The sequence below is a fragment of the Faecalibacterium sp. 9 genome, from assembly GCF_048320955.1.
In the GTDB taxonomy this organism is placed as follows: domain Bacteria; phylum Bacillota; class Clostridia; order Oscillospirales; family Ruminococcaceae; genus Faecalibacterium; species Faecalibacterium wellingii.
In genome coordinates this window covers 1303539-1360084 of record NZ_JBLWGB010000001.1, presented here as the reverse complement: position 1 = coordinate 1360084, position 56546 = coordinate 1303539, and the positions used below count along the sequence as shown (strand labels likewise).

The window sequence follows — 56546 nt, the reverse complement described above, 5'->3', positions numbered from 1 at the left end:
AAATAGGGAGGTGTGTGCCATGCGCCACGCCGGAACGCAGGAGCTTGAGACTGACCGGCTTTTTCTGCGCCGCCTGCTGCCGGAGGATGCCGGCATGATGTACGCAAACTGGGCGTCCGACCCGCAGGTGACCCGTTTTCTGCGGTGGGAGCCCCACAAAAACGCTCTGGAAACGCTGGGCCTGCTGGCGGCATGGGCCACGCTCTACCCGAACCCGGACTACTACCAGTGGGCCATTGTGGAAAAGGCCTCCGGACAGGTGTTCGGCAGCATCGGCATCTTCAACGCCGCGTTGGGAGATGCCGGTCAAAAAGCATTCTGGCCGGAGCTGGACCTCTCGGGCGGCATCTGGGAAGCAGGCTACTGCATCGGACGGAGCTGGTGGAACAGAGGTTTTGCCACCGAAGCGCTGAAGGCTGTGACCGCGTACTGGTTCAGCCATACTGACGGGGACTGGCTGACCTGCTGCCATGCCAAGGCAAACCCCGCCAGCGGCCGGGTGATGGAAAAAGCCGGTTTTGTGTACCACCACGACGCCGTTGACCACAAGTTTGACGGCACACCGGTGGAATGCAAAAGCTATTTATTGACGCGGGAGCGTTACGAACATAGAAAGGACTTACCGTGAGCGAACTTTACGATATCTTAGTGGAAACACCCCCGACGAAGGTCATTCTGCTGGCGCTGGATCAGGGCCTGTGGGACTGCGAGCGCAGTCTGGCAGAGCTTTCTGCCCTGTGTGAGGCTAACCACATGGAAGCCGTGGCGCAGGTGACCCAGAAGCGCCAGACCCCGGAGACCGGCATCGTGCTGGGCAGCGGCAAACTGGAGGAAGCCAGCCTTGCCGCCGAAAGTCTGGGCGCGGAATGCGCCGTATTTGACGGCGAACTGACCGGCAGCCAGATCCGCAACATCTCCAATGCGCTGGGCGGGCTGGAAGTGATCGACCGCACCATGCTCATTCTGGAAATTTTCCGCAGCCGCGCCGTCACCAACGAAGGCAAGCTGCAGACCGAGCTGGCCCTTCTGCGCTACCGTCTGCCCCGTCTGCAGGGCATGGGCGAGGCACTGAGCCGTCAGGGCGGCGGCGGTGGCGGTGGCGGCGGTGCCCGCCGTGGTGCCGGTGAGACCAAGCTGGAACTGGACCGCCGCCATGTGCACGCCCGCATTGATGCACTGGCTGAAAAGCTGGCCGAAATGGAAAAGCGCCGGAGCGAGAGCCGCAAGGCCCGTGCCAAGACCGGTATGCCGGTGGTCAGCCTTGTAGGCTATACCAACGTGGGCAAATCCAGCCTGATGAACGCTCTGTGCGGCCCCAGCGTAGCCGAAGCGGACATGCTGTTCGCCACACTGGACCCCACCAGCCGCAAGCTGGTGCTGCCCAGCGGCATGGCCGTGCTGCTGGTGGATACGGTGGGCTTTGTGTCCCGCCTGCCCCACAATCTGGTGGAGGCCTTCAAATCCACGCTGGAAGAAGCTGCATGGTCGGACGTCATCATCCGGGTGGCAGACGCAGGCGATGAGCAGTGGGAAGAGCAGCTGGCCGTCACCGACGAGGTTCTGGACGGGCTGGACTGCGCGGACATCCCCCGCCTGACCGTCTACAACAAATGCGACAAGCCGGGTGCCATGAGCTTTGACCCGGACATCCTGCTCACCAGCGCCAAAACCGGCTATGGTCTGGACACCCTGCTGGCAAAGCTGGACGAGGTGCTCAGCGACCGGGTGCACACCCTGCGGGTGCTGCTGCCCTACGATAAGCTGGGCCTTGCCGCCCCCATGCGGGAGCGGGGCAGCGTGCAGGTGGAAGAATACCGGGAGGACGGGCTGTATCTGGAGGGCATCGTCAAGACCGAGGACCTGCACTGCTTTGAAGGGTATCTGGTCTGATAGGCGTACACGATTTAAATCGCCTCCGCTGTGCTCCGGCTATCATCAGCGAAATCATATTTTGAGATAGAACAAGCCCGGAAAGTCTGCAGACTTTCCGGGCTTGCATTTTTCACGGATGAGGTCGCAGCCGAAAGCAGCTGCTCTATGGGTCGAGTACATTGTCTGCCACTGCTTTTTTCAAAAAGGAAAAATTCCCAACAAACACAAAAACCCGCCTGGCAGCGGGTTTTTGTGTATAGAGGGGTGGGAAAGTATATAAAGTAGTGAATCTCAAATTCAATCGGCAGGCACATTGTGCATCGCGCTGCCTTGCATGATGTATTATACCCCTTTTCGTTTTCTTGTCAAACAGATTTTTCCGGTTTTGCTTTAAATTAAGTCTTTACTTTTCCATCAAAACTTTATATAATTAACACAAACCCAAGCAAAAGCAAACCTTTTCAGCATTTGTATGTTTGCACCAACAATAAAACTTTACTTTCAAAAAATTTTATACAATCCAACATATTTTCAAAAAGGAGTATTCCCATGGACGATCTGGATCGCAAGATTCTCTCCCTGCTTGCCAAGAATGCCCGTATGCCGGTCAAGGAGATCGCCGAGCAGATATCGCTGACCAGCCCTGCGGTGTCCAGCCGCATCCACAAGCTGGAGACGGACGGCATCATTAGCGGCTACACCGTCACCCTGAACCGCCCCGCCGACCGCGTGTACGTGGACGCCCTCATCAGCCTTTCGGTGGCACCGTCCAAGCAGGACGCCTTTCTGGAGCTGCTGCAGAACAGCAAGGAGGTACTGCAGTGCTACCACGTCACCGGTGCCTACACCTTCCTTGTCAAGGTGAGCTGCGGAAGCATGCCCCAGCTGGAGCATCTGATCCTGCAGTTCCAGAAGCTGGGCACCACCAGCACCCAGATCATTCTCTCCACGCCCGTGAACCATGGCGAGCTGGACGCCCTGATGCTGTGAGCCGTTCATAAAAAGGTTACGTTTGCAGTGCAATCCTGCCGGGATGTGGTTCGTATTACGGATAGCAGGCGCAAAACGGTACACACTAATGCCAAGCCGCCGCACCTGTTTTCAGAAGCTGTTTTTACACAGGAAAGGAATGCATTTATGAAACGTATCATCGCCGCACTGCTTGCCGGTCTGTGCCTGTTTGTCCTTGTGGGCTGCTCTGCCGGCAGCAAGGCCGACTCTGCCGCCCCCAAAGACTACTCCCAGATCATCCACGACGCCCGCACCGACGAGGACAACGAGTACGATATGATCTTTACCAAGGGGGAAGACGGCAAATTCACCGCCATCGACGGCTACAGCGCCGAGTACGAGGCCGACCAGCTGAACGACGAGCTGAAAGATATCGTGTTCCCCCTGCTGGGCCTTGAGGACGGCAGCTACGAGAGCTTTGCCGCCTCGGTTTCCTCCATGATGGTGCGCAGCTACGCCATAGCCATCGTGAAGCCCGCCGAGGGCAAGACCGACGCCGTGAAGGCCGCACTGGAAGCCTATGTTCAGAGCGAACAGCAGTCCATGGAGCACTACCTTGAGGACCAGTATCAGGTCGCCAAGGCGGCCACCGTCACCGTAGCCCCCACCGGCGAGGTGATCCTGGTGTGTGCCGAGGATCACGACACAATTCTTTCCAACATCGAAAAAGCCCTTGCCGCATAATTTCTGCCCTGCAAACGCCGCATCCTACTGGGATGCGGTTTCTTTTTGCGCCGGGATATGCTATACTGGCATTGTAATTGTGCACAGACTTAGGAGTGTCTTTATGTATAAAGCGACCATCGTGATCCCGAACATCAACGGCAAGGGCTGGCTCAAGGATTCCATCGAGTCGGTCTACGCCCAGACTGAGCAGAGCTTCCGGCTCATCGTGGTGGACAACGGCTCTACCGACGAAAGTCTGGAGCAGGCCCGCAGCTATTGCAGCCGCGAAAATTTCACCCTCATTGAAAACGGCACCAACACCGGCTTTTCCCACGCGGTGAATCAGGGCATTGCTCTGGCCGACAGCGAGTACGTGGTGCTGTTCAACAACGACGCCTTTGCCGAGCCCCAGTGGCTGGCCGAGCTCATCCGCACCGCCGAGACCGACCCGAAAATTTTTGCAGTGCAGAGCCTGATGATCCGTCACTTTGACCGGGAGCTGGCCGACGACGCGGGCGATTATGTCACGTGGATGGGCTTTGCCTGCAAGACCGGTGATGGCCGCCGCGCCAGCCGCTACACAAAGTGCCGGCGCATCTTCTCAGCCTGCGGCGGTGCGGCGCTCTACCGCAAGAGCATTCTGGACGAGATCGGCAATTTTGACGAGAACTTCTTTGCCTACTTTGAGGATGTGGATCTGAGCTGGCGTGCCAACAATGCAGGCTATAAAAATCTGCTCTGCCCCACTGCCAGATGCTACCACATCTGTGGTGCCAGCACCGGCGCGGTGCGGTACAACGCTTTCAAAAGCCAGCAGAGCGGCCGCAACAGCATCCTTCTGCCCCTCAAGAATGAGCCGCTGCTGATGCTGGTGCTCAACTTTATCCCTCTGGCTGCAGGCTACCTGCTCAAGTGCTACAAGTTCCACAAGCAGGGCTTTGGGGAAAGCTGGGACAAGGGGATGCACGAGGCCTTTGCCCTGCTGAAAGCCGGCAAGCTGGGCAAGCGGCCCTTCCGCCTGAAAGATCTGCCCAACTACATCCTGATGGAGCTGTGGATGATCTGGAACATGGTGCCGTATCTGTGGTACCGGCTGGTGGTGGTCAGGCTCGATCTGAAATAACACACAGGCAGAAATCCGTTTTCCGCTGCGCCCTGCCGGGAAAATCCGCAGATTTTCCCGGGGGAGCAAATATAAATCCTATTTCCGCTGAATATGGTCAAAACGCAAAAGGGACCGCTGCACTAAAACTGTGCAGCGGTCCCTTTTGTATTTGTGTTTTTACCCTGCGGTGCTGGCGGCATCGTCCGCAGCAGGGGCTTCGGCCACGGCGCTGTCTGCGCCGTTTTCTGCCTGCGTCTCCGGCTCAACGGCAGAAGCCGCCGAATCTGCTGCATCCGAACCGGCTGTGGCAAGGATGGCATCCTGCACATCGCTTTCTGCCATGGGTTCCGGCAGGCTTGCGGCAGATGTGCTTTCGGCGCTCTCGGCCTTGGTCTCGCTCTCGGTCAGGCCGGTGAGATACCAGCTGCCGCTCTGACGCTCGAACAGATAGTCCATGTACTTGGTGGGCGTATCCGAGGACACATTGATGATGCTGTCGTCATTGCTTGCCGTGGGGATGTAGCCCACGGTAACGTGCAGCTTGCCGCTGCGCTTGAACAGCTTGGTCACCACTGCACGGTAATAGCCCACGGTGCCGGTGACGGGGATCTTGTAGCACTGGGTGGCATCGTCGAATTCGATGGTCATATCCTCCATCTCAAAGCTGCGGTGGGTCAGCTTGAAGCCCGGGCCCAGCAGCTTTGCAAGGTAAGCGTCCACATCCAGCGAGGGCAGCAGCAGCTGTTCGGTGTCGGGGTCGGTATTGTAGTTGTCAAAACCGCCCTGCGTTTCCTGGATGCTGTAGATGCAGCCCCACACCGCTGCCTCGCGCAGGGTCAGGTCGTCGATGTTCTCAATGCCGTCAAAGGGCATGGGGTCAAACAGCACCAGCCCTTCCAGCTTATCCTCATATTCCTGCTTCTGTGCCGTATCATCGAACAGGTTGGCCACAGCGCCCACACCGGCCCGCAGCACGGTAACAAAGCCCACGACCACCAGAATGGCGACCAGAAGGCCCAGTGCCTGACGCCCGCGGCGGCGCTGCACGCGTGCATGTTCTTCAGGGGTAATAGAATGTTTCATGTTTGTTGTATCTCCCAGGATTGTCAAATGGTACAGTATTCAGTATACCACATACCGGCCCATTGTGCAAAACCATGCCCGTGGTTTTTTTGTGAAAGTACGCGGAGTGCGCCGAATGGACGCGGCTTGCATCATTCCCAGCTTTTCCAGACATCGGGCTGATAGCCCACGGTCGCCTGACGCCCATTGCGCACAATGGGCGTTAAAAACAGCTGCTGGTTTTCAAACAGCTTGTCCTCTTTCTGCCAGTCCACCAGTGCGTCCAGAAGCGCAAGGGTCTGCTTATCCTTGGCCTTGGGGTTCACCAGTTTTTCCCAGCCGCCCAGCGCCCGAGCCACGTTGTCGAACTCGCCGCGGCTCATTTCTTTTTCCTTCAGGTCGATCATCTGGAATTTGACCCCCCGCTCCTTGAAATAGCGCTGGGCCTTTTTGGTATCAAAGCACTTACTGGTGCCGAAGATCTGAATGTTCATGGTACTTCCCTCCTGAAAGTCTATTTTACCACAGCTGCGGGCCGTTGCATAGGCATAATTCGCAGCCAGCCGGGCCATACTGCCTGCAAGGCAAGATCACAAGGAGGTTTTTTCTATGAACGCATACGTTGATCCCGACCTTTGCATCGGCTGCACCCAGTGTGCCGGGCTGTGCCCCGCCGTGTTCCACATGGAGGGCGTTCTGGCAGTGGCCGAGCCCGGGCCGATCCCGCCGGAGGAAGTGCCGCAGGCCGTGGATGCCGCCAATGCCTGCCCGGTGAGCGCTATCCGCATCGAGGAGTAAACGCTCGACGATCCGGCAATACGTTTTTACGCTCTCCCGACGCTTGCCGGAGGGAAGCATGACCACCTGCACTTGCAGACAGCACCTCAACTGCCGCCTTCCCGGGCGGCAGTTTTCGTTTGACATTCTTTTTGCAAATTACAGGCAAAAACGCCCGTGCTCCTGTTGCAGTTTTTTACGCAAAAGTCCCCCGCTGGGTGCGGTTTTGTGCTATACTATAAGATGAGTAATAATGCAACGGAGGAACACGACTATGCGTTTACTGGTCATTGACGGCAACAGCATTGCCAACCGCGCCTTTTTCGGCATCAAGCTGCTGACCACCAAGGACGGACGATACACCAACGCCATCTATGGCTTTCTGAATATCCTGCTCTCCCTGCTCAAGGAGTGTGAACCCGACGAGGTGGCCGTGGCCTTTGACCTGAAGGCCCCCACCTTCCGCCACAAAATGTATGATGGCTACAAAGCCACCCGTCACGGCATGCCTGAAGAGCTGGCCCAGCAGATGCCGGTGCTCAAGGAGCTGCTGGCAGACCTTGGCTACCGCACCGTCACTGCCGAGGGCTGGGAAGCGGACGACATCCTTGGCACGCTGGCCGCTGCCTGTGCCGCCCGGAAGGACGACTGCTTCCTTGCCACAGGAGACCGGGACAGCCTGCAGCTGGTCAGTGACACCACCACCGTGCTGCTTGCCGCCACTGTCATGGGACGCAGCAAAACGGTGACGATGGATGTGGACGCCATTCAGGAAAAATACGGCATCCAGCCCAGACAGCTCATTGAGGTGAAGAGCCTGATGGGCGATGCCTCCGATAATATCCCGGGCGTGCGGGGCATCGGTGAAAAGACCGCTCTGTCTCTGGTGCAGAACTTCGGTTCGCTGGAGGGTGTGTACGAGCACATCGACGACAAGCGCATCAAGCCCAAACAGCGGGAGCACCTTCTCGAATGCCGCGAAATGGCCGAGCTGAGCCACACGCTGGGCACCATCCGCACCGATGCGCCCATTGACACCGCCGAGGGTTCTTACAAGGTGGGCGAAGGCCGCAAGGCTGAGGCTGTGCGCCTTTTGCAGGAGCTGGAGATCCACTCCCTCATTCCCCGCTTTGGGCTGGCCGGCGTTGTCCCTGCCGCACCGGAGGGCGAGGACGGCATCGAGCTTGCACAGGCAGAGCTGGAAGCCCTGCCGCTGGCTCCTTCCGGCACCTATCTGGTTGCCTCCCGCCCCGCCGTCATGGGCAAGCAGGGCACCCGCAACGTGGTGCTGCAGCCGGAAAGCTGGTACGCCGTGCAGGACTGCACCGTTTACCCGCTGGAGGACGCCGACCTTGTGCGCCTGCTGGACAACGCAGACGTAACCCTGGAGGTGTTCAACTCCGCGCCGCTGTACGCCAAAGCCATGGCCGCAGGCGGCTGGGGCAGCAGCATCGTGTGGGACGGCAAGCTTGCCGCCTACCTGCTGGACGCTTCTGCCTCCAAATATCAGATCGGTGAACTGGTATCCAGCTACCGCGCCTCGGCCGCCTTTACCTGCACCGATTACCCGGACGCAGGCCGCCTTGCCGATCTGTTCAGCAAGATGAAGGCCGAGATCACCGCCTGCGGAGAGGACGCCCTTTACAACGAGATCGAGTTCCCGTTGGCACAGGTGCTGGCCGATATGACCCGCACCGGCGTGCTGGTGGACAAAGACGGCATCGAGCAGTTCGGCGTAAAGCTGCGCACTGAGCTGGAGCAGGTGCTCACCCGCATCCACATGGAGACCGGCAGCGCCAGCTTCAACCCCAACAGCCCGAAGCAATTGGGCGAGATGCTGTTTGATACCATGGGCCTGCCCCACGGCAAAAAGACTCAGCGCGGCTGGTCCACCGATGCCGAAACGCTGGAAAGCCTGCGGGATTACCCGCTGGTGGAGGACATTCTGCAGTACCGCGCCTACCAGAAGCTGAACTCCACCTACGTGGAGGGCCTGCTCAAGGTGATCGGCGAGGACGGCCGCATCCACTCCACCTTCAACCAGACCGAGGCCCGCACCGGACGGCTCTCCTCCGACAATCCCAACCTGCAGAACATCCCCATCCGCACCGAGCTGGGCAGCCAGCTGCGCGCCTACTTTGTGGCAAAGCCGGGCTGTGTGCTGGTGGATGCCGACTACAGCCAGATCGAGCTGCGCATTCTGGCCCACATTACCGGTGATGAGCACATGCAGCAGGCATTTTTGAACGGTGAGGACATCCACCGCAGCACCGCCGCAAAAATTTACGGCATCCCGCAGGAAGAGGTCACCTCCCGTCTGCGCTCTTCTGCCAAGGCCATCAACTTTGGCATCATGTACGGCAAGGGTGCCTACAGTCTGGCCAAGGACATCGGCGTGACCGTGAAGGAAGCAGACGCCTTCCTCAAGAACTATCTGGCCGCCTTTCCCAAGGTGAGCGGCTACATGGACAAGACCATCGCGGACGCCAAGGCCGTGGGCTATGTATCCACCCTGTTTGGCCGCCGCCGCGCCTTGCCGGAGCTTTCCAGCTCCAACTTCAATGTCCGCTCCAGCGGCGAGCGGATGGCCCGCAACACCCCCATTCAGGGCACTGCGGCAGACGTCATCAAGCTGGCCATGGTGCGGGTATGGAAGCGGCTGCGGGACGAAAAGATGGAAAGCCGCCTGATCCTGACCGTCCACGATGAACTGATCGTAGAGGCCCCGCAGGCCGAAGCCGAAAAGGCTGCGCAGATCCTGCGGGAGGAAATGGAAGGCTGCGTGCAGTACGCCGTGCCCCTGAGCACCGATGTGCACGCAGGCAAAAACTGGCTGGAGGCCCACTGAAAAATGATCATCTTAGGAATTGAATCCACCTGCGACGAGACCGCCGCAGCGCTTGTGGAGGACGGGCGGCATCTGCTGAGCAACGTCATCTCCACCAGCGTCAAAGAACAGGCTCTGTACGGCGGCGTTGTGCCGGAGATCGCCAGCCGCCGCCACTGCGAATTTATCAGCGCCACGGTCAAAAAAGCCCTGCTGGACGCAGGCAGGACCATCGACGATGTGGATGCCGTAGCCGTCACCTTTGCGCCGGGGCTCATCGGCGCGGTGCTGGTGGGTGTGAACTTTGCCAAGGGTCTGGCCTACTCAGCGGGCAAGCCGCTGGTGCCGGTGCACCATCTGCGGGGACACATCGCCGCACTCTACCTGACCCACCCGGAGCTGAAGCCGCCCTTCCTCTGTCTGGTGGCCTCCGGCGGGCACAGCCACATCGTGGAGGTGCAGGACTACACCCACTACCACATCCTCGGCCACACGGTGGACGACGCCGCCGGTGAAGCCTTTGACAAGGTGGCCCGCACGCTGGGTCTGCCCTATCCCGGCGGCCCCAGCGTGGCCAACGCCGCCAAGACCGGTGACCCCAAGGCTTACCGCCTGCCGGTGCCCCATGTGGAGGGCAAATATAACGTGAGCTTTTCCGGCCTGAAAACCGCCGTGCTGAACGAGGTGAACAAGGCTCAGATGAAGGGCGAAGAAGTGAATGTACCCGACCTTGCTGCCAGCTTTCAGGAGCGCATTGCGGGCATTCTGGCCGAAAAGCTGCTGCTGGCTGCTGCAGATACCGGTGCAAAGCAGGTGTGTCTGGCGGGCGGCGTTGCCGCCAACGGACGGCTGCGCCAGCTGGTGAACGATGGTGCCCAGAAGCTGGGCGCCAAGGTCTACCTGCCGGAGCTGAAATTCTGCGGTGACAACGGCGCTATGATCGCGGCACAGGGGTATTACCAGTACATTGCCGGGCACACTGCCGGGCTGGAGCTGAACGGCCTGCCCACTTTGCCCATCGACTACGAATAAGCAACAAAAAAGACCTGCCTTTCCGGGATCTCCGGAAGGACAGGTCTTTTTCTTATGCAAAATATTCCTGTGCACGCTTTGCAGCGTTGTTGATGCAGGCCCGCAGCTCGTCCAGCGTATCAAACTTTTTGCTGGGGCTGAGGTAGGCGTGGAACTCCACCACCGGGTCGGTGCCGTAGAGGTCGCCGGAAAAACCCGGGATAAAGGTCTCGCAGGTCACCTTGGTGGCATCGTCGTTGACGGTGGGGCGGCTGCCAAGGCCGGTGGCCGAAGGATACCATTTGCCGCCGATGAGGGTACGGGTGATATAGATGCCGCTGCGGGGCAGCTGAAAGCCCTCGGGGTACAGCTGGTTGATGGTGGGCACCCCCAGCGTATGGCCCAGACCTGCACCGTGCTGCACCTCGAACCGGATGGCGTAGGGCATCCCCAGCATGGCGTTTGCTGCCGGGATGTCGCCGCCTTCCAGCGCGGTGCGGATGCGGGTGGAGGACACCGGCTTTTCCTCAAACTGCGCCATGGGCACCACGATCACCTTTACGCCCAGCGGCTCGCACAGGGTGCGCAGCAGCTCCGGGTTTCCGGCAGCTTTGGCCCCAAAGGTGAAGTTTTCGCCGCAGACCAGTGCCCGGGCGCGGCAGTCCCGCACGATGCCCAGCACGAACTGCTCCGGCGTCAGGCCCTTGATCTCCTCAAAGTCCGGCGTGAGGTAATACTCCACGCCAAGGCTTGCCACCAGTGCATGTTTATCTGCTGTGGACAGCAGCCGTTTGCCCTTCATCTTGTTCACCACCGGCAGCCTGAAGGTGAACAGTGCCGGCGCTGCATCGTTGGCTCCGGCCCACTGCACTGCCTCGTTGATCACTGCCCGGTGGCCGATGTGGATACCGTCAAAAAAGCCCATTGCCACTGCGGTGCCTTTTTCCGACTGCGCCAGCGGCAGCGGCGCAAACTGTGAAATGATCTGCATGGGTCTTGTTTCCTTTTCTTTCGGGATACGCCCTCACCCGCCCTTGCGAAGCTGACCGGTGAGGGTGTCAATTTCGTTCTACGAACAGCTTTTCTACCCGGAGCACGCCCTGCACGATGTTGGCAAGGCCCAAAAACTGTCCTGCCGCATTGCGCACCCGGTAACGGCCATCTGCCGCCGGGTAGCGGCTGGTGGGACAGCCGTTGTACAAATGCTGCTCCACCCATGGCTCCACCACCAGCAGCGGCAGGCTCTCGAACACGCTCTCCACCGGCAGCATCAGTGCTTCCAGTGCGGGCAGCCCCTGCTCTTTGGCGGCAAGGATCTCTTCCAGCGTGTGGGCGTCGGCTTCGGTATACACCCCGGCCGAGGTGCGGCGCAGCGCGCTCATGGTGCCCTTCTGGCCCATGGCGGCGGCAATGTCTTCCAGCAATGTGCGGATATAGGTGCCCTTGGAGCACTGCACATCCAGCACATATTCATTCTCTGCCGGGCTGCCGCCGTAGGTGATGCGGTAGATCTCAATAGGCCGAGCCTTGCGTTCCACGGTCACGCCCTCACGGGCCAGCTTATACAGCGGCTGGCCGTTCAGCTTGATGGCCGAATACATGGGCGGCACCTGCATCTGCGGGCCGATGAACTGCGGCAGCACCGCCAGCAGTTCCTGCTCCCCGGCGGTAACCGGTGCGGTCTCCAGCACGGTGCCGGTCACATCACCGGTATCCGTGCGTGCGCCCAGCCGGAGCACCGCGCGGTAGCTCTTATCGTGGTTCAGCTGCAGATCCACCGCCTTGCTGGCCCCGCCGCAGAACACCGGCAGAACACCGGTGGCCATGGGGTCCAGCGTGCCGCTGTGGCCCAGCTTGCGGGTGCCCAGCACGCCGCGCAGCTTTGCCACTACATCGAAGCTGGTCCAGTCCATGGGCTTGTCAACGATCAGGATGCCCTGCATTTATGTTTCCTCCTGCGGTGCGTCCAGCTCGGCTTCCACCTCTGCCAGAATTGCATTTTTTGCGTTTTCCAGATTGCCCAGCAGCTCACAGCCTGCAGCGCGGCTGTGACCGCCGCCGCCCAGACGCCGGGCGATGGCGCAGGCATCCACACCCTTTGCGGTGCGCACGCTGATACGGTAGCTGCCGCCGGGCTGCTGCCGCAGAGTCAGGCCTACCTTGACCCCTTCGATGCTCACGGGCAGGCTGGTCAATTCTTCCAGATCGGCCGGGTCCACCCCGCTCTGCTCGATCTCGTCCCGGGTGAGGTAAATGAGCGCGCACCGGCCGTCCAGATAGTATTCCAGATGGTTGCGTGCGATGCGCTCCGCTTCCATGCGCTCACGGGGCTTGGTATCGAACAGCAGGGTGTTCAGCTCCTCCACATGGCAGCCCGCCTCAATGAGCTTTGCCGCCACAAGGTGGGTGTTGGCCGTGGTGGAGGAAAAGCGGAAGCATCCCGTGTCGGTGGCAAGGCCGGTGTACAGGCAGTCCGCGATGTGTGGGGTGATTGCCACGCCCATGGCGCAGATGACCTCGTACAGCAGCTCTGCCGCCGCTGCGGCGCTGCCATCCAGCAAGGTGAAGTCGGCATAGCCGCTGTTGCCCGAATGATGATCGATACACAGGTCTACATGACGTGAATACTGCGGCACGCCGTTGTTTTCACCAAACAGCTGTACGCTGGCAACATCCACAGCCACCACCGTTTTGGGCTCAAACTCTCCTTTGAACATGTGCGCATTGGTGAACGCATACCGGGTGGGAATGACATCGGAGCAAAGCACCGCTGCCTCCTTATCCAGCATTTTCAGGGCACAGTACAGGGCACTGCCGCAGCCAATGGTATCGCCGTCCGGGTTTTTGTGACACAGAATCAAAATGTTGTCCGCAGTCATCAGGCGCTGGGCCATCTGCTGCACATTCAACTGCTCTGTCATTCCATGATCCATCCTTTCCGCACCGACTGAATTATTCCTTGGTCTCCTCCGGTGCATCGGCTTCCGTATCAGCGTCGCCGTTCACGTTCAGCGTGCGGAGCAGCTCATTGATGTGGGCTGCGTAGGCTGCGCCATCATCCTCTACAAAGATAAAGCGGGGAGCCTTGCGGATGTGCATTTTTTTGCTCACCTCGGTGCGCACATGACCGGCTGCGCGGTTCAGTGCCTCGATGGCGGGCTTAGGGCCGTCCTCGCGGCCCATGACGCTCACGTATACCTTGGCCACATCCAGGTCGGGGGTCACATCCAGACGGGTGACAGTCAAAAGACCGCCCTCCAGCCGGGGATCCTTCAGTCGGCCGATGATGGCAATGACCTCGCGCTTCATATCCTGCGCAAGGCGGCCCATATTTTTCTGAGACATAGTATTCTCCTTACAAAAGAAAACCCTCTCAGCCTCGCTTCGCTCGGCAGCTCTCCCGAGGGGCGAGCTTTTTGCGTGGATACGGCAAACGTTCCGTTTCTCAGCAAACCTCCCACCTCGGGGGAGGTGGCATTGCGCCAGCAATGACGGAGAGGGTTATTTCAGATCTTAGTCGCGGTACTCTTCCATCTTGAAGGCTTCGTACACGTCGCCTTCCTTGACGTCGGCAAACTTTGCCAGAGTAACGCCGCATTCGTAGCCCTCGGCCACTTCCTTGACGTCGTCCTTGAAGCGCTTCAGGGATGCGATCTCGTCCTCGGTGACCACGATGCCGTCACGCACCACGCGCACCTTGCTGTCGCGGGTGATCTTGCCGCTGGTCACACGGCAGCCTGCAACGGTGCCCACGTTGGAGATCTTGTACACCTGACGTACCTGCAGCTCGCCCAGAGACACCTCACGGAACTTGGGAGCCAGCATGCCCTTCATAGCGTCGGTGACATCGTTGATGGCATCATAAATGACGCGGTACATACGCATTTCCACCTTGGTGGCAGCAGCTTCTTCCTTGGCCACGTTGTCGGGACGGACGTTGAAGCCGATGATGATGGCGTTGGAGGCATCGGCCAGATCCACGTCGGACTTGCTGATGGCACCGACACCGGCATGGATGACGCGCACACGCACCTCGTCGTTGGAGATCTTCTCCAGACTCTGCTTCACAGCCTCGGCAGAGCCCTGCACATCGGCCTTGACCACGATGGCCAGTTCCTTCATGTCGTTCTGAGCCATCTGGCTGAACAGGTTATCCAGCGTGACCTTCTGGAAGGAGGAGAACTGCTTTTCCTTGGCGGCAGCAACGCGCTGTTCGGCCAGCTCACGGGCCAGACGCTCGTCCTCAACAGCCTCGAACAGATCGCCTGCTTCCGGCACTGCGGTCAGGCCGGTGATCTCCACAGGGGTAGAGGGGCCGGCATCGCTCAGCAGCTGGCCCTTGTCGCTGCGCATGGTGCGCACACGGCCCACAGCGGTACCGGCAATGATGACGTCGCCGGAGTGCAGGGTGCCGTTCTGCACCAGAATGGTGGCAATGGGGCCCTGGCCCTTGTCCAGACGGGCCTCGACGACCGCACCCTTGGCGCGGCGGTTGGGGTTTGCCTTCAGCTCCATGACCTCAGCTTCCAGAGCGATGCGCTCCAGCAGGTCGTTGATGCCCATGCCGGTCAGGGCAGACACCGGGATGCAGGCTACATCGCCGCCCCAGTCCTCGGTGATGATGCCGTACTTGGTCAGGCCTTCCATCACGCGCTCGGGGTTTGCGGTGGGCTTATCCATCTTGTTCATTGCCACGATAATCTTGACATTTGCAGCCTTGGCGTGGTTGATGGACTCGATGGTCTGGGGCATGATGCCGTCGTCGGCAGCAACCACCAGAACGGCAATATCGGTCATGTTGGCACCGCGGGCACGCATGGAGGTGAACGCCTCGTGGCCCGGGGTATCCAGGAAGGTGATGAGGCTGTCGTTGACCTTGACCTGATATGCACCGATGGCCTGCGTGATGCCGCCGGCCTCGCCTGCGGTGACGTTGGTCTTGCGGATGGCGTCCAGAATACTGGTCTTGCCGTGGTCAACATGGCCCATGACACAGACCACCGGGGGACGCTCCACCAGATCCTCCTGCGAATCCTCTTCCTGCGTGAACAGGCGCTCTTCGATGGTCACATGCACCTCGTGCTCGACCTTTGCGTGGAACTCCTCTGCCAGCAGAGAAGCGGTATCGAAATCGATCACGTCGTTGATGGCGTGCATCTCGCCCATCTGCATGAACTTGGCAATGACCTTGCCGGCCTGCTGCTTCAGGCGGGCAGCCAGCTCGCCCACGGTGATCTCGTCGGGGATCATCACCTTCAGCTGTGCGCTGCGGGCCTTTTCCAGCTGGATGCGCTGCAGACGCTCGAACTCGGTCTCGCGCTTGCCCTTCTGGAACTGCTGGCGCTGGCGCTGGCCGCGCTGGGTGAACTTCTGCTTGTTGCCCTGCGGCGTGGGCTTGCGGCGGTTCTCGGTGTTCTTGGTGGAAGCCAGATCATCGTAGCGGGCATCGAAGCGATCCACGTTCATGTCCACGGTACGGGTATCCACGGTCACCTGATTGTCCTCACGGCGCACAGAAACAGCCTGTGCCGGAGCATTTGCAGCCTTGGCACCGGTCTCGCGGGCCAGCTCGCTCAGGGAAACGGTCTTTTCCTCGCGCTTTTTGTGCTGCTCGGGCTTTTTATCGTTGTGCTTATTGTTATTGTTGTTTTTGTTCTGCTGGGCAGGCTCAGCCTTCTTGGCAGCGGGCTGCTCCGGCTTCTTTTCGGCCTTGGGGGCCTCGGGCTTCTTGTCTGCCTTCTTGTCTGCCTTCTTCTCAGCAGCCTTGGGCTCTTCCTTGGGGGCCTTTGCACTGTTCAGGAACTCGTTCAGATCCTTCACGCTGCCGGCCTTGCTGAACTTCTCCAGCAGGTAGTTCAGCTCGTTCTCTTCCAGATTGGAGCTGTTCTTCTTGCCGGTGCTGCCCATGGCGTTCAGCTCATCCAGGACCTTCTTGGCAGAAACGTTCAGGTCCTTTGCAAAGTCACTCACTTTATATTTTACGATCATTCGCTCATATCCTCCTCATTTTTGATTGCTCCGCAGTCCGACAGGCGGTCAAAGCAGAGCTTTGCGAGGTTGCGGTCGGTCACCGCATAAACAGCCACAGGCTTGCGGCTGATATCGGCCAGCTTATCCTGCGTAAGCGGCATGGTGATCACATCCACCAGATCGCCCACAGAATAGTTGAGGCGCTGCACGGTCTTGGCGCTGGCATCGGATGCCACCATCACCAGCCATGCCTTGCTCTTGACGCAGGCATCTTCCACGGCGTCAAAGCCCATGGTCAGTGCGCCTGCCTTGCGGCACAGGCTCAGTGCCTGAAACAGCGCTTCCTCCGGGGGCAGCTTGGGTTTTGCGGGGGTGTTATTCTTCTTTGCCATTGTCTGCTGCCTCCTTTGCGGCTTCGGCCAGCTGTGCGGCCAATGCCTCGTATACTTCGGCGGGAACCGGCTGCTCAAAGCAGCGCTCCAGCGCCTTTTTCTTTTTTGCCTTGGTCAGGCAGTCGGGGTTCGGGCAGAGATAGGCTCCGCGGCCCGGCTTTTTGCCGACCAGATCAATGCTGATCTCTCCGCTGGGTGCACGCACCACACGCACCAGCTCCTTTTTGGGGCGGCTGGTCATGCAGCCGATGCACTGGCGGGAAGGGATCTTTTTCTGTGCCATCCGGTTTCCCTCCTTTGGCCATCTGCGCCGGAATTACTCGGCGTCGGTCTCGGCTTCCTTCTTGGGCTCTTCCTCACCGTAGTAGCCGCTCTCGGGGCGGATATCGATGTTGTAGCCGGTCAGACGTGCGCACAGGCGGGCGTTCTGGCCCTTGTTGCCGATGGCAAGGCTCAGCTGCTGGTCGGGCACGGTGACGCGGCAGGAACGGGTCTCGCCGGGCAGCAGCTCCACCTTGACCACCTTGGCAGGGCTCAGGGCTGCGGAGATGAACTCGGAGATATCCTCGCTCCACTTCACGATATCGATCTTCTCGCCGCCCAGCTTCTCGACCACGGCAGCCACGCGGGCGCCGTGCTCACCGATGCAGGCAGAAACAGGGTTGACATTGGGGTCCTTGCTCCACACAGCCATCTTGGTGCGGGCACCGGCCTCGCGGCTGATGGCCTTGACCTCCACAGTGCCGTCAAAGATCTCGGGCACTTCCAGCTCGAACAGGCGCTTGACAAGGCCGGGGTGGGTGCGGCTGATCATGACGCGGGGGCCGCGCTCGGTGCTGACCACGTCCACAACGTAGACCTGCAGGGTCTCGCCCTCGGTATAGACCTCGCCGGGCACCTGCTCGTTGCGGGGCAGGACGGCCTCGCCGCCCTTGCCCAGATCCAGAGCAACGATGCCCTTCTCGGGGTCAACGCGGGTGACGGTGGCCTGCACGATGTCGTGTGCACGGGACTGGATCTCGCTGAGCTGCTGGCTGCGCTCGGCCTCGCGGATACCCTGACGGATGACATGCTTTGCAGTCTGTGCAGCAATGCGGCCAAAGTCCTTGGTCTTGAGCGGGGTGATGATGCGGTCGCCCACCTCGTAGGTCTTGCGGATCTTCTGTGCCTCGGTGATGCCGATCTCAGAATGCTCGTCGTACCAATCCTCATCGGCCACAACGTCCTGGATCAAGGCCACATCAAAGCGGCCTGCGGCGGGGTCGATATCCACCTTCACATGGTCTTCCTCCACCTCATAGTTCTTCTTGACGGCAATGATGATCGCAGCCTTGATCTTCTCGATCAGGTACTCTGCGGTGATGCCGCGCTCATGCTCCAGCATGGAGAGAGCTTCAAAAAATTCATTGTTCGCTGCTGCCATTTTTCGGGTTCCTCCTGTAATTTACTCTCTTATCTATGTTAATCAAACAGGTCTTCATCATCGCACAGGTTCACGCTGGCTGAGGCGTTCACCTCAAAGGTAACAGCGCCTGCATCAGTGTCCACCGTGACGGTGCTGCCCTCGCGGCCTGTCAGGATACCGGCAAACTCGCGCACGCCGTCGGCGTTCGGACGAATGAGCTTTACCCGGACTTTCTGGCCCTTGAGGGCCTCGTAGTGCTCCGGGCGGGTGAGCTTACGGCCAAGGCCGGGGCTGCCAACCTCCAGATAATAGCTCTGGTCGATGGGGTCTGCCTCATCCAGAATGGGGTCCAGCGCATGGGAGACATCCGCGCAGGTGTCCGTATCCATGGTGCCGTCCTTATCGATGAGCACGCGGAGATACCAGTCCGGACCTTCCTTTTCAAAAACCACGTCCCACAGGCGCAGGCCCATGCCCTCCACGGTGGGGCGGACAAGCGCTTCGACTCTCTGGGCGGTGTTGCCGCCAGACTGCTTCGCCATAAAAAACCTCCATACAAACAAGAAACGCGGACCTTGCGGCCCACGTTTCAGGTTAAACTATATCGTACTACTAGAATATACCATACATCCCGCGATTATGCAAGCATTTTCGCAGATTTTTTTCGCCGCAGAGTCTTTTACAGCACCCAGATGCCGTCCCGAAACAGCTCCACGGTGCGGCCATCGCGGCATTTGCCGGTGATATGGCTGTCCTCGGCACCGATCATCACATCCTCATGCAGATGCGACTGGTTCATGCCGCGGGCCAGCAGCTCCTCTTTGGAAAGCGCCGTGCCGCCCTTCGTGGTGCCGGGATAGCTGGCACCAAAGGCGATATGACAGGCGGCGTTCTCGTCAAACAGAGTGCTGTAGAACAGCTTTCCGCTGCGGTTGATGGGGCTGCTTGCAGGCACCAGTGCCACCTCGCCGATGCTGCGGGAGCCCTCATCCCCGTCCAGCAGACGGCCCAGCAGCAGCTGTCCCTGCTCGGCGTGATAGTCCACCACCCGGCCCTTCTCAAAGGTGACGCGGAAGTTCTTGATAAGCTGGCCGTTGAACACATAGGGCTTGGTGCCACAGACGACACCCTCCACCTTATCTTTATGGGGCGCAGTGAATACCTCTTCCGTTGGGATGTTGGGCAGGAATACCACACCCTTTTCACTCTTGCTGGCGGCGCTCTCCCACACAGCCTGATCCGCAAGACCCACGGTCAGGTCGGTGCCGTTGCTGCTTTCAAAATGCACGCTTTCCAGATCCAGCGCATTCATTTTGTCGCGCAGGGCAGAGAGCCGCTCCATATGGGTCTTCCACTCGCACACCGGGTCGCCGCCGGTGACCCGGCAGACGTCAAAGATCAGCTTCCACAAAGCTTCCATGGCAGCGTCTGCGTCCAGCTCCGGGAAGATCTTCTTTGCCCACGGCACGCTGGGCAGGGCCGCAATGGACCACTGCACCCGGTCGTTCATGGTGTATTCCTGCCACTCTTCCATAAAGGCGCGGCGGGCGGCATTTACCCGGCTGATCTTGTTGCCATCCAATCCGGCATACAGCTCCGGGTCGTCCGCAATGAGGTGCAGCACACACACGCCGCCCTCGCTTTCGGCATAGTCGAGATAGCGGCGCAGCTGCCATGGCTTGTGGTCGGTCAGCGCTTCCTCGCTGCCCAGCTCCATGCGGGCGCGGGCCACAGCGTCATCGCTCCAGTTCACCTGCACATCCCGGGCACCGGCTTCGTAGGCGCTGCGCACGCACAGCCGCGCCAGCGGCGCGCCCTCCAGCGGGCAGTTGATGATGAGTGTCTGCCCGGGCTGCGGGTTCACCCCCACCCGGACGATGAAATCGGCATATTTTTTCAGCAGTTCGTCAAAGTTTTCCACGGTAGAACCTCCTGCGGTGTAGAAATCATGTTTTTCTGTTTTTCAGTATACCCGGTACAAGCCGTTCTGTCCAGTAAAAAGAAAACAGACCCCTCCTGCTGTTGAAAAAGCAGGAAACGTCTGTTATACTGTCTTTTGAGAGTGCTGTCTACATACGGCAGGCGGTCTATGCCTTTTCGGCCCTGCGTCGGGAAGGCGAACATTTTTGTCGTACCCCGACGCTTTGCAGCGAAGGGGGTGATGCTTCATGACGCTTTTAGAAACTCTGGCTCTGCTCACATTGCTTGCAACCGTGAGCTTTGGCATTTTCGATATCGCGTGGAAGATCTTCAATAACAAAAAATGACCGCCCTCAGCGTCCAAACCTGAGCGGTCATCTTTTGATTATCGCGCCGGAAAGGTACTGACCGTTTGCCAGACAGCACTTTCTTTATTTGTATTATAGCACAGCCCCGCCGAAATTGCAACGGCGGGGCTGTTTTTTATCGCCTGAAAGCGAATTTTTCTCAGAACTCGATCTTGCTCTCGATATAAGCTTTCAGCTCGGAGATGGGCATACGCACCTGCTCCATGGTGTCGCGGTCGCGGACGGTGACGCAGTTGTCGGCGGCAATGCCCTTGGCCTCGTCGCCCACGGTATCAAAGTCCACGGTGATGCAGTACGGGGTGCCGATCTCGTCCTCGCGGCGGTAACGCTTGCCGATGGAACCGGTATCGTCGTAATCCACCATGAAGTACTTGCTCAGCTCGTTGCGGATCTCCATGGCCTTCTCGCCCAGCTTCTTGCTCAGGGGCAGCACGGCGCACTTGTAGGGAGCCAGAGCCGGATGCAGATGCAGCACGGTGCGGATATCCTCCTTGCCCTTGCTGTCGGTCAGGTGCTCCTCGTCGTAGGCCTCGCACAGGAAGGCCAGCGCCACACGGTCGCAGCCCAGAGAGGGCTCGATGACGTAGGGGATGTAGTGCTCGTTGGTCTCGCTGTCGAAGTACTCCAGGCTCTTGCCGGAAGCCTCCTGATGGCGGGTCAGGTCGTAGTTGGTACGGTCTGCAATGCCCCACAGCTCACCCCAGTCGGTGAACGGGAAGGCGTACTCGATATCGGTGGTAGCGCGGCTGTAGAAAGCCAGCTCTGCAGGCTCGTGGTCACGCAGGCGCAGATGCTCCTTCTTGATGCCAAGGCTCAGCAGCCAGTTCTCGCAGTAGTCCTTCCAGTAAGCGAACCATTCCAGATCGGTGCCGGGCTTGCAGAAGAACTCGCACTCCATCTGCTCGAACTCGCGGGTGCGGAAGGTGAAGTTGCCCGGGGTGATCTCATTGCGGAAGGCCTTACCCACCTGACACACGCCGAAGGGCAGCTTGCGGCGGGTGGTGCGCTGGATGTTGGCAAAGTTGACGAAGATGCCCTGTGCGGTCTCGGGACGCAGATAGCAGGTGGAAGAGCTGTCCTCGGTAACACCGATGGCGGTCTTGAACATCAGGTTGAACTTGCGGATGGGGGTGAAGTCATGCTTGCCGCAGACGGGGCAGACGATGTCCTCATGCTCTGCGATGAAGGCATCCATCTCGTCAAAGCTCATGGCATCCACATTCACCTCGGGGTGCTCCTCACCGATCAGCTTGTCGGCGCGGTGGCGTGCCTTGCAGGCGCGGCAGTCCAGCAGGGGGTCCGAGAAGCTGGACACATGGCCGGTGGTCACCCAGGTCTGGGGGTTCATGATGATGGCCGCATCCAGACCCACATTATAGGGGCTCTCCTGCACGAATTTCTTCAGCCATGCCTTTTTGACATTGTTCTTGAACTCGACGCCCAGCGGGCCGTAGTCCCAGCTGTTGGCCAGACCGCCGTAGATCTCGGAACCGGGGAACACATAACCACGGTTCTTGCAGAGATTGACGATCATATCAAGGGTCTTTTCGCTCTGTTCCATTGTAGTACATCCTTTCCGTCCGCGGCTGGTTTGCCGTGTCGTTGTTGTATCGTTCCGGCAGCTTTCCCCACTGCCGGGCGTGCTTTTCAAAGGGAAAGCACAGTATCTTTACTGTACCATGTTTTGCGCCGCTTGTAAAGCCGAAAACCGGCCTGCTTTGGGGAACAGACCGGTTTTTGCTCTTATTTATGGTATTTCATTCCTGCATTGATGGTGCAGGCACGGTAGATCTGTTCCGTGAGCACAAGGCGGGCCAGCTGGTGGGGCATGGTGATGCGGCCCATGCTGAACTTGAGGGCCGCAGCCTTTTTCACCTCATCGGACAGGCCGTGGGACGAACCGATCACAAAGGCCACGTCCCCTGCCCCGCTGTTCGCGCGGTCGGCAAGGAACTGCGCCAGCTCGTCGGAGGAGATCTGCCTGCCCTCGATGCACATGGCCACGATGGCAGCGCCCTTGCGCACGTTGGACAGGATGGCTTTGCCCTCCTTGTCCAGCGCCTTTTTCACCACGGCATCGGAGGCGTTCTTCTCCTCGATCTTCTCTTCCGGCAGTTCGATGATGCGGAAGGACGCGAAGGCGGCAAGGCGCTTCTGGTACTCCGCTACGCCCTCGGCGAAATATTTGGCATTCAGCTTGCCCACACAGATCAGGTCGATGTTTTGCATTGCAGTTTCCTCTTTTATATCGAAACGATTTAAAATTGTCTCCGCTTCGCTCTGGACGAGTTGTGGCACCCAGCGTCTGCTACGGCCCTTGAGCGGGCCTTGCATCCTGCTGGCCACGGCCCCAACAGCTCCTCCCTGCATTCCCTCTTTTGTCGCTATGCGACATCTTCCCCCGGCCGGGGGAAGTCTTTGGCCGCAGGCCGCAGTCGTCGCCGTTGCAATAACAGCGGAAATTCCATTTTTATTTTCGTGTTTGTCGCGGCCTGCGGGCCGCTCCAAACACATTTTCACGGGTGGGGTCGCTGCCGGAAAATGCATTTTCCGCTGCGCGACGACTACAAGTCGACAGCAGCAAGATGCCGTTTGCCGTTGCAGCCTTTCTTGTGAAAAGGCAAATTGGAAAAATCCGCAGATTTTTCCAATTTGCAATCATTAAAATCAACTTCCGCTGAGAATGGCAGAGCGAAGCGGAGCCATTTCGCAATAAAAAACGTTTTACAGCAGGCTCATCTGCTCGCCCTCGTCCTCGGCGCGAATCAGCGCACCGGTGGCGGGCAGGCTGCGCACCCGGTAGCGGTGGGGGTTCGCCAGCTCCAGCGTGTCCGCTGGCACCACCGAAGCGATGGTCTGGTTCTTTTTCAGTGTGACCACCGCCACGCCCTGACTGTCGCGGGTGGCCTTTGCGGCGATCTGCGCCGTGCCCACCAGCAGCATCCGGCTGGCACTGGTGCGGATGGCAAGCTCGGTCTCCTCCGGCAGGAACAGCAGCGTTGCCAGCGGCTCCTTGTCGCAGTAGGCCTTGAGCAGCTTGCGGCGGTTCTGCTTGGTGGCGTAGGAGCTGAGGGGGATTTTCGCGCACTTACCGCTGGCAAAGAAGAACAACATAAAACCGCTGTAGTCGCCGGTGATGACCATGCTCAGCACATTTTCGCCCTCATCCATGCCCAGACGGCCCGGGATGAAAATGCCCATCTGGGCCACCTTGCCGTCCTCCAGCTCAGCCAGACGCACCTTGTACACCTGCTGCTTGTCGGTAAAGAACAGCGCCTCCACATTGTTGCGGGTCTCTACCTGCTGGATGATCTCGTCCCCCTCTTTCAGCTTGTGGGCACCGGCGGTGCGCAGGCTCTGGGGCGGGATCTTCTTGAAGTAGCCCTCCCGGGTAAAGAACACGGTCACGGGATAATCCGGCACAGCCTCCTCCTCGGCAGAGCCGTCCTCCTCCGGCAGGTCGTACAAAATCTCGCTGCGGCGGGGCTGGCCGTATTTCTTCGCTACATCGTTCAGTTCATTGATGATGATGCGGCGAATGCGGGCGGGCTTTGCCAGCACATCGTTCAGGTCGGCGATGTCCTTTTCCAGCTGTTCGATCTCACCGGTGCGCTTGAGGATGTATTCCCGGTTCAGATGGCGCAGCTTGATCTCCGCCACATAGTCGGCCTGCACCTCGTCGATGCCAAAGCCGATCATCAGGTTGGGCACCACCTCGGTCTCTTCCTCGGTGGTGCGGATAATTTTGATTGCCTTGTCGATATCCAGCAGGATGGCGGCAAGACCCTGCAGCAGGTGCAGCCGCTTTTCCTTGCCGTGCAGGTCATAATAAGTGCGGCGGCGCACGCACTCCACGCGGAAGGCCGTCCACTCCTTCAAAATTTCGCGCACGCCCATGACCCGGGGCTGACCGGACACCAGAATGTTGAAGTTTGCGCTGAAACTGTCCTCCAGCGGGGTGGCCTTGAACAGCTTCGCCATCAGCTTGTCAGCGTCCACACCGCGCTTGAGGTCCAGCGTCAGCTTCAGGCCGTTCAGGTCGGTCTCGTCACGCATGTCGCTGATTTCCTTGACCTTGCCGGTCTTGACCAGCTCTGCGATCTTGTCCATAATGGCCTCCACCGTGGTGGTGGGCGGGATCTGGGTCACCTCGATCATGTTTTCGCCGGGCACCACATTGTAGCGGGCACGCACCTTCACGCTGCCGCGGCCGTTCTCGTAAATTTCACGCATCTGCGCTTCATCGTACAGGATCTGGCCGCCGCCCACAAAGTCCGGGGCAGGCATGGTGGTGGAGATGTCGTGCTTTTCATCCTTCATCAGGGCCACGGTGGTGGCGCACAGCTCTGCCAGATTGAAGGAGCAGATGTTGCAGGCCATGCCCACCGCGATGCCCAGTGTATTGTTGGCCAGAATGGTGGGGAAGGTGACCGGCAGCAGGGTAGGCTCGGTGGTGGTGCTGTCGTAGTTGGGCACAAAGTCCACGGTCTCCTTGTCGATATCCCGGAACAGCTCCTCGCACACATCCTCGAGCTTCGCCTCCGTGTAACGGGCAGCAGCGTAGGACATATCGCGGCTGTAGGCCTTGCCGAAGTTGCCCTTGCTGTCCACAAAGGGCACCAGCAGGCTCTCGTTGCCGCGGCCCATGCGCACCATGGTGTCGTAGATGGCGGCATCGCCGTGGGGGTTCAGGTGCATGGTGCTGCCCACGATGTTGGCAGACTTGGTGCGTGCGCCCTTGAGCAGGCCCATCTCGTACATGGTGTACAGCAGCTTGCGGTGCGCCGGCTTGAAGCCGTCGATCTCCGGCAGTGCGCGGCTGACGATGACGCTCATGGCGTAGGGCATATAGTTGGTTTCCAGCGTGCGGGTGATGGGGTCCTCCAGCACGCTGCCCGCGTTCAGAATTTCAACGCCGTCGCCCAGCTGCGGGCGCACCGGCTTTATAGCTTTCTTGGTCGATTTTCTAGGCATCTTCTAACCTCTTGACGATTTTAAATGGGCGCCGCTCTCGCTCTGCCCATATTCAGCGGAAAATATTTTTTATTTTTGCAGCTCTGGATGGCCTGCGGGCCATCCTGAGCTGCTCTTTCACCGATGGAGCCGTTCCGGTTTTCTGCATTTTTCCCTTAAAATGCCGTGACCCGTTGGGGCCTTCTTCGTGAAAACGTGATTTGGAGCAGCCCGCAAGCTGCGACAAATCACCAAATTAAAATAACGTTACCTCTGTCATTGCCAGAGCGCAAGCGGAGGCAATTTAAAATCATCAGCTCACGTCCAGATCGTCCAGATACTCTGCGCCGTGCTGCGCAATGTGTTCCTTGCGGCCTGCAAGGTTATCACCCAGCAGGATGTCGAACACCTGCGCGGTCTGCACCACATCGGTGGGCATCACTTTAATAAGACGGCGGCTTTCCGGGTTCATGGTGGTCAGCCACATCATCTCGGGGTCGTTCTCGCCCAGACCTTTGGAGCGCTGGATGGTATATTTTTTCTCCCCGATCTCTTCCAGAAAAGCGGCCTTTTCCGGTTCGGTATAGGCAAAATAGGTGCGTTCCTTCGTGGTGATCTCGTACAAAGGCGACTCGGCGATATACACATAGCCCTTCTCGATCAGGGTCGGCGTCAGGCGGTAGAGCATGGTGAGCACCAGCGTGCGGATCTGGTAGCCGTCCACATCGGCATCGGTACAAATGACGATCTTATTGAACCGCAGGTTGTCGAGGTTGAAGGTCGCCAGCTCCTTGTTGTGCTTGCCGCCCAGCTCCACGCCGCAGCCCATCACCTTGATGAGGTCCACGATGACGTCCGACTTGAAGATGCGGGCATAGTCCGCCTTCAGGCAGTTCAGGATTTTGCCGCGGATGGGCATGATGGCCTGATACTCGCTGTCCCGGCTGGACTTGACCGCACCCATAGCGGAATCGCCCTCCACGATGTACAGCTCCCGGCGGGAGGCATCCTTGGTGCGGCAGTCCACGAACTTCTGCACCCGGTTGGCAAGGTCGATCTGGGTGGACAGCGTCTTTTTGATGCTCTGGCGCGTTTTTTCAGCATGTTCGCGGCTTTGTTTATTCACCAGCACCTGCTGGCAGATCTTCTGGGCCTCCTCCGGTTTTTCCAGAAAATACACTTCCAGATAGTGCTTGAGAAAGTCGGTCATGGCCTGCGAGACGAATTTGTTGGTGATGGCCTTTTTGGTCTGGTTCTCGTAGCTGGTGCGGGTGGAAAAGCTGGAGGACACATACACCAGACAGTCCTGCACGTCCTGAAAACTGATGGCGCTCTCGCCCTTTTTGTACAGATTCTTTTCCTTCAGGTACTTGTTGATCTGGTAGACAAAGGCGGTGCGCACCGCGTGCTCCGGGCTGCCGCCGTGCTCCAGCCAGGAGGAGTTGTGGTAGTATTCCAGCAGCTGCACCTTATTGGAAAAGCAGAAGGCGGCGCTCATGCGCACCTTATAGTCCGGCTGGTCCTCGCGGTCCCGGCCCACAGCCTCGCTCTCGCAGCTGAACACCGGGGTCAGGGTGTCCTCCCCGGCGGTTTCGGCTACATAGTCCGCAATGCCGTTCTGGTAGCACCAGCTCTCCTTCCAGGGCTTGCCGGTGGCAGGGTCTTTTTCCTTTTCATCAGTAAAGTTGAGGGTAAGTCCCGCGTTGACCACGGCCTGACGGCGCAGCACATCCTTATAGTAGCTGCCGGGCACATCGATGTCGGTGAACACCTCATCGTCCGGCTTCCAGTGGATGATGCTGCCGGTGCGGCGGCCCTTGTATTCCTCTTTGTGCAGGCCGCCCACGTTCTCGCCCTTTTTAAAATCAAGGTGGTAGTGGTATCCGTCACGGTAGATATCCGCCGTCATCCACGCAGAAGCATACTGAGTAGCACACAGACCCAGACCATTCAGGCCAAGGCTGAACTCATAGTTATCCTCGCCTTCGCCGTACTTGCCGCCTGCATACATCTCACAGAACAGCAGCTCCCAGTTGTAGCGGCCTTCGCCGTTGTTCCAGTCCACAGGCATGCCGCGGCCAAAGTCCTCCACGATGACGCTGCCGTCCTTGCAGCGGGTGACGTTGATGGTGTCGCCGTGGCCGTCGCGGGCTTCATCGATGGAGTTGGACACGATCTCAAAGATGGAGTGGGCACAGCCCTCCACGCCGTCCGAACCAAAGATGACCGCCGGGCGCTTGCGCACACGGTCGGCACCTTTCAGAGAAGTGATGCTCTCGTTGCCATATTCCTGTTTTTTTGCCATGCTGCTCCTCCCGGCCCCGCTCTCTTTTAAAAACCGGAGCCGTCTTGCTTCAAATCAAAACGCCTTTGCTCTTTTTGCTTATATATAAGTATACGCAAGAGTAAAGAGCAAAAGCGCCTGTGTTCTTTTTCTATTATTAAACCATAGGTTGTTAATCTTGTCAAATGTTCTTTGCGCATCCTTTTGATCTCCTTTCTGTTCAAAAAAGTCGTTCTTATTTTGTGCGATAAAGCGACCAAAATCAAGAAAGTTTTAATTTTCTTGAAAAAATTTGAATTTACCCCTTTACAAAATCGAAATTTCAGGTATAATAATCATCGTCCGGTGCGCCTCTGTAGCTCAGTCGGTAGAGCAGGGGACTGAAAATCCCCGTGTCATTGGTTCGATTCCGATCGGAGGCACCAGTCAAGGAAACCCAGCAGGGTTTCCGAATATGCGGCCGTAGCTCATCTGGTAGAGCGCCACCTTGCCAAGGTGGAGGTAGCGAGTTCGAGCCTCGTCGGCCGCTCCATAACGGAGCAGCAAAAGTTGCTCCAATATGGCCCGGTAGCTCAGTTGGTTAGAGCACCAGCCTGTCACGCTGGGGGTCGTCGGTTCGAGCCCGATCCGGGTCGCCACCAAGAAAGCGCAAGCTTTCACCTACTTTGAAACTTGTTTTCAGGGCATCAGAAATGATGGGTGCAAGGTAAAATGCACCGAATATGCGGCCGTAGCTCATCTGGTAGAGCGCCACCTTGCCAAGGTGGAGGTAGCGAGTTCGAGCCTCGTCGGCCGCTCCAATGGAGTGGTATTCATCACTCCCTATATGGTGACGTGGCCAAGTGGTAAGGCAAGGGTCTGCAAAACCCTCATCCACCAGTTCAAATCTGGTCGTCACCTCCAAAAAAATCCCGGAAGCTTCAGCTTCCGGGATTTTTTGTTTTGCGCTGTTCCTGCCGGGGGCAAGGCCTGTGACTGTTCAACCCACCTGTGTATCATAGGGATTTTTGAACAGTAGCCCTTGCCGGGGAGTGGGACGATTTAAAATGTGCTCCACTGCGCTCTGCACATATTCAGCGGAATGATTATTTTTATTTCGCGTTTGTCGCGCTCTGCGGAGCGCTCCAAACGCTATTTTCACAGAAGGGCTGCAATGATTAAAAGTGCGGTCTGAATTGCAAATGCCGTTTTCCTCCACGACCCCTCCCGTGAAAAGGGGATTCAGAAAAGCCCGCAGGCTTTTCTGAATCCCGAATAAAAAAACTAATTCCGCTATTTATGCGCAGAGCGCACGCGGCGCGCATTCCAAACCGTTCTCTCAGAACCGCAGCCGCATCTGATACCACACCACCCCGCCGTGGGTAGAGCCGGAAACGCCCTCGTTCACAAAGCCGAACTTGGCGTAATAGTGCAAAAGCTTTTCCTTGCAGGTCAGCACCAGCCCCCTGCGCCCCTGTGCGCGGGCATCTGCAATGGCCCGCTGCAGCAGCAGCCCGGCGTAGCCTTGGCAGCGGCAGCGCGGGAGGGTGTTCACCCCAAAGATCATCTGCCATGCGCCGTTTTCATCATGCAGGGCGGCATCTGCGTACATCGCATCGGTCAGGTCGGGCGTGTCGGTGCAAAAGCCGTCCACAAAGGCCGCCAGCTGCCCATCCTCAAACAGCAGCCAGAAGTGGTTTGCATAGTGTGCCAGCCGCCCGGCAAATTCCTCTGCCGTGGCAGCCTCCGCTGCCGGAAAACAGGCCGCCTCCACGGCGGCAATGGCAGGCAGGTCATCCATAGTCGAGTTGCGGATCTCCATGGTATCTCCCCTTTTCTTTTTTCTATTCAGTGTACCACAGCCGCCGCGCAAAGGCAAAGACACTTTCCTGTTTGCATCTGTTCCCTGTCCGTGTTACAATGGCTATACTACTATAGAAAGGAGCTGACGCCATGCCCACCGAAAACCATACCACCCTCACCCCGGATACGCCGGTGCGCTACCTGAAGGGCGTCGGCCCCAAGACCGCCGAGCGGTTCGAGAAGCTGGACATCGTGACGCTGGCCGACCTGCTGTGCCACTACCCCCGCAGATATATCGACTTCACAAAGCCCTACTCCATCGCAGAGGCCCCCGCCGATGTGGAATGCGTGGTAAAGGCCGAAGTGTTCGCAAAGCCCGGCGGGCGCATCCTGCCGGGCGGGCGGCGGATGGAGCGCATCACCGCCGGGGACGATGTGTCCAGTCTGGAGATCACATGGTTCAATAACCCCTATGCCGCCCAGAAGCTGCAGCTGGGGCAGGAATACTATTTTCAGGGCATCGTTACCGGCGGGATGCTGCGCCGCCAGATGGTCAACCCGCAGGTGCGCACAGCCGAGCAGATCAAAGCTTCTCCCTTTGAAGCCGTCTACCCCCAGACTGAGGGCCTGACCAGCAATGCCATTGCCAAATGTGTGCGTCAGCTTCTGCCCCACGCAGAGCTGCTGCCCGACCCGCTGCCGCCGGAAATGCTGGCAAAATACCGTCTGCTCTCCAAGGCAGATGCCGTGCGGGCCATCCACTGCCCTGCCACGGAAGAGCAGGCCTATGCCGCCCGGCGGCGGCTCATTTACGAAGAGCTGCTGGTGCTGCAGCTGGGCATTGGCCGGATGAAAAACCGGGGTGCCGCTGCCACCGGTGCCCCCATGCAGCTTGCCGACCCGTCCCCGTTCTGGGCCAGTTTGCCCTTCTCCCCCACCGGTGCCCAGCGCCGGGCCGTGAGCGAGATTCTGGCCGACATGGCGGGTCAGACCTCCATGAACCGCCTTTTGCAGGGCGATGTGGGCAGCGGCAAAACGCTGGTGGCGGCTGCCGCCATCTGGGCGTGCATCCGGGCGGGGTATCAGGCCGCGCTGCTGGCCCCCACCGAAATTTTAGCCGTCCAGCACGCCGAGGGCCTGAACCGGATGCTTGCCCCCTTCGGGATGCGGGTGGCTCTGCTGACCGGCGGCATGAAGGCCGCTGCACGCCGCACCACGCTTGCCGCCATCCGCAACGACGAAGCCGACCTTGTGGTGGGCACCCACGCCATCCTCAGCGAGGGCGTTGAATTTGCCCGGCTGGGTCTTGCCGTGATCGACGAGCAGCACCGCTTTGGGGTGCGGCAGCGCGGGATGCTGGCCGAAAAAGCCGCGAACCCGCATCTGCTGGTGATGAGCGCCACTCCCATCCCCCGCACGCTGGGCCTGCTCATCTACGGCGACCTGGACATCTCCATTCTGGACGAGCTGCCGCCGGGCCGCACACCGGTCAAGACCCGATGCATCACCGGCAAAAAGCGGCGTGACCTCTATCATTTTCTCGATCAGGAGATCGGCAGAGGGCGGCAGGTGTATCTGGTGTGCCCGGCCATTGAGGATGTGCCGGACGGCGGGCTGAACGCCGTCAAGAGCTACTACGAGGACATTGCCAAGGCCCTGCTGCCGGACCGCCGGGTAGGCCTGATGCACGGCAAGCTGAAGCCCAAGGAAAAAGCCGCCGTCATGGAGGACTTCAAGGCCGGGCGTCTGGACGCACTGGTGTCCACCACCGTCATTGAGGTGGGCGTGGATGTGCCCAATGCCAGCGTAATGGTGATTGAAAACGCAGAGCGCTACGGCCTGAGCGCTCTGCACCAGCTGCGCGGCCGCGTGGGACGCGGCGCTGCGGAAAGCTGGTGCTTCCTTGTCAGCGACAACCAAAGCGAAAACGTACAAAAACGGCTGAAATTTTTGTGCAGCACCACGGACGGCTTTGCGGTGGCGCAGTACGATCTGGAGACCCGCGGCCCCGGCGACTTTTTCGGCAGCCGCCAGCACGGTTTGCCCACCCTGCAGATCGCCGACCTGATGAACGACACCCGCACCCTTCACGCCGCCCAGAGCGAGGCCGCCGCCATGCTGGCAGAAGACCCTCTGCTGGAAGCGCCGGAGCACGCGCTGCTGGAACAGCAGGTGCAGCAGATGTTTGAGAAAGCCGGAGCCATGAACTGATCCGGAAGTTTTTGCGCACAAGCTGCAGCAATGCAAAAGCCGCTGCACGGCTGGTGCAGCGGCCCCTGTTATCGAACGGAACGCTTTGCGTGCCGTTCGCCCATGCTTATCACATCGCAGAACACGCAGCGGCTTTTGGTGGAAAGCTGGGTATCCTTATGGTAGCAGCCAAAAAACCACTTGTCGTAGGTCAGCTTCAACAAAATTTTATCCAGAAAACTGTGCAGCTGGTTGTTCTCGCCGCTGGCAAGGGCGGTAAAATCCAAAAATCTGCTTGGCGCATCGTGGGTCAGCACATAATCCACTTTGTAATCGCAGGCTGCAAGGTTCTCCTCACAGAAGGCGTATTCCTCATCCGAGGGCATTTCTTCCTTCCACCAGTTCACGCCGGGTTCCCGGTCCTCCCGGTCCTGACTTTCCGCACCGCCAAAGCACAGATACTTTTTTTCTTCCAGTTCCAGCACGCTGCCGCGGCACACATGGTACACATTGCCGCCCAGTGCCTGCACCTTCCCGCCAAAGCGTTCCTCGGTGGGATACTGCTTCAAAAGATCATAGTTTTCGTGGCTGCCGTCCAGAAACAGCAGGGTATACGGGCGCTTGCGCAGCCAATCCAGCTTTTTCTGTTCCTCCCTGCTGCCGTCCCACACAAAACCAAAATCCCCCAGCACCACCACGGTGTCCCGTTTGCCCAGCCAGCGCAGCTTGCCGTGTTTGAAGCGGTCGATATCGCCGTGGGTGTCCCCTGTCAGATATACCATTCCTGTCCTCCCTGACCGGATGTGAAATCGGCACAATAAGCCTTGTCACACCCCGCCAAACCTGTTATTATAAAGAATACAGCCTTCCGCTGTGATCTCGTTCTTACCCGGCGCACGGCGCTTGTGCCGTGCTGCCTGTTGTTTTATATTATCGCTTTTTAAAGGAATTGTCCACATGAAACGTATTTTTGCACTGGTTTTGTCGTTCGCTGTCCTGTTCAGCTGCCTGCTTCTGCCTGCCGGCGCCATGTTCGACCCCACCCCGGTCTATCAGGTGCAGGCGCAGAGCGCCTACATCGTCAACACCGACACCAACATCATCGTCTACGATAAGGACAGCGCAAAGCAGGTACCGGCCGGCGGCCTGACCAAGTATATGACCCTCGCCCTGCTGCTGACCAATTACGCCGACCATCTAGACGACACCTTCCAGATGCCGTTTGCCATTTCGGATTATGTATACAACACCAACAACGCCGACATGCGTTCCAACGAGACCTTCACCTACCGGGAAGCCGTCTACGCCATGCTGACCCGCAACGCCAACGAAGCCGCCATGGGTCTGGCCTACACCCTTTCCGGCGGCGATCTGGCCGGCTGGGTGAGCCAGATGAACACCCTGTCCCAGCGCATCGGCACCACCGGCAGCACATGGACCGATGCCTGCGGCATCGACAGCGGCAATGTGACCTGCGCCGTGGACATGTACCTGATCCTGCGCTATCTGATGAGCTTCGATGCCTTTGCCGAGATCTCCGGTGCTCCCACCTTTACGATGCCCGCCAAGGAAAAGCACCGGTCGTCCTCCATTCTGGTCAGCCAGAACGCCGCGCTGAGCAAATCCAGCGGCGGCAAATACTACCGCAGCGCCATGCAGGGCGGCATGTGCGATGTGACCGCCTTTAAAAACGACAGCGGCCGCCAGAGCTATGTTTCCTGGGCCAACAAGGACGGTGCAACCTATATTTTCTGCGTGATGCAGAGCCCCGACACCTGCGACGATTTCGGCTACGCCAACCGCCGCCCCGCCCTGTGTGAGACCGTGAAGCTGATGGACTGGGTGTTCGACAGCTTTTCCATTCAGGCCGCGCTGGACACCGACCTTACGCTGGCCGAGATCCCGGTGAAGTATTCCTCCGACACCAGCTCCCTGCAGCTGTACCCCGCCGACAGCATGATGACCCTGCTGCCCTCCACCGGCGACGGCAGCGTGACCCAGAAATATTTTCACCTGCCGGATGCGGTCAGTGCGCCCATCCAGCAGGGCGATGTGGTGGGCACCGTGGAACTGAAGCTGGCCGGTGAGACCATCGGCGTGGTGGACCTGATCGCCGGGCAGGATGTCAGCCTGAACCCGCTGCTGTTCACGGTGGCCCGGTTCCGGGAGTTTCTGGGCAGTCTGTACCTCAAAGTTGTGATAACGCTAAGTATTATCTCTGCTGCAATTTACTTTTTGTGGACGTTCCTGAACGGCTGGAACCGCCGCAAGCCCACCAGAAAGATCCACCGCCGCTGAGTTTTGCACCGTTCAGCTGCACTTTGTGGAAAAAATGATGCAAAAAGCCCCGTCAGCCTTTTCAGGATGACGGGGCTTTTGGTTGCGCCAGCAGGAGTCGAACCTACGATGGGGGAGTCAAAGTCCCCTGCCTTACCGCTTGGCGATGGCGCATCGTGCAAGATATTATACCATATTCTTTGTTTTTCCACAAGGGGAAGGCTCCACTTTTCATGGAAATCAATTTTCCTCTAAAGGCTTCCCCCGGTCGGGGGAAGCTGTCACCGCAGGTGACTGATGAGGGCGCAGGACAGCAGCATTTTACCCTAAGTACCCCTCATCCGGCGCTACGCGCCACCTGCTCCCCCTTTTGTCGCTATGCGACATTTTCCCCCGGTGCGGGGGAAATCTGTCCCCAAGGGGTGAAGGCTTTAGCTCCGGGTCAAGCTGCAAAAGTTGATTTCCGTGTCCACTTTTCCAATTTTGCGGCCATCCTCCGCAGCCTTTTGTGCTGCTTGATTTGTAAAAAAGCGGTTTTTTCATTCCTGCAGCAAAATCCGCTCGATTTGTTGCGCTTTTGTTGCACTCTGTGTGGTAAAAATAAATCTGAATAAACCTCCTCATCCCGACTTTTTCGTCTGCTGCCCTGCGGCGGGGGGACACGAGGTCTGTTCTGGTGTTTCCGCAGTCGGCTGCACCATCCCCCAACTCGTCAGGAAAGTGAGGAGTCCTATGAAAAAGATCCTGAAAATGCTGGTTCTCGGCCTGCTCAGTGCGGCGCTGCTGTGTTGTGCACTGCCCTCCGCCTTTGCTGCAGAGCAAAAGGACGCACAGATCTACACCATTGGTCTGGATGCCATGGGCGGCACCAGCTCTGTTGTTGCCGTTACCACCAACCTGAACGGCAAGCTCAGCGCTCTGCCCGCCCAGCCCACGCTGGACGGCTACACCTTCGATGGCTGGTACACCGAGACGGTGGGCGGCACAAAGGTCACCACTTCAACAGTGTTCACGGGGGATACCACCGTGTATGCCCACTGGACCGTCAAGAGCACCGCCGCTTCCAGCAGCACCAGCACCTCCAAGCCCGCTCAGCCCGAGCAGACGGAACAGGATGACGGCATGACCCTGAGCATCCTTACCGTTGCCGGTGCCCTGCTCACCACGCTGGCCGTGGCTGCCTTTATGTAATGACCTGTTTTCGCTTTACACTTCATCAAACCATCAATCGAAAGGAAGATCCCCATGTCTGTTATGAAACTGCCTGCTAATTACGCCGTCATCAACGAAGAGGAAATGGTCTATCTGGACGGCGGTGCCAGCGACCTGTACAACGACTTCCTGAATGTGGGCAAGGTGTTCAACGCCATCGCCCGCATCTTCTCGGGTGCAAGCTCCATCATCAACAACGTCAACGTGATCTATCAGTCCTTCCTGACCCTGAGCGACCTGCTGAAGGGCTTCTGAGCATCTCCGCGTTTTCTGTAATTTTCAAGAACTGTTCTCATTTAGGGGACAGTTCTTTTTGTTTTCATCCATTCTTTCAATCTTCCGCAGCAGCACTCCATTTATTGGAAAATATTTTTTATGATTTTTGCAGAAAAATGCATAAAACGGCCCTTTTTGTTACGCTTTTGTTGCAGTTTCTGTGATAATATTGTTACACATTCGTGTCAGTGTTGTTGCACATCGTATGCTATTCTATAGGTTGTGCATTTGACTTTTGAATATACGCAGTCCGGTGGAAAGACGGTACCTCAAAACCGCCATTTTCACAACGGAAAATTTGTGTTTGATAACTTTTTTCCGGTCGCTCAGACCATCCTTTTGCGGAGAAACAGACCATTATGCCAGACCGTGAACTGCGGCGGATGCGCCGCGCCGAATTAGTCGAGATCATTCTGGCCCTCAAGCAGACCGAGGACAGGCTCCGGGCAGAGAACGCTGCCCTGTCTGCCCAGCTGCAGGAGCGTCAGATCCATATTGAAAACGCCGGTTCCATCGCGCAGGCCGCGCTGGAGCTGAACAAGGTGTTTGAAGCCGCACAGGCCGCTGCGGACGAGTATGTTGCATCGGTGCGCGCCGCAAACAAAAACACCGATGCCTCAGCCAATGCCCTGCGGGCACAGGCTGAGGCCGAGGCGGAGCAGATCCTTGCGCAGGCCCAGACCGAAGCCGCGAACCTGAAGATTCGCACCCAGAAAGAGTGTGACGAGCAGGCAGAGGCTGCGGCGCGCAGCCGTGCCCAGACCGAGGCCGACTGCAAAGCCATGCTTGCGCGGACCCAGCAGGAGATCCAGCAGCGCTGGGCCGCCTTTGACCGCCGCGCCAGCGAGCTGCTGGACGGCTACCACAGCACGGAGTTCCTGCCGGAGGAGCGTGCCGAAAAATGAAAGAACAAAAGATCAAGTTCACGCCCATCCCCTCCACCGCCGAGGTGAAGGCAGAGCGTGACCGGCTGGCTTACCGCCGCCGCTACCTCCGCGTGCTGCGCAGCACGGTGTATGCCCTGCTGGTGGTTGCAGCCGTTGCGGTGCTGTTGGCCACCCTGTTTTTGCCGGTGCTTCAGGTCTCCGGCGACAGCATGAATCCCACCCTGCAGGACAAGGACATCATCCTGCTGGTCAAGACCAGCGACATGAAAACCGGCGACCTGTGCGGTTTTTACTGGCAGAACAAGCTTCTGCTCAAGCGTGTCATCGGCCTGCCGGGCGATGTGATCACGCTGGATGAGGACGGCGTTGTTACCGTGAACGGTCAGACGCTGGACGAGCCTTACGTGGACGAGCTTGCCTTGGGGGAATGCGACATCAAGTTCCCCTATCAGGTGCCGGAAAACCGCTATTTTGTGCTGGGTGACCATCGGGCCACCTCCATCGACAGCCGCAGCAGTGTGATCGGCACGGTGGAAAAAAGCCAGATCGTGGGCAAGGTCTTTCTGAGGGTCTGGCCCTTGTCCGGTTTTTCGCTGATGTCCTAGTCCCGGCGGGGTCGGTATTATTTTGTAACAGCAGACGGCACAGCTATAACGCTTACCGCTCTGGTGTGTTGGGTCTGCAGAGTGTGCAGATGCAGAAGGCAGGGCTGCCCCCTTCTTACGCAGCGGCAAGATCATTCCTGCGCTGTATGCGGACCCGATATAGGAATCAAAAGCAAAATTTGAGAGGAGTTTTTACAAGCGATGAAGAAGACGTTCAAAAAACTCATGGCGGCTCTGCTGGCGGTTGCCCTGCTGTGCGCCATGGCGGTGCCTGCGTTTGCGGCAGAGGGTGCATCCAGCACCGGCAACGGTTCTATTACAATCAATAATGCTGTTGATAATATGCATTACAATTTCTACCGCATTCTGGACATCAGCACTCATACCGGTACCTCCACTTACACTGGTGTCGTTTATAAGGTAAATAATACGTGGAAGGATTTTGTTAGCGACGCTCGCTGGAGCGACTACCTTACCGTAAATGCAGATGACACTGTTTTCGTTAAGGATGCCGCAAAAGCCAACAGTGTATTTGCCGAAGCGTTTGCAAAGGCTGCATACACTTACGCAACTGCCAACACCATTCCCGCTGATTACGCTGATAAGACTCCTGATAGTGATCACAAGGTTACCGTTAATCCTGTTACTCTGGGCTATTATCTGGTTTCCTCTACCGGTTGGGACAAGAGTCAGGAAATTATCTGCTCTCTGGATACTACAAAGCCCAATGCTGTCATTAGTGAAAAGAACGGCAAACCTACTATTGAAAAGAAAATTATCGAAAACAGCACTCCGACTGGTGACAATGATGTTTCCATTGGCGATGTCGTCGCTTTCCAGACGACCGTCAAGGTTGTTGACGGTAACCCGTACAATTACATCGTAACCGATACCATGACCGATGGTCTAACCTTTAATTCTGGAAGTTTGTCCGTTACTGTCAATGGTTCTCCTTTCAGTGGCTATACCACTTCCGACATTACCAATCACGGTTTCACCATTCATTTTAACAATGATGGCGATAAGAGTGTTCTGAACACGAATGATGCCGTTGTCATCACCTATACTGCTACAGTTAACGAAAACGCTGTGATTGCTTCCTCTGGTAATAAGAACGAAGCCCATCTGACCTACGGTAAGGACAGTAAGGATGGCGGCAAGTCCACTACTATCACCTATACTTGGTCTTTTGATTTATTCAAGCACAACAGCGCAAGCGAAGCTCTGGCTGGTGCAGTTTTCCAGGTTCTCAACTCCGATGGCTCTCGGGCTGCATACTTCACCTACGATAGCGAAAAGGCTGTCTATAAGTTTGCTGGTTGGACTACTGTTGACGGCGCTCAGAACACTTTCACCACCACTTCTACCGGTCGAATCAAATTTGATGGTCTGGATTCCGGCACTTATCAGCTGAAGGAGATTACTGCTCCTGAAGGCTACAATCTGTTGAAAAATCCTATCAACTTCACTATTGATGGTCTGAGTGCAGAGCAGGCCGGCACTGTACATTATGACACGAACAAAACTGGTACCATCGACGTTTTGAACAACGCCGGTGCTACCCTGCCCTCCACCGGCGGCATGGGCACCACCCTGTTCTACGTCATCGGCGGCGGCCTGATGGTGGCAGCAGTGGTCCTGCTGGTCACCAAGAAGCGCATGGAGAACAAGTAATTCTTCTCCCCGGAAAATCCTATAGCAACAGGAGATGCGGAGGTCTAGCGGCCTCCGCATCCTTTCCTTAATCTTATAACATTAGGGAGCAGCCCATGAAAAAGAACAAAAGCACCATCATCCTGATCCTCGTCTTTTTCGTGGGTCTATCCGTGATGCTATACCCCACCATCAGCGACTACGTCAACCAGCTGCACCAGACCCGTGCTGTGGCCAACTACGCCGCCGATGTGGATAAACTGTCGGATGCGGATTACACCGCCTATTTTGAAGCGGCCGATGCCTTCAATGCACAGGTCGCCGCAGACCCGGATGCCCTGTATTTTCCGGACCGCTTCCCGTCCTACGAGAGCACGCTGGACGTGACCGGAACCGGCATCATGGGCTATATCACCATTGAAAAGATCGGCGTGGAGCTGCCCATCTACCACGGCACCAGCGATGCTGTGCTGCAGGTGGCCGCCGGTCATCTGGAGGGCACCAGCCTGCCGGTGGGCGGTGCCAGCACCCACGCGGTCATTTCGGCCCACCGGGGCCTGCCCAGCGCCAAGCTGTTCACCAATCTGGATCAGCTGGAGGTGGGCGACACCTTCACCATCACGGTGCTGGACCGGACCCTCACCTACGAGGTGGACAACATTTCCATCGTTCTGCCCACCGAGACCGACAGCCTGAAGGTGTCGGAGGGCAAGGACTACATCACCCTGATGACCTGCACCCCCTACGGCATCAACACCCACCGGCTGCTGGTGCGGGGACGCCGCATCACCACACCGGACAAACTCAAGCACATCCGTGTGACCTCCGACGCCATCAAGATCGAGCCCATCCTCACCGCGCCCATCATGGCGCTGCCCCTGCTTCTGGTGCTGCTGTTCTGGCTGCTGTTCGCTCCCCGCAAACGCAGCTCCGCAAAGGGCAAAACGCACAAAACGCAATGATCAGCCGCTTTTATCCGCGGCTTTGCACGGAATAAGCTCTACAACAAAAAAGCATCTGCAGCCGTAATGACTGCAGATGCTTTTTTTGCCTGTTCAGCGGTCCTCCCGGAGGGAGAGCCGGTTTTGTTTACTGCTGTGCCTGCTGCTCGGCGCGCTTGGCTTCCAGAGCCAGAATGGCGTCGCGGCGGCTCAGGTTGATGCGGCCCTGCTGGTCGATGTCGGTCACCTTGACCACGATGGCATCACCCACGGCCACAACATCCTCCACGCGCTCCACACGCTTAGTGTCCAGCTTGGAGATGTGCACCAGACCTTCCTTGCCCGGTGCGATCTCCACGAAGGCACCAAAGTTCATCAGGCGGGTCACCTTGCCCTTGTAGATGGCACCGATCTCGGGGTCCTCCACAATGGTCTTGATGGTAAAGATGGCGCGCTTTGCGTCCTCCTGATCCACGGCAGAGACGAACACATGGCCGTCCTCCTGCACATCGATCTTGCAGTTGCAGGTGGCGCAGATGTCCTGAATGACCTTGCCGCCCTTGCCGATGACGTCCTTGATCTTATCGGTGGGGATCATCATGCTGAACATCTTGGGTGCATAGCGGCTCAGCTCATGGCGGGGCTCTGCGATCACCGGCTTGATGATCTCGTCCAGAATATACAGACGGCCCTTGCGGCACTTCTCGAAGGCCTCGGCAATGATGTCGTAGGTCAGGCCGTCGATCTTAATGTCCATCTGGATGGCGGTGATGCCCTTGCGGGTGCCGCCCACCTTGAAGTCCATATCGCCGTGGAAGTCCTCCACGCCCTGAATGTCCAGCATGGTCATCCAGCGGTCGCCCTCGGTGATCAGGCCGCAGGAAATGCCGGCAACGGGTGCCTTGATGGGCACGCCTGCGTCCATCAGTGCCAGTGTAGAGCCGCAGATGGATGCCTGAGAGGTGGAGCCGTTGGAAGAGAGCACCTCAGACACGCAGCGGATGGTGTAGGGGAACTCTTCCAGAGAGGGCAGCACCGGCACCAGAGCACGCTCTGCCAGTGCGCCGTGGCCGATCTCGCGGCGGCCGGGGCTGCGCGGTGCGCGGGCCTCGCCCACAGAGTACGGCGGGAAGTTGTAGTGATGGATATAGCGCTTGGTCTGCTCGTCGGTCAGATCGTCCATCAGCTGGTTGTCCTTGGTGCCGCCCAGGGTGCAGGTGGTCAGCACCTGGGTCTGGCCGCGGGTGAACATGCCGGAGCCGTGCACGCGGGGCAGGATGCCCACCTCGGCAGCCAGCGGGCGGATCTCGTTGATGCCGCGGCCGTCCACACGCTTGCCCTCATCCAGCAGCCAGCGGCGCACCACGAACTTCTGCATCTTGTAGCTGACCAGATCCAGATCGGCAGCAGTCAGATCAGGATACTCCTCGGCGATGCGGTCCATGATGGGCAGCAGGGCGGCGTCACGCACGTTCTTGTCGTCGGTGTCCATGGCGGCCTTGAAGTCGTCCAGATACTTGTTCTGGATGGCGTGGAACACGTCCATATCCAGACCCACAACCTGAAAATCGATCTTCGGCTTGCCGCGCTCAGCAACGATCTTGTTGATGAACTCGATGATCTTTTTGATCTCCACGTGAGCGGCCTTGATGGCGTTCAGCATGGTGTCCTCGTCCACCTCGTTGGCACCGGCTTCGATCATCACGATCTTGTCCATGGTGGCGGCAACGGTCAGGGCCAGATCGCTCACCTTGCGCTGTTCCTGCGTGGGGTTCAGCACGATCTCGCCGTCCACCAGACCCACCTGCACGCCGCCGATGGGGCCGTTCCACGGGATGTCGGACACGGCAGTGACCAGAGAGGCACCGATCATACCGGCGATCTCGGGGCTGCAGTCCGGGTCAAGGCTCATCACGGTCATGGTGATGCACACGTCGTTGCGCATTTCCTTGGGGAACAGCGGGCGCATGGGGCGGTCCACCACGCGGCTGGTCAGGATGGCGCGCTCGCCGGGGCGGCCCTCGCGGCGCATAAAGCTGCCGGGGATGCGGCCTGCGGCGTAGAGCTTTTCCTCATACTCCACGTTCAGGGGGAAGAAATCCACGCCCTCGCGGGGCTTGGGGCTCATGACCACGTTGCACATGACGCAGGTCTCGCCGTAGCGGATCAGTGCACTGGCGTTGGACAGGCCGCACATCTTGCCCATTTCTACCTTGAACGGGCGGCCGGCCAGCATGGTCTCGTAGACCTTGAAGTTTTCAAAGGTCTCTTTGCGGGAACCAAATTCAATTGCCATTGTTTTTGCCTCCTTATTTTTGCGGATCTTTTATTCTCCAAAGGCTGCGGCACGCGCATCATAGCAATAAATCCAACGTCCCTGCCTGCAGGCACAGGCGCTCGATTTACTGCTGCAACACGCTGCCGCCGCCATTTGTACAGAAAATATAAAAAGCAAAAGGCAGGCACCTTTGCGGTACCTGCCCTCTGTTTAAATTACTTACGCAGACCCAGAGTTGCGATCAGAGCACGGTAACGCTCGATGTCCTTCTTCTGGAGATAAGCCAGCAGATTGCGGCGGCGGCCAACCATCTTCATCAGGCCGCGGCGGCTGTGGTGATCGTTCGGGTTCTTCTTCAGGTGCTCGTTCAGCTCGTTGATGTGAGCGGTCAGCAGAGCGACCTGGACTTCGGGAGAGCCAGTGTCCTTCTCGGTCAGAGCGACTTTGGCCATAACTTCCTGCTTGTTCATAGTAACATACCTCTTTATAAAATTTTATGTGCCAATGGAACAGCGGCGGGAAACGGCATTCCCAAAAGCGGGCATACTCCCAGCCCCGTACCACGGTAACAGATACAGTATACCAGAACCCTGTGCAAAATGCAAGGATATTTTTTGCATCCTGCCTTTATTTTTTTACGTACTGGTGCCAATACAGCTGCACCTCCGGCAGCTTTTTCCTGCGCAGCAGAAATGCGGTGGGGATCAGGTACAACAGCACCGACAGAAGCATGGAGGCATCGTAGCCGCTCACAGCTTCGGCCACCGTGGTGGTGCCGTACAGCCCGCCGATGAGCATGGAGGAGATATCCATTGCGCCGTGCAGGAACACCGTCACCCAGAGGTTGCCGGTGCGGAAGTAGACTGCGGCAAACAGCGTGCCCAGCGAAGCCGCAAACACGCACTGCATCAGCACGCCGAAAGGTGCCGAGCCCAGAATATTGGTCAGGTGCGCCGCACCAAACAGCACGCCGGACAGCAGGCAGGCCTTCCACACACCGGCACGGCTGGTGCCGAAGTGTTCCAGCAGGGTCTGGGCGATGACGCCCCGGAAGATGAACTCTTCCGCCACGCCCACCATGGCCATGTTGGCCAGAAAGGTGCAGATGCGCACAGCGGGCTGCAGCGTGCCATTCTCCGGCCGGCCCAGCAGCAGCGAACCAAAGGTGTTGTAGCCGATGAATACCAGCGGGTACATGCCCACCAGCAGGCCGTTGAAAAAGCCGCTGCCGCGGCGGCGCAGCAGCCCGGCACGGTCTGTCCGCACCAGAAACAGCACCGCCACCAATGCGCCCACCAGCTCCTGCAGGGTGCTGTAGAGGTATGTATCCAGTGCAGAAAAATCTGCCCGGAGCAGCACCAGCACGATGGTAAAGATCAGGTCGGTGACAAACAGGCTTGCCAGAAAGACCACTTCGGCCAGAACACAGAATACGATCGGGTGCGCAGTGCGCAGTCGTTTGAGCATGAGGTACCCTCCTGAAATGTTGATAGCTCTATTCTAACACACTTTGCCGCAAAACGATATAGCCAACACAAAAAAGCAAGTGCCCCGCATCTCCATCAAAAATTTCCGGTCTTTGATGAAAAGCGCTGCACTTGCTTTGATGTCAGAACAGCAGTTTCCGAACGCCGCATTTTGCAGCAGCCCCATATGAGGGAGCTTTTCTCTACAGTCTGTTACTTATTCTTATACATATCCTGATAGTAGTTCTGGTAATCGCCGCTGGTGACGTGGTCCATCCACTCCTGATGGTTCAAGTACCAGTCGATGGTGAGCACGATGCCCTTCTCGAAGGGGGTCTCGGGGTACCAGCCCAGATCGTTCTTGATCTTGGTGGGGTCGATGCCGTAGCGGCGGTCGTGGCCCAGACGGTCAGCAACGTGCTTGATGAGATCCTCGCTGATGCCCTCGTCCTGCAGACGGTCGTGCAGCTGGTTGATGATGGTCTTGACGATGAAGATGTTGGGGCGCTCGTTGTGGCCGCCCACGTTGTACACCTCACCGATCTTGCCGCCGTTGGCCACCATGTCGATGGCCTTGCAGTGATCCTCCACATACAGCCAGTCGCGGATCTGCATACCGTCGCCGTAGACGGGCAGCTGCTTGTGGTGCTTGACGTTGTTGATCATCAGGGGGATCAGCTTCTCCGGGAACTGGTAGGGGCCGTAGTTGTTGGAGCAGCGGGTGATGTTCACCGGCATACCGTAGGTATCGTGGAAGGCCATAACGAACATATCAGCGCTGGCCTTGGAAGAAGAATAGGGGCTGTGGGGGCACAGCGGAGTGGTCTCCATAAAGAAGCCGTCCGCACCCAGAGCGCCGTACACCTCATCGGTGGACACCTGCAGGTACTTCTTGCCCTCTTTCCAGGTCTTGGCGTCGGCGTCGTACCATGCCTCCTTGGCGCGCTGCAGCAGGTTGACGGTGCCCATCACGTTGCTCTGCACAAAGATCTCGGGGTTCTTGATGGAGCGGTCCACATGGCTCTCGGCGGCAAAGTTGATGACGTAATCGAAATCATACTTCTGGAACAGGCCTTCCACCAGCTCCTTGTCGCAGATATCGCCCTGCACGAACACATGGCGGGGGTCGCCCTCCACGTCCTTCAGGTTTTCCAGATTGCCGGCGTAGGTCAGCTTATCCAGATTGACCAGCAGGATCTCCGGGTACTTTTTGAGCATATAATGCACAAAGTTGGAACCAATAAAACCGGCGCAGCCGGTGATCAGATAGGTTTTCATAAATCAATTTTCCTCTATATCGTTTGTATCCGCCACAGCTTGCGCACTGACGGTGTTGTTGTCTCTGGCTTCTTCCTCTGCATGATAGTGCTTTGCAATCACGCATAACTCTCGGTTCATGGCATTGATCGTCCTGCTCATTGCTTTGGTATATTCTGCCAGACCGCTGCTCATGTTGCTCAGTTCTTCGTGGGTGGCTCTGGTATACTCCACCAGCTCTGCAAAAGCGTACATCGCCCATGCAAGGAACATCTGCAACATCCAGAGCACCACAGCAGCTACCAACCCCAGCACAATGGCTGCAAAGAAACTGAAGTATTTCAGCCCCTCATAAACATAGCCGTACAGCATGACCGAAAGCACAAACGCCAGCACACACTGCACCTTTGCAAGGAGCTTCAGGGCCTTAACAGGTCTGCTAAAAATCGCATCCAACATGATACATCATCAGTCTTTCATGCCGTTGTCGCCGTCCCAGTGGGTGAAGAAACAGGCCAGCGCATCCTTCCAGTCGCGCACGTCGTTGCCCACGGTGCAGCGCAGCATCCGGTTGTCCAGTGCGCTCCACTTGGGGCGGTCGGCGCTTTCCGGGTGCTTTGCCTTGTATTCCTCGCTGGTGCAGGGAGCCACAGCAGCATCCACGCCGGACAGGCGGATGATCTCGGAAGCGAAATCATACCACGAGCAGATGCCCTCGCCGGTGCAGTGGTACAGGCCGTACTCGTGGGTGACGCACAGCTGCAGGATCTCGTGGGCCAGATCCACCGCATTGGTGGGGTTGCCGCACTGGTCGTTGACCACTTCCAGCTTGCCGAACTTTTTGCCTGCGTTCACGATGGTCTTGACAAAGTTCTTGCCGTAGTAGCTGTAGAGCCATGCGGTGCGCACAATGAAGTGGCGATGGCAGAACTGCTCCACATACTTTTCGCCCATGAGCTTGGTAGAGCCATAGGCGCTGATGGGGCCGGGAATGGTGGCTTCGTCCTGTGCAACGCCGCCGTTCTCACGGCCGGAGAACACATAATCGGTGGAGACGTGCACCAGTCGTGCACCGGTCTTTTCCGCAGCCTGTGCCAGATTGCGGGGGCCGAGGGCGTTTGCCTTGAAGGCGGCATCATGGTTCACTTCGCAGCCGTCCACATTGGTGTAGGCAGCGCAGTTGATGATGACATCCGGACGGTTGCGGCGGATGAACTCGTCCACCATTTTGTAGTTGGAGATATCCAGATCCGGCAGGTCCACGGCGATCACCGTGGCATTGAGCAGCTTTTCGGGGATGGGGCCGATCTCGCTGCGGCCTTCGTGCAGCTGCTTGATGATCTCGGTGCCCAGCTGGCCATTGCAGCCGGTAACAATGATTTTCATATGGGTACGCCTCTCTTTTGCTTAGTAGCGCAGCTTGCCGTCTGCAACATTCTTCAGGTGCTGGCCATAGGGGCTCTTGCCATAGCGCTCAGCACTTGCCATCAGGGTGTCGCGGTCGATCCAGCCGTACTTGAATGCGATCTCTTCCGGCGCACTGATCTTGATGCCCTGACGCTTCTCGATCATGCGCACAAAGTCGGCTGCTTCCACCAGACTGTCCATGGTGCCGGTGTCCAGCCATGCAAAGCCGCGGCCCAGCAGCTGAACATCCAGCTCGTCCTTCTTCAGGTACATGTCGTTCAGGGTGGTGATCTCCAGCTCTCCGCGGGCAGAGGGCTTGACCTGCTTTGCCATCCGGACGACTTCCTTGTTGTAGAAGTACAGGCCGGTGATGGCGTAATTGGACTTGGGATGCTGAGGCTTCTCCTCCACGCTGAGCACCTTGCCGTCCTTGTCGAACTCCACGATGCCAAAGCGCTCCGGGTCCTGCACATAATAGCCGAACACGGTGCAGCGGCCTTTGTTTTCCGCATTGGCGGCGGCGGTCTTGAGGATCTTGGAGAAGCCGTTGCCGTAGAAGATGTTATCGCCCAGGATCATGGCGCAGCAGTCGTCGCCAATGAACTCTTCGCCCAGAATAAAGGCCTGTGCCAGACCGTCCGGGGAGGGCTGAACTTTATACTGTAGATGGATGCCGTACTGGCTGCCATCACCCAGCAGCGCCTCAAAGCGAGGCGTATCGGTCGGGGTGGAGATGATCAGGATATCCTGAATGCCTGCCAGCATCAGCGTGGACAGAGGATAATAGATCATCGGCTTGTCGTAGACCGGCAGCAGCTGTTTGCTGGTGACCATAGTCAGCGGGTAAAGCCGTGTGCCGGCACCGCCGGCGAGAATAATGCCTTTCATATTTGTGCACTCCTTTAAAATAGATTGAAAAGTTGTGCAGCTGTACGCCGCCCGGACGGAAGACCGCCCGGATGACGTATGGATTCAAAGCGGAGCTGCGTCCGCTGTAAACGATTTTGGGGCTGCTCTCCCCTGCCCGGAACAGCAAAATAGGATAGCAGTTCACTTTATTTTACTATCAAATCACACAAAAAGCAAGAAAGAACGGCTTTTCCGAAAAATTTTCCGGAAAAGCCGTTCTGAAACTCCTTCAGTCTCGCATTTGTTCCGCCCAAAAGGCCCCCTCTCCGAGGGGGCTGGCAATGCCGCAGGCATTGACTGGGGGAGTTACCACGCAAAGCCCCACTTGGAAAAATAGCGCAGCAGGCTGTGCAGCTGCCACAGAAAAGGCTTCAGGCTGCGGTGCGCGGCGCGGTGCCATGCATGGATGGCGGTGTACTGGGGCACCAGATACGCCTTGCCCCGGGTGCGCATCTTCTGGGTCAGGTCGGCGTCCTCCACATACATGAAGTAGTCCTCATCAAAGCCGCCCACGGCCTTGAAGGCTGCGGTATCCACCGCCGAGAAGCTTCCGGTGCAAAACTCGATCTCGGTGGGGCTGGTCAGGTCCCTGTCTGCCATCAGATAGTGCTCGTTGTACCTGGCCCAGAATTTCAGGCAGGGCAGCTGGCGGTACACCATGGCCCGCACGCTGCACCGGCGCAGCGGCAGACGCTGGGGCCTGCCGTCCGGGAAGGTAAGTGCGGGCCGCGCCATCACTACACCGGGGTGCGCCGTCATCCAGTCCGCAAGGTCACTGAGGGTGTCCTCCGTCAGCTGGATGTCCGGGTTCAGGATGAAGTGCACCCGGCTGTGCAGCAGGCTGAGCACCGTGTTGTGTCCGGTGCCGAAGCCGCCGTTCTCTGTGCGGCAGAGCACCTCCACCTTCTGGTCCTCGCGGATGTGCAGGGTGCCGTCCTTCGCGGCCTTGGCAAGGCGCTGGCCGCTGCCGTCCGGGCTGGCGTTGTCCACCAGATACAGTGTCAGCGGGTGGCGGCGGGTGCAGTCCAGCACGGTCTGTGCCGCCCTGAGCGCTTCATCCGCGCCGTTATAAACTACGATACAAGCAGAAAGCTCCACCGGGGTTCCTCTTTTCAATCAAAAATTCCTCATAAAGCTCGCCCTTCGGGAGAGCTGCCTGCACAGCAGACTGAGAGGGTTTTACTCCAGCGGTTTGATGTCAAAGCTGAAGTCCTCTTTCATCAGGTCAAAGTTCGGGTTCATGCAGGGGTCACCTGCGGCCAGCTGCTTTGCCCACCGCTTCTGGAAGCGCTCCACCTCTGAGATAAAGCGCTTGCGCTTGACCGGGTTCTCGTCCAGACCACGGCTCTTGCTCTCATAGTGGTACAGCTGGGCAAAGGGGGTGAACACGTTGGTATAGCCTGCCTCGCGCACGCGCACACAGAAGTCCACATCGTTGAAGGCCACGGCAAAGCTCTCGTCCAGACCGTTCACCTGCTCGTAGACGCTCTTGCGCACCATCAGGCAGGCAGCAGTGACTGCATACACATCCTGTGCATAGACCAGACGTCCCATATAGCCGGGGTGGCCCACCGGGAAGTTCTTGTGCATGTGGGCCGCAAGGGTCAAAAAGCCGAAGCCGATGCCTGCGTGCTGGATGGTGTTGTCCGGGTAGAGCAACTTTGCGCCCACGCAGCCTACACGGTCCTGCTGGGCGTACATGAGCATTTCTTCGATCCAGCGCGGAGAAATGACCTCCGTATCGTTGTTGAGCAGCAGCAGGTATTCGCCGGTGGCCTCCCTTGCGCCAAAGTTGTTCAGGGCGCTGTAGTTGAAGCCGGTGCCCTGCCATGTGATCACCCGCAGGTTCCGGTGTTCCTTCTGCAGCCTTTCATAGCAGCGGAAGGTGGCAGGCTCCCTGCTGTTGTTCTCGATAACGATGATCTCGAAGTCCTCATAGGTGCTCTTGCGGCAGATGGACTCCACGCAGGTACGCAGGTCGGAGGAATGGTCGCAGCTGGGGATCAGGATGCTGACCCGGCCCGGCTTTGTGATGGTGTAGTCCGTCTTATAAAAGCCCGGCGTGCCCGGGATCATGGACACCTCGTCCACCGGGATGCCCATACGCTCGTAGTGGGCATACAGGGCCTTGACCGCAGCTTCCAGACAGTAGGTCTTGGCCGAAATGTTGCTTGCCACGCTGGTGGGGCTGGAGCGCCAGTAGTACAGCAGGTGCGGGATATGCACGATCTTGTGCGCCTTTTCGGTCAGGCGCAGATAGAGGTCGTAGTCCTGACTGCCGTTGAACGCAGCGCGCTCATCGCCGCCCACAGCGGCCAGCAGCTTTGCGCTGAACACGCTCAGATGGCAGATATAGTTGTTGGAGCGCAGATTGTCCAGCATATAATCCGGCTTGAAGTGGTAGACAGTCAGGTGGTCGATATCGCCCTCAAAGGTCACTTCATCGGTGTACACAAAGTCTGCACCCTGTTCGGCAATGGCCTGTGCCACGTACCACAGAGCACACGGGTGCAGGATGTCGTCATGGTCCAGCAGGGCGATAAACTCACCCGTTGCCAGTGCAAAGCCCTGATTGGTGTTGCCCGCAATACCCTCGTTCTTTTCCAGCTTCCGGTAACGGATGCGGGGGTCTTCCGCCGCACGGGCTGCTACGGTCTGGCCCACGGTCTCGTCCTGACCGGCGTCCACAAGGCAGAGCTCCCAGTTCTGATAGGTCTGGTTCTGCACCGAGTCCAGCAGCTCCACCAGAAACTGCTGCGGCGTATTGTACAGCGGCACCACGATGCTGATGCGCGGCGCGGCGGGCTGGTCGGCCGCCTGCCTTACCAGCAGCTCTACGCTGGCAAAGCGGTCGGCGCGCATGGTCCTGCCCGGGAACAGCTTCGCATATTCCTTTTTGGCCTTTGCCTGCGCACGCACGCCGGAAATGCCCACCCGGCGCAGCTGGCCCAAAAAGACGAACGGCGGGAAGGTGTGTGTCAATTGACGGCCCTTGCTGACAAAGTAGCGCAGCGGCCAGCTCATCTTCCAGAAGGTGGAGCTGGTCACATTGTTCAGCGTCTTTTCCAGATCCTTCTCGTGGCTGCGGCTGAGGGAAAGGTCGCTGCGCAGACGCTCCAGCTGAGCCGTCTGCTCTTCGCCGGTGCGTTCGGCCTGCTGCATCCGCTCCCGCAGTTCATCCAGCGTCATTTCATAGCCGGCCAGCAACTGCTGCACGTCCTGCACTGCACTGCTGCGGCAGAACAGCGCGGTCTGCTGGGCTTTGCCACGGTTCTTCCACTCAAAATCACGGTAAAGGCCCTGTGCGGCCAGCTGCTTTGCACAGTCAGCCATGGCCGATGCATCGGTGCACACCAGCAAGACCTGTGCACACTGCAGTGCGGGCAGGTCCACCCATTCCGGGTCCTCCACCACCAGCAGGGCAGCGGTGCCCAGTTCTGCGTTCTCCGGCAGCAGCTGTGCGCCGGTCTTTTCCAGTTCTTCGGCCAGTGCGCCGCTGCCGCCCAGCACCTGAATGCTGGCGGGGGTCAGCTCCCGCACGATGCGCTGCGCCAGTGCACGGCAGCGCTCGGCCTGTCGTTTGGTTTCTTTTTCCTGATCCATTCCGATCTCCGCTCCTATGGAACTTTTTTATCTTAAAATGATCTCTCAAAAAATCACATAATCTATAGTATACCAAATCCGGCACGATTTGAGAAGGTTTTTGCCGGATTTCTTTGCCGGTTTCCGCTGTTTACCAGTGGAACAGTCTGTGCAGCCAGCCAAAGAACCCATCACCGGAACTGCTGGAAGCGGAAATACCTGCACCGGTGTAGTAGTGGCGCAGGATCTCCCGGTAGCCCATGCCCTGCTCCTGTGCGTAGCCCACAGCACCGCACTGGCTCATGCCTACACCGTGGCCGAAGCCGTAGTAGGTCATGCAGGGCGTGCCGCTTTCGTCCGCGCCAAAGTCGAAGCAGTAACGGGAGGAAACGAACTGGCCGATATAACGGTAGCTGCGGCCATTGGACACAAAGGTGTTGTACTGCACAAAGCCGCCCAGATCCTTGTGGGTGGTGTCGGCGCTGACGTAGGGCTCACCGGTGCGGCTGTCGTTGTACTCTTTATAGGTATAGTCTTTTCCGATGACCCGGCGCAGCTTGTTGTGGTACTGCTCCTCGTAGGGGCTCTCCACGCTCTGCAGATACGGCACATCGGTACCCCATGCGTCCCGGCTGGAACAGGTACCGTATACGCCGGTCTGGGTGTTGTAGCCTGCACTGGCCGACCACACGGCGTCGCAGACGCTGCCGTTATAGGTGAGCACCTCGTTCTTCACCGGCTCCACCGCCCTGCGGATCGCCTCCCGTGCCGAGGACGGGATCTGATCCACCGGGGTGTAGATGAGGGCATTGGACGAGGAGCCGTACTGCTTGTGGTATTCCAGATAGGAATGGATGGCCACAGCCTGTGCCTTCCACGCCTGCTGGGCGGCGCTGGCACTGACATAGCTGCCAATGGACCCCAGCTCGGTGTAGGTGATGCCCACCAGACAGTCCACCAGATCCAGCGTGACGTTGCGCCGCAGGCCCTGTCCCTTGATGTTCAGGTAGGGCATGGTGATGGTATCCGAAGAGCCGAACAGCCACGCAAGGCAGTTTTCCTCCTCGGCAGGGATCAGGGTGGTATCCGCCCCGCCAATGGTGACCGCTGCCGAAGCCGCCGGGGCCAGTACGCAAACGCACAGTACAGCCGCCAGCACAAACGCCGCCGCGCGGCGCGCAAACCGATGCAGATGTTTCAAAAGTGATCTCCTCCTAGTATCCCATGTTTTTTACAGTGTAACACAGCCTGCGCCCGTGAGCAAGGACTGGACTTTCGTTTTTTGCTTCCGGACAAAAAGAAACCGGAGGGCTGCTCCCTGTGCAGGGCGGCTCTCCGGCAGTGTTTCCGGCTGACGGCGCAGGGTGCCGCCGTTCTCGGCAGACGTTCGATTTTTGCAGCTGCAGGAAACTCAGTCTTGATTTTGTTCCGAAAATCCGCTATAATAGCAATGTTCTTTCAGAATCATGATATCAGCCGATGTGTCGGAATGGCAGACGATGTAGACTCAAAATCCGCTTCGTGGTTTCGTGTACGATTCTGAAATTGTCACGAAACTGCGATGAAATTTGAGTAGTTTGTGAGGAGAGATTTTCTACATCCCTCCTGAACATCCCTCCAACTTCCCAAACACGGTGCTAAAGAACATTAAAATCAATATCAGCCGATGTGGCGGAATGGCAGACGCAAGCGACTCAAAATCGCTCGGGAAACCATGTGGGTTCGAGTCCCACCATCGGCATCAATGAAGCAGTTCAAGCTATTTTTGGCTTTTGGACTGCTTTATTTTTTTACTAGGGCTCATACTTTCGTGTTCTCCGGGAAAATATTGACGATAGCATTTGCCGAAGATACCTTACTGGAGAAGTCCAGATGGGTATAAATATTGCTGGTGGTGCTGATATCACTGTGACCAAGCCACTCCTGAATTTCTTTCAGGCTTACGCCATTGGCGTAAAGCAGGCTGGCGCAGCTATGGCGCAGATCGTGGAAACGGATGCGCTTCATCTGATGTGCTACCAGAAAATCCGGGAAATGTTGGCTCAGAAAGTCGGGGCGAATACGCCGCCCCATAGGGTTCACATAAATATAGTCGAGATAGTCCGTGCAGTAGTCTTTGCCACAGACCTTCCGGTTCAACTCCTGCTCCTTTTTCATCTTATTGAGCATTTGCTCACAGGCAGGAATAAGGGGAAGTGTCCGACAACTGGACTTCGTTTTGGTTCTATCACGAGCGACTTCGGTCATAACACCATCAACCTTTGTGGAAACGACTGTATGCTGGATACTGATTGTTTTGTTCTCAAAATCGATTGCGTCCCATTTCAGACCAACAATCTCACTGCGGCGCAGTCCATAGAACGCAGCCATGATGACACTAAATTCTGATGGATCACCCTGAATCACTTTGAAAAGCTGCTCCAGCTCCTCCGCCTTATAGACCTCCGACTTGAACTTTTCCTTACGAGGACGTTCAACGCGGTCTGCCGGGTTGGAACGGATCATACCGATCTGAAAGGCATACTGTAAGCATTTGCGGATGTTGGCATGATAGTGAATAACGGTGTTTGCCGTAACGCCACGATCCAGCTCATGCTGATAGAAGTCTTGGATGTACTTCGGATGCTGCTCAAGATCTTGCAGGGTATAATTGAATGGCTTGAAATAAGGAATGATCCTGCGTGTAATTACGATTTCATAGTTTGCATAGGTCGTGATTGCTACACGCGACTTCATCATTTTCAACCAATCCATAAAGAAATCGGTGAAAAGTACCGGGGAATTATCAAGGCATGGGTCAACCTCTTTGATGGGGTTGACTTTCAGCCAGTTGCTGTCAATTGCGTACTGAAAGGCATCGGATAGTTCCTTGTGCCAATCCAGAAGCTGCTGAACCGTTGCTTCCTCCTGCTGGCGTTCATAGCGGAAAAACGTTTCCAGATCGCGCGGAGCGAGAGCTTTCAGGGACAACTGCTTCTTTTCAAAGTAAGGCATGATAACTTTACCCATGTCATAAGCATATCTGCCGTAAGTTTCGGGAGGAAGGCTCATTACACTTTCCCGAAGCCAGCGGGTGAAATACTCCGATACAGGAAGGTCGCAGACCTGCTGCATCGTTTCCGGGTTGAACTCCTTTTGTGTTTGACGCAACAGGGATTCAGCCCGCTTTTTGTTTCCCTTGACGGGAAGGCCAGTGCTGATTGATTTGGTTCTGCGCTTTCCGGTCGTGTCCTTCCAGCTTAGAATCATCTGATATGTACCGTTTTGTTCTCTCAGGTGTCCAGCTACATTTATCATATTAAGGCTCCTTTCTGCCTGTAGCTAAACGCCGCTCTCTTAGGCACCCATAGTTTAGAATAAACGAGGATGCTTTGCAAGGATGGCGCAAGGGATTTTAGGACGCGCATCCCTCCTGATGGTCAAGTTTGATTGACCAGATACTCTACAACGCAGAGTTTCGGGATTTTGTAACTGCGCCCCACACGAGCAGAGCGAATCTTGTTTTCCTTAACAAGCAGATAAGCATTCTTGCGGCAGATGCCCAGCATTTCCTGAAGAATCTCAACCGATACGACATCAGGATATTTTTTGAACATGGTCAGATATTTCTCTGTCTGACGAGTATGTTCGTCCTGCTGAATCAACGTGCAGGATGCAATTTCACTCATCGTAGTTCGCTCCATTTCAGTTCAATATGTTCATTATGTTTATAAGGCACAAGAAGATACTATATGTAATATATGGGCGGCATTTATACAGATGCCGCCCATATTGCCAAGGGGATATGCTTGATTTTAGAACTTCATCGGCAGAGCGTCCTTGCGACCTTTGCCGTTGTAGGCCATGTAGATGGGGAAAACGTATTTCTTCCATCCGGGCAGCTTGGCGGGATTATCTCTGCCGACACGGTAGATCTCCATAGGATGGACGCTGCCCAGCGCACGGACGAGCCGTTCTTCGCTGAACTCACCATGATACAGTTCCACGAAGTGCATCACGCCCCGCAGGACAGATGCACGGAACGAATCGGGCTTACCGTCCCACGCAGCCACGATCAGCCGCAGGGATTCGCAGTAGATCTTCTCGCCCATCTGGTTGTACAGCTTGAGAGCGGTGCCCACGCAGCTGATACGGTAGTCGCTCAGCTGCAGGCTGTCATAATTGAACGCCAGACCCACCCGGTTGGTGGCTGCGAGAAACGCTTTGGACGGAGCATCGCCGCCCACGACCTTGGCGCGCAGCTTGATGCCCGCCGTCAGGGGTGCGGAGTGGCCGTTCTGCTCAGCAAAGAACAGGGCTTCCTGCTCCATCGTCAAGCCGGTGTAGACCTTGCAGAGAATCGGCAAATCCTTGCCGCCATTGCGGAGAATGCGCCCCTCGATGGTGTGCTGACCGTCCACCACATAATATCTGCCGTTGCGGAAGCTGACTTTCGGCTCGTTGGCGATATACTCGTTAAAGTCGGTGGCAATCAGTTCCACCTGACTGCGATGTACTCGCCGCTGATAGACCTCACGAGGATAGATCAGCTTACTACTGTGAATCACCATCATCTGGTAAGGCGGGGTGATATTGAAAGAAGCGGCAAAATTGTTCGTGTCGTTTTTCAGGCGCATCGCATTTCCTCCTTGATTCGCCAAATGTATTTTTCGGCTTCGGTCAAAATCTCAGCCACCTGCTTCTTACGCTTCGGGCTGGTGAGCAGGCTGGGATTAAAGGTGAAGCTGTATTCGAGCTGCTGGATCATGGCATGAACAGCGGATTGCAGTTCGGTGTATAACATCATTTCTTCGACCGTCCCTGCGTCCTCAAAATCGGATTTGATGGGCGTGTAGGGATAGACAGGCGGCTTTCCATCAACCGTTTCAGGCGGCGCGTAAGCTGCTGTGGAGCGGATGATTGGTTTCAGCTTCTGGATGCTCCCCATCGGGTTCAGGGCAAGGCTGATCTTCACAGCATCATCGACCCGGCTCATTTCTTCCGGGGTGAGGTGTCCTGCAAAATTCTGGACACGGCTCTTGTCAATGGTGAAGATCTGCTCAGCTTGAACGATGGAAGGCTCCAGCTTTTCCGGTTCCACCAGACAATGGGTCGGCTGCGCAGCTTTCTTTTCTGTCTTACTTGTCAAAGTCGCAACGATCAAAGTCGGTGAATAGGTATTGCCCACATCGTTTTGCAGGATGACCGCAGGGCGGGTTCCGCTTTGCTCGGAACCTGTGCTGCTGTCCAGTCGAATGAAATAGATGTCTCCGCGTTGGAATTTTAAAGTTGATTCCAATTGCGAAACCTCCGTTTGGATATGTAAGAAGCCCGCTGTACCTCCTAGGCAGCGGGCTTCTGTTAAAATATGAAAGCGGTTTTATTTATACGGTACGAATCACCTCCCCGGTGATTGGAATGAAGCACCCGCATCAGCGGTGCATGACAACGTAATCGTGACCGCGCCGGGTCTGGCAGACGGTGCATACATCCATGCTCTTGTCTGCGCTCGGCACAAGAGCGATTTTGAAAGCCTTAGCCTCTACGAAATGCCGCAGACAGGTCGCACAGAGGGTTCGGATGGACTTGATCATTTCCGGGGTCAGTTCCATCTCCTCGTATATCTCCTGTTCGCGCACCGTAGGATTCAACTCATCCATTTGAGTAGTCCTCCGTGTTTGAAAAAGTGAATGGCGGATAAATATGTAAAAGAACAGGAGTGACCGAAGACCAAAAACAGCATTCGGCCGCTCCTGATAAAATATGTTAAGGTCTCGCATATTCGCCCTCGGCTCCCTGCGAGTGGGGAATCATTCGGCAGCGGACTTGTACCGCTTCATTGGCATTTCAGCCACCCCGCCTACATTCTGACCGGGCCGCGAATTACGGAAGTATCATTATCGAAGTACCGAACAACTGAACTCTTCAATTTTCAAGGTTCGTGAGTGTGGACATTTTGCCAGCAGTGGGAGCCGCTTTTGAAATTGTCCCCTCACTTGGTAGGCATCGAAAATGGTCATTCTACACCCTGAAAATAAAAGTTCTTCAAAAATTTAGTGATTTTCAAAATTCGCTTGCTTATATTTTGCTGTGCAATGCGATATGCTTTCGATAATTCAACAGTGTTATAACCTTCATAAACATACAAGGTTAAAATTTCCAAGTCCTCATCGTTCAGGTTTTCGAGAGCAAAGAGTAATTTTTCATCTTCAATCCCTCCAA

52 protein-coding genes and 7 tRNA genes (1 of these 59 only partly in view) are annotated in these 56546 nt (G+C 57.5%); 23 read left to right on the top strand and 36 right to left on the bottom strand.

Features of this window, described 5'->3' with window-relative positions; genetic code table 11:
• Positions 1 to 19: 19 nt before the first annotated feature.
• From ACKXF9_RS06500 to ACKXF9_RS06480, 5 genes are all read left to right on the top strand, one after another.
• Positions 20 to 628 carry a GNAT family N-acetyltransferase gene (locus ACKXF9_RS06500; RefSeq protein ID WP_418265618.1) on the top strand — a complete coding sequence of 203 codons (609 nt, stop codon included), beginning with the start codon at positions 20 to 22 and terminating at the stop codon, positions 626 to 628.
• The gene (gene hflX / locus ACKXF9_RS06495; RefSeq protein ID WP_418265617.1) at positions 625 to 1890 is read left to right on the top strand and encodes a GTPase HflX; all 1266 of its coding nucleotides are present in this window, start codon (positions 625 to 627) and stop codon (positions 1888 to 1890) included. The genes ACKXF9_RS06500 and hflX overlap by 4 nt, the downstream gene beginning before the upstream one ends.
• Positions 1891 to 2421: 531 nt before the next feature.
• Positions 2422 to 2862, top strand: a complete 441-nt coding sequence (locus ACKXF9_RS06490; protein WP_249238197.1) for an Lrp/AsnC family transcriptional regulator — start codon at positions 2422 to 2424, stop codon at positions 2860 to 2862.
• A gap of 147 nt (positions 2863 to 3009) precedes the next feature.
• On the top strand, positions 3010 to 3567 hold the full coding sequence (locus ACKXF9_RS06485) for a DUF4358 domain-containing protein (RefSeq protein WP_418265616.1): 558 nt from the start codon (positions 3010 to 3012) through the stop codon (positions 3565 to 3567).
• Positions 3568 to 3670: 103 nt separating this feature from the next.
• Complete coding sequence (locus ACKXF9_RS06480) at positions 3671 to 4672, top strand: glycosyltransferase family 2 protein (protein ID WP_418265615.1); 1002 nt, start codon at positions 3671 to 3673, stop codon at positions 4670 to 4672.
• 159 nt (positions 4673 to 4831) lie between these two features.
• Here the strand turns inward: ACKXF9_RS06480 and ACKXF9_RS06475 are convergent, their stop codons facing one another.
• Both ACKXF9_RS06475 and ACKXF9_RS06470 read right to left on the bottom strand, forming a co-directional pair.
• Positions 4832 to 5737 carry an Ice-structuring protein gene (locus ACKXF9_RS06475; protein ID WP_418265614.1) on the bottom strand — a complete coding sequence of 302 codons (906 nt, stop codon included), beginning with the start codon at positions 5735 to 5737 and terminating at the stop codon, positions 4832 to 4834.
• 131 nt (positions 5738 to 5868) lie between these two features.
• Entirely contained in the window at positions 5869 to 6210 is a 342-nt protein-coding gene (locus ACKXF9_RS06470) for an arsenate reductase family protein (RefSeq protein WP_249238193.1), read from the bottom strand.
• Between the two features lie 115 nt (positions 6211 to 6325).
• Between ACKXF9_RS06470 and ACKXF9_RS06465 the strand changes: the two genes are divergently transcribed.
• The 3 genes from ACKXF9_RS06465 (at position 6326) to tsaD (ending at position 10352) form a co-directional block, all read left to right on the top strand.
• Positions 6326 to 6514 (top strand): ferredoxin, encoded by a 189-nt coding sequence (locus ACKXF9_RS06465; RefSeq protein ID WP_097801364.1) that lies wholly within the window; start codon positions 6326 to 6328, stop codon positions 6512 to 6514.
• A gap of 253 nt (positions 6515 to 6767) precedes the next feature.
• Positions 6768 to 9341, top strand: a complete 2574-nt coding sequence (polA, locus tag ACKXF9_RS06460) for a DNA polymerase I (RefSeq protein WP_418265613.1) — start codon at positions 6768 to 6770, stop codon at positions 9339 to 9341.
• 3 nt (positions 9342 to 9344) lie between these two features.
• Entirely contained in the window at positions 9345 to 10352 is a 1008-nt protein-coding gene (gene tsaD, locus ACKXF9_RS06455) for a tRNA (adenosine(37)-N6)-threonylcarbamoyltransferase complex transferase subunit TsaD (protein ID WP_418265612.1), read from the top strand.
• 52 nt (positions 10353 to 10404) lie between these two features.
• Here the strand turns inward: tsaD and ribF are convergent, their stop codons facing one another.
• From ribF to ACKXF9_RS06380, 15 genes are all read right to left on the bottom strand, one after another.
• Entirely contained in the window at positions 10405 to 11322 is a 918-nt protein-coding gene (ribF, locus tag ACKXF9_RS06450; protein ID WP_418265611.1) for a bifunctional riboflavin kinase/FMN adenylyltransferase, read from the bottom strand.
• Positions 11323 to 11389: 67 nt separating this feature from the next.
• Positions 11390 to 12274 (bottom strand): tRNA pseudouridine(55) synthase TruB, encoded by an 885-nt coding sequence (gene truB, locus ACKXF9_RS06445; RefSeq protein WP_418265610.1) that lies wholly within the window; start codon positions 12272 to 12274, stop codon positions 11390 to 11392.
• Positions 12275 to 13264, bottom strand: coding sequence for a DHH family phosphoesterase (locus tag ACKXF9_RS06440; protein WP_418265609.1), 990 nt, complete (start codon positions 13262 to 13264; stop codon positions 12275 to 12277). It abuts the gene before it with no gap.
• A 19-nt stretch (positions 13265 to 13283) separates the two neighbouring features.
• Positions 13284 to 13676, bottom strand: a complete 393-nt coding sequence (rbfA, locus tag ACKXF9_RS06435; protein ID WP_418265608.1) for a 30S ribosome-binding factor RbfA — start codon at positions 13674 to 13676, stop codon at positions 13284 to 13286.
• Between the two features lie 168 nt (positions 13677 to 13844).
• On the bottom strand, positions 13845 to 16319 hold the full coding sequence (infB, locus tag ACKXF9_RS06430; RefSeq protein WP_418265607.1) for a translation initiation factor IF-2: 2475 nt from the start codon (positions 16317 to 16319) through the stop codon (positions 13845 to 13847).
• Entirely contained in the window at positions 16316 to 16693 is a 378-nt protein-coding gene (locus ACKXF9_RS06425; RefSeq protein ID WP_249238185.1) for a L7Ae/L30e/S12e/Gadd45 family ribosomal protein, read from the bottom strand. The genes infB and ACKXF9_RS06425 overlap by 4 nt, the downstream gene beginning before the upstream one ends.
• Positions 16677 to 16976, bottom strand: coding sequence for an RNase P modulator RnpM (gene rnpM / locus ACKXF9_RS06420; RefSeq protein WP_339395313.1), 300 nt, complete (start codon positions 16974 to 16976; stop codon positions 16677 to 16679). The genes ACKXF9_RS06425 and rnpM overlap by 17 nt, the downstream gene beginning before the upstream one ends.
• Positions 16977 to 17009: 33 nt before the next feature.
• Complete coding sequence (gene nusA, locus ACKXF9_RS06415) at positions 17010 to 18116, bottom strand: transcription termination factor NusA (protein ID WP_249238183.1); 1107 nt, start codon at positions 18114 to 18116, stop codon at positions 17010 to 17012.
• Between the two features lie 38 nt (positions 18117 to 18154).
• Positions 18155 to 18640 carry a ribosome maturation factor RimP gene (gene rimP / locus ACKXF9_RS06410; protein WP_418265606.1) on the bottom strand — a complete coding sequence of 162 codons (486 nt, stop codon included), beginning with the start codon at positions 18638 to 18640 and terminating at the stop codon, positions 18155 to 18157.
• 137 nt (positions 18641 to 18777) lie between these two features.
• Positions 18778 to 20019 carry an aminopeptidase gene (locus ACKXF9_RS06405; RefSeq protein ID WP_418265605.1) on the bottom strand — a complete coding sequence of 414 codons (1242 nt, stop codon included), beginning with the start codon at positions 20017 to 20019 and terminating at the stop codon, positions 18778 to 18780.
• Positions 20020 to 20525: 506 nt separating this feature from the next.
• Complete coding sequence (locus ACKXF9_RS06400) at positions 20526 to 21947, bottom strand: glycine--tRNA ligase (protein ID WP_097773884.1); 1422 nt, start codon at positions 21945 to 21947, stop codon at positions 20526 to 20528.
• Between the two features lie 182 nt (positions 21948 to 22129).
• The gene (rlmH, locus tag ACKXF9_RS06395) at positions 22130 to 22615 is read right to left on the bottom strand and encodes a 23S rRNA (pseudouridine(1915)-N(3))-methyltransferase RlmH (RefSeq protein WP_044954166.1); all 486 of its coding nucleotides are present in this window, start codon (positions 22613 to 22615) and stop codon (positions 22130 to 22132) included.
• Positions 22616 to 23110: 495 nt separating this feature from the next.
• Complete coding sequence (locus ACKXF9_RS06390) at positions 23111 to 25360, bottom strand: DNA gyrase subunit A (protein WP_418265604.1); 2250 nt, start codon at positions 25358 to 25360, stop codon at positions 23111 to 23113.
• A 292-nt stretch (positions 25361 to 25652) separates the two neighbouring features.
• Complete coding sequence (locus ACKXF9_RS06385) at positions 25653 to 27644, bottom strand: DNA gyrase/topoisomerase IV subunit B (protein ID WP_418265603.1); 1992 nt, start codon at positions 27642 to 27644, stop codon at positions 25653 to 25655.
• Positions 27645 to 27670: 26 nt separating this feature from the next.
• The gene (locus tag ACKXF9_RS06380; protein WP_348584719.1) at positions 27671 to 27823 is read right to left on the bottom strand and encodes a hypothetical protein; all 153 of its coding nucleotides are present in this window, start codon (positions 27821 to 27823) and stop codon (positions 27671 to 27673) included.
• A gap of 149 nt (positions 27824 to 27972) precedes the next feature.
• Between ACKXF9_RS06380 and ACKXF9_RS06375 the strand changes: the two genes are divergently transcribed.
• From ACKXF9_RS06375 to ACKXF9_RS06355, 5 genes are all read left to right on the top strand, one after another.
• Positions 27973 to 28048, top strand: a tRNA-Phe gene (locus ACKXF9_RS06375).
• 31 nt (positions 28049 to 28079) lie between these two features.
• Positions 28080 to 28155: transfer RNA gene (locus tag ACKXF9_RS06370), tRNA-Gly, on the top strand.
• Between the two features lie 29 nt (positions 28156 to 28184).
• Positions 28185 to 28261: transfer RNA gene (locus ACKXF9_RS06365), tRNA-Asp, on the top strand.
• An 86-nt stretch (positions 28262 to 28347) separates the two neighbouring features.
• A tRNA-Gly gene (locus ACKXF9_RS06360) sits at positions 28348 to 28423 on the top strand.
• 28 nt (positions 28424 to 28451) lie between these two features.
• Positions 28452 to 28526: transfer RNA gene (locus ACKXF9_RS06355), tRNA-Cys, on the top strand.
• A 415-nt stretch (positions 28527 to 28941) separates the two neighbouring features.
• Here the strand turns inward: ACKXF9_RS06355 and ACKXF9_RS06350 are convergent.
• Positions 28942 to 29424 (bottom strand): GNAT family N-acetyltransferase, encoded by a 483-nt coding sequence (locus ACKXF9_RS06350; protein WP_418265602.1) that lies wholly within the window; start codon positions 29422 to 29424, stop codon positions 28942 to 28944.
• Positions 29425 to 29555: 131 nt separating this feature from the next.
• Between ACKXF9_RS06350 and recG the strand changes: the two genes are divergently transcribed.
• A complete protein-coding gene (gene recG / locus ACKXF9_RS06345; RefSeq protein WP_418265601.1) occupies positions 29556 to 31616 on the top strand; it encodes an ATP-dependent DNA helicase RecG in 2061 nt (686 codons plus the stop codon).
• Between the two features lie 68 nt (positions 31617 to 31684).
• On the opposite strand, the gene ACKXF9_RS06340 is transcribed toward recG, so the two are convergent.
• Positions 31685 to 32377: a metallophosphoesterase gene (locus tag ACKXF9_RS06340; RefSeq protein WP_418265600.1), complete on the bottom strand. Its 693-nt coding sequence runs from the start codon at positions 32375 to 32377 to the stop codon at positions 31685 to 31687.
• 175 nt (positions 32378 to 32552) lie between these two features.
• Between ACKXF9_RS06340 and ACKXF9_RS06335 the strand changes: the two genes are divergently transcribed.
• Entirely contained in the window at positions 32553 to 33893 is a 1341-nt protein-coding gene (locus ACKXF9_RS06335) for a D-alanyl-D-alanine carboxypeptidase family protein (RefSeq protein WP_418265599.1), read from the top strand.
• A gap of 79 nt (positions 33894 to 33972) precedes the next feature.
• Here the strand turns inward: ACKXF9_RS06335 and ACKXF9_RS06330 are convergent.
• A tRNA-Gln gene (locus ACKXF9_RS06330) sits at positions 33973 to 34046 on the bottom strand.
• 59 nt (positions 34047 to 34105) lie between these two features.
• On the opposite strand from ACKXF9_RS06330, the gene ACKXF9_RS06325 reads away from it, so the two are divergent.
• The 7 genes from ACKXF9_RS06325 to ACKXF9_RS06295 all read left to right on the top strand — a co-directional run bounded on the left by ACKXF9_RS06325 (position 34106) and on the right by ACKXF9_RS06295 (position 39467).
• Positions 34106 to 34486 carry a hypothetical protein gene (locus ACKXF9_RS06325; RefSeq protein WP_418265598.1) on the top strand — a complete coding sequence of 127 codons (381 nt, stop codon included), beginning with the start codon at positions 34106 to 34108 and terminating at the stop codon, positions 34484 to 34486.
• Positions 34487 to 34604: 118 nt separating this feature from the next.
• Positions 34605 to 35063 carry an InlB B-repeat-containing protein gene (locus tag ACKXF9_RS06320; RefSeq protein ID WP_249238175.1) on the top strand — a complete coding sequence of 153 codons (459 nt, stop codon included), beginning with the start codon at positions 34605 to 34607 and terminating at the stop codon, positions 35061 to 35063.
• Positions 35064 to 35126: 63 nt separating this feature from the next.
• Positions 35127 to 35339, top strand: coding sequence for a hypothetical protein (locus tag ACKXF9_RS06315; protein ID WP_418265597.1), 213 nt, complete (start codon positions 35127 to 35129; stop codon positions 35337 to 35339).
• Between the two features lie 380 nt (positions 35340 to 35719).
• Positions 35720 to 36265 (top strand): hypothetical protein, encoded by a 546-nt coding sequence (locus ACKXF9_RS06310; protein WP_418265596.1) that lies wholly within the window; start codon positions 35720 to 35722, stop codon positions 36263 to 36265.
• A complete protein-coding gene (gene lepB, locus ACKXF9_RS06305; RefSeq protein WP_418265595.1) occupies positions 36262 to 36852 on the top strand; it encodes a signal peptidase I in 591 nt (196 codons plus the stop codon). The genes ACKXF9_RS06310 and lepB overlap by 4 nt, the downstream gene beginning before the upstream one ends.
• 201 nt (positions 36853 to 37053) lie before the next feature.
• Complete coding sequence (locus ACKXF9_RS06300; RefSeq protein ID WP_418265594.1) at positions 37054 to 38526, top strand: SpaH/EbpB family LPXTG-anchored major pilin; 1473 nt, start codon at positions 37054 to 37056, stop codon at positions 38524 to 38526.
• Positions 38527 to 38621: 95 nt separating this feature from the next.
• Positions 38622 to 39467: a class C sortase gene (locus tag ACKXF9_RS06295; protein WP_418265593.1), complete on the top strand. Its 846-nt coding sequence runs from the start codon at positions 38622 to 38624 to the stop codon at positions 39465 to 39467.
• Positions 39468 to 39594: 127 nt separating this feature from the next.
• On the opposite strand, the gene ACKXF9_RS06290 is transcribed toward ACKXF9_RS06295, so the two are convergent.
• The 10 genes from ACKXF9_RS06290 to ACKXF9_RS06245 form a co-directional block, all read right to left on the bottom strand.
• Positions 39595 to 41742, bottom strand: a complete 2148-nt coding sequence (locus ACKXF9_RS06290; RefSeq protein ID WP_339395329.1) for a polyribonucleotide nucleotidyltransferase — start codon at positions 41740 to 41742, stop codon at positions 39595 to 39597.
• Positions 41743 to 41939: 197 nt separating this feature from the next.
• A complete protein-coding gene (rpsO, locus tag ACKXF9_RS06285) occupies positions 41940 to 42194 on the bottom strand; it encodes a 30S ribosomal protein S15 (RefSeq protein ID WP_005933138.1) in 255 nt (84 codons plus the stop codon).
• Between the two features lie 157 nt (positions 42195 to 42351).
• A complete protein-coding gene (locus tag ACKXF9_RS06280) occupies positions 42352 to 43191 on the bottom strand; it encodes a CPBP family intramembrane glutamic endopeptidase (RefSeq protein WP_339395330.1) in 840 nt (279 codons plus the stop codon).
• A gap of 212 nt (positions 43192 to 43403) precedes the next feature.
• Entirely contained in the window at positions 43404 to 44468 is a 1065-nt protein-coding gene (gene rfbB, locus ACKXF9_RS06275) for a dTDP-glucose 4,6-dehydratase (protein WP_097776439.1), read from the bottom strand.
• A gap of 3 nt (positions 44469 to 44471) precedes the next feature.
• The gene (locus tag ACKXF9_RS06270; RefSeq protein WP_418265592.1) at positions 44472 to 44906 is read right to left on the bottom strand and encodes a hypothetical protein; all 435 of its coding nucleotides are present in this window, start codon (positions 44904 to 44906) and stop codon (positions 44472 to 44474) included.
• Between the two features lie 9 nt (positions 44907 to 44915).
• Positions 44916 to 45833 (bottom strand): dTDP-4-dehydrorhamnose reductase, encoded by a 918-nt coding sequence (rfbD, locus tag ACKXF9_RS06265; RefSeq protein WP_418265591.1) that lies wholly within the window; start codon positions 45831 to 45833, stop codon positions 44916 to 44918.
• A 21-nt stretch (positions 45834 to 45854) separates the two neighbouring features.
• Positions 45855 to 46742, bottom strand: coding sequence for a glucose-1-phosphate thymidylyltransferase RfbA (gene rfbA, locus ACKXF9_RS06260; protein ID WP_249238165.1), 888 nt, complete (start codon positions 46740 to 46742; stop codon positions 45855 to 45857).
• Between the two features lie 327 nt (positions 46743 to 47069).
• Positions 47070 to 47879, bottom strand: a complete 810-nt coding sequence (locus tag ACKXF9_RS06255; RefSeq protein WP_418265590.1) for a glycosyltransferase — start codon at positions 47877 to 47879, stop codon at positions 47070 to 47072.
• Between the two features lie 63 nt (positions 47880 to 47942).
• Positions 47943 to 50366 carry a glycosyltransferase family 2 protein gene (locus ACKXF9_RS06250; RefSeq protein WP_418265589.1) on the bottom strand — a complete coding sequence of 808 codons (2424 nt, stop codon included), beginning with the start codon at positions 50364 to 50366 and terminating at the stop codon, positions 47943 to 47945.
• Positions 50367 to 50496: 130 nt separating this feature from the next.
• Positions 50497 to 51546, bottom strand: a complete 1050-nt coding sequence (locus ACKXF9_RS06245) for a SpoIID/LytB domain-containing protein (protein WP_418265588.1) — start codon at positions 51544 to 51546, stop codon at positions 50497 to 50499.
• A gap of 461 nt (positions 51547 to 52007) precedes the next feature.
• Between ACKXF9_RS06245 and ACKXF9_RS06240 the strand changes: the two genes are divergently transcribed.
• Positions 52008 to 52086: transfer RNA gene (locus ACKXF9_RS06240), tRNA-Leu, on the top strand.
• Positions 52087 to 52145: 59 nt separating this feature from the next.
• Here the strand turns inward: ACKXF9_RS06240 and ACKXF9_RS06235 are convergent.
• From ACKXF9_RS06235 to ACKXF9_RS06210, 6 genes are all read right to left on the bottom strand, one after another.
• Positions 52146 to 53642, bottom strand: a complete 1497-nt coding sequence (locus ACKXF9_RS06235) for a tyrosine-type recombinase/integrase (protein ID WP_418265587.1) — start codon at positions 53640 to 53642, stop codon at positions 52146 to 52148.
• 122 nt (positions 53643 to 53764) lie between these two features.
• On the bottom strand, positions 53765 to 54013 hold the full coding sequence (locus tag ACKXF9_RS06230) for a helix-turn-helix domain-containing protein (protein WP_120021027.1): 249 nt from the start codon (positions 54011 to 54013) through the stop codon (positions 53765 to 53767).
• A gap of 126 nt (positions 54014 to 54139) precedes the next feature.
• Positions 54140 to 54961: a DUF6551 family protein gene (locus tag ACKXF9_RS06225; RefSeq protein WP_120021028.1), complete on the bottom strand. Its 822-nt coding sequence runs from the start codon at positions 54959 to 54961 to the stop codon at positions 54140 to 54142.
• Positions 54952 to 55623 carry a type II toxin-antitoxin system PemK/MazF family toxin gene (locus tag ACKXF9_RS06220; RefSeq protein WP_418265586.1) on the bottom strand — a complete coding sequence of 224 codons (672 nt, stop codon included), beginning with the start codon at positions 55621 to 55623 and terminating at the stop codon, positions 54952 to 54954. The genes ACKXF9_RS06225 and ACKXF9_RS06220 overlap by 10 nt, the downstream gene beginning before the upstream one ends.
• A gap of 133 nt (positions 55624 to 55756) precedes the next feature.
• The gene (locus ACKXF9_RS06215; RefSeq protein ID WP_015565159.1) at positions 55757 to 55984 is read right to left on the bottom strand and encodes a hypothetical protein; all 228 of its coding nucleotides are present in this window, start codon (positions 55982 to 55984) and stop codon (positions 55757 to 55759) included.
• Between the two features lie 356 nt (positions 55985 to 56340).
• Positions 56341 to 56546 carry the final stretch of a sigma-70 family RNA polymerase sigma factor gene (locus ACKXF9_RS06210; RefSeq protein WP_120021030.1) on the bottom strand. 286 nt of this gene lie beyond the right edge of the window, so the window shows 206 of its 492 coding nt (coding positions 287-492); the start codon falls outside the window, past its right edge — the gene reads right to left on this strand; its stop codon occupies positions 56341 to 56343.

Bases quoted from the DNA above. Each gene is read 5' to 3' on its own strand.
- ribF (WP_418265611.1), bottom strand. From the start codon at position 11,322: ATGCAGATCATTTCACAGTTTGCGCCGCTGCCGCTGGCGCAGTCGGAA.
- infB (WP_418265607.1), bottom strand. From the start codon at position 16,319: ATGATCGTAAAATATAAAGTGAGTGACTTTGCAAAGGACCTGAACGTT.
- rfbD (WP_418265591.1), bottom strand. From the start codon at position 45,833: ATGAAAATCATTGTTACCGGCTGCAATGGCCAGCTGGGCACCGAGATC.
- ACKXF9_RS06485 (WP_418265616.1), top strand. From the start codon at position 3,010: ATGAAACGTATCATCGCCGCACTGCTTGCCGGTCTGTGCCTGTTTGTC.
- truB (WP_418265610.1), bottom strand. From the start codon at position 12,274: ATGCAGGGCATCCTGATCGTTGACAAGCCCATGGACTGGACCAGCTTC.
- ACKXF9_RS06270 (WP_418265592.1), bottom strand. From the start codon at position 44,906: ATGTTGGATGCGATTTTTAGCAGACCTGTTAAGGCCCTGAAGCTCCTT.
- ACKXF9_RS06250 (WP_418265589.1), bottom strand. From the start codon at position 50,366: ATGGATCAGGAAAAAGAAACCAAACGACAGGCCGAGCGCTGCCGTGCA.
- ACKXF9_RS06385 (WP_418265603.1), bottom strand. From the start codon at position 27,644: ATGGCAAAAAAACAGGAATATGGCAACGAGAGCATCACTTCTCTGAAA.
- ACKXF9_RS06335 (WP_418265599.1), top strand. From the start codon at position 32,553: ATGAAACGTATTTTTGCACTGGTTTTGTCGTTCGCTGTCCTGTTCAGC.
- ACKXF9_RS06235 (WP_418265587.1), bottom strand. From the start codon at position 53,642: ATGATAAATGTAGCTGGACACCTGAGAGAACAAAACGGTACATATCAG.
- ACKXF9_RS06470 (WP_249238193.1), bottom strand. From the start codon at position 6,210: ATGAACATTCAGATCTTCGGCACCAGTAAGTGCTTTGATACCAAAAAG.
- rimP (WP_418265606.1), bottom strand. From the start codon at position 18,640: ATGGCGAAGCAGTCTGGCGGCAACACCGCCCAGAGAGTCGAAGCGCTT.
- ACKXF9_RS06315 (WP_418265597.1), top strand. From the start codon at position 35,127: ATGAAACTGCCTGCTAATTACGCCGTCATCAACGAAGAGGAAATGGTC.
- ACKXF9_RS06490 (WP_249238197.1), top strand. From the start codon at position 2,422: ATGGACGATCTGGATCGCAAGATTCTCTCCCTGCTTGCCAAGAATGCC.
- ACKXF9_RS06230 (WP_120021027.1), bottom strand. From the start codon at position 54,013: ATGAGTGAAATTGCATCCTGCACGTTGATTCAGCAGGACGAACATACT.
- rfbB (WP_097776439.1), bottom strand. From the start codon at position 44,468: ATGAAAACCTATCTGATCACCGGCTGCGCCGGTTTTATTGGTTCCAAC.
- ACKXF9_RS06325 (WP_418265598.1), top strand. From the start codon at position 34,106: ATGGAAATCAATTTTCCTCTAAAGGCTTCCCCCGGTCGGGGGAAGCTG.
- rfbA (WP_249238165.1), bottom strand. From the start codon at position 46,742: ATGAAAGGCATTATTCTCGCCGGCGGTGCCGGCACACGGCTTTACCCG.
- nusA (WP_249238183.1), bottom strand. From the start codon at position 18,116: ATGGCAGCAGCGAACAATGAATTTTTTGAAGCTCTCTCCATGCTGGAG.
- ACKXF9_RS06295 (WP_418265593.1), top strand. From the start codon at position 38,622: ATGAAAAAGAACAAAAGCACCATCATCCTGATCCTCGTCTTTTTCGTG.
- ACKXF9_RS06400 (WP_097773884.1), bottom strand. From the start codon at position 21,947: ATGGAACAGAGCGAAAAGACCCTTGATATGATCGTCAATCTCTGCAAG.
- ACKXF9_RS06475 (WP_418265614.1), bottom strand. From the start codon at position 5,737: ATGAAACATTCTATTACCCCTGAAGAACATGCACGCGTGCAGCGCCGC.
- ACKXF9_RS06215 (WP_015565159.1), bottom strand. From the start codon at position 55,984: ATGGATGAGTTGAATCCTACGGTGCGCGAACAGGAGATATACGAGGAG.
- rbfA (WP_418265608.1), bottom strand. From the start codon at position 13,676: ATGTCTCAGAAAAATATGGGCCGCCTTGCGCAGGATATGAAGCGCGAG.
- polA (WP_418265613.1), top strand. From the start codon at position 6,768: ATGCGTTTACTGGTCATTGACGGCAACAGCATTGCCAACCGCGCCTTT.
- ACKXF9_RS06480 (WP_418265615.1), top strand. From the start codon at position 3,671: ATGTATAAAGCGACCATCGTGATCCCGAACATCAACGGCAAGGGCTGG.
- ACKXF9_RS06425 (WP_249238185.1), bottom strand. From the start codon at position 16,693: ATGGCAAAGAAGAATAACACCCCCGCAAAACCCAAGCTGCCCCCGGAG.
- rnpM (WP_339395313.1), bottom strand. From the start codon at position 16,976: ATGGCACAGAAAAAGATCCCTTCCCGCCAGTGCATCGGCTGCATGACC.
- rlmH (WP_044954166.1), bottom strand. From the start codon at position 22,615: ATGCAAAACATCGACCTGATCTGTGTGGGCAAGCTGAATGCCAAATAT.
- tsaD (WP_418265612.1), top strand. From the start codon at position 9,345: ATGATCATCTTAGGAATTGAATCCACCTGCGACGAGACCGCCGCAGCG.
- ACKXF9_RS06465 (WP_097801364.1), top strand. From the start codon at position 6,326: ATGAACGCATACGTTGATCCCGACCTTTGCATCGGCTGCACCCAGTGT.
- ACKXF9_RS06380 (WP_348584719.1), bottom strand. From the start codon at position 27,823: ATGCGCAAAGAACATTTGACAAGATTAACAACCTATGGTTTAATAATA.
- rpsO (WP_005933138.1), bottom strand. From the start codon at position 42,194: ATGAACAAGCAGGAAGTTATGGCCAAAGTCGCTCTGACCGAGAAGGAC.
- recG (WP_418265601.1), top strand. From the start codon at position 29,556: ATGCCCACCGAAAACCATACCACCCTCACCCCGGATACGCCGGTGCGC.
- ACKXF9_RS06320 (WP_249238175.1), top strand. From the start codon at position 34,605: ATGAAAAAGATCCTGAAAATGCTGGTTCTCGGCCTGCTCAGTGCGGCG.
- ACKXF9_RS06340 (WP_418265600.1), bottom strand. From the start codon at position 32,377: ATGGTATATCTGACAGGGGACACCCACGGCGATATCGACCGCTTCAAA.
- ACKXF9_RS06310 (WP_418265596.1), top strand. From the start codon at position 35,720: ATGCCAGACCGTGAACTGCGGCGGATGCGCCGCGCCGAATTAGTCGAG.
- lepB (WP_418265595.1), top strand. From the start codon at position 36,262: ATGAAAGAACAAAAGATCAAGTTCACGCCCATCCCCTCCACCGCCGAG.
- ACKXF9_RS06350 (WP_418265602.1), bottom strand. From the start codon at position 29,424: ATGGAGATCCGCAACTCGACTATGGATGACCTGCCTGCCATTGCCGCC.
- ACKXF9_RS06440 (WP_418265609.1), bottom strand. From the start codon at position 13,264: ATGGATCATGGAATGACAGAGCAGTTGAATGTGCAGCAGATGGCCCAG.
- ACKXF9_RS06225 (WP_120021028.1), bottom strand. From the start codon at position 54,961: ATGCGCCTGAAAAACGACACGAACAATTTTGCCGCTTCTTTCAATATC.
- ACKXF9_RS06280 (WP_339395330.1), bottom strand. From the start codon at position 43,191: ATGCTCAAACGACTGCGCACTGCGCACCCGATCGTATTCTGTGTTCTG.
- ACKXF9_RS06290 (WP_339395329.1), bottom strand. From the start codon at position 41,742: ATGGCAATTGAATTTGGTTCCCGCAAAGAGACCTTTGAAAACTTCAAG.
- ACKXF9_RS06300 (WP_418265594.1), top strand. From the start codon at position 37,054: ATGAAGAAGACGTTCAAAAAACTCATGGCGGCTCTGCTGGCGGTTGCC.
- ACKXF9_RS06500 (WP_418265618.1), top strand. From the start codon at position 20: ATGCGCCACGCCGGAACGCAGGAGCTTGAGACTGACCGGCTTTTTCTG.
- ACKXF9_RS06390 (WP_418265604.1), bottom strand. From the start codon at position 25,360: ATGCCTAGAAAATCGACCAAGAAAGCTATAAAGCCGGTGCGCCCGCAG.